We start from the raw sequence: 55,832 nt of genomic DNA on the forward strand, positions 1-55,832 counted from the left end.
ATGGCGATGACGGACGAATTCCCGCCCGAGATCCCTCCGTACATCAACATCTTCTTCGCGGCCGACAACTGCGACCGGACCGTCGAGAAGGCGACGGCGCTCGGCGGCGAGCTGAAGTTCGGGCCCATGGACAGCCCGTTCGGCCGCTTCGCGGCGCTGACCGACTCGCAGGGCGCGGCGTTCTCCGTGATCGACATGAACACGACGGTGGGCGACATGCCGAACATGGCGGACGCGGCCTGACGGCCCCCGGGTCCGGCGGTGCCCCGATCCGGTCGGCGGGTCTACCGTGACCGCCATGACCCGTCTGAGCTTCGAACGCCACCGCGCCGAAATCATCGCCCAGACCGACCTGTTGAGGAACCAGGTCAAGGGTGCGGACCCGGCGACCACGGTGCCCTCCTGCCCCGGCTGGAACCTCGGGCAGCTGCTGCGCCATGTCGGCGCCACCCACCGCTGGACCGAGACGATCGTGGGGACCCGGGCGACCGGGCCCGTCTCCGACGCGCTGGTCGACGACGTCCCCGCCCGTACCGACGAGGACCCCGCCGCCCTCGGCGCCTGGCTCGCCGAGGGCGCCGCGCGGCTGGCGGACACCCTGGGCGCCGCCGGCCCGGACGCGCCGGTGTGGACCGTGGCCCCGGGCGGGACCCCGGCGTTCTGGGCCCGCCGCATGGCGCACGAGACGGCCGTCCACCGGGCCGACGCGACCTGGGCCGTCGGCGCGGAGTACGCCCTGGACGCGGAGGTCGCCGCCGACGCCGTCGACGAGTGGCTGGGGTTCGGCACCCTGCCGCAGGCCTACGCGTCCGAGGAGCGCCGGCGTGAACTGCTCGGGCCGGCCGCACCCTCCACGTCCGGGCCACCGACGCGGCCGTGGGGTGGCTGGTCGACCTCACCGGCGACGCCATCACCTGCCGCCGCGCGGACGAGGAGAGGGCCGCCACGGCCACCGCCCGGGGCCCGCTGACCGACTTGGTGCTCCTCATGTACCGGCGGCGGCCCGCACGCGGAGCGGGCGTCGAGATCCTCGGCGACGCGCGGCTGCTCGACTCCTGGCTGGAGGGCGCCGGCCACTGGCTGCGTAAGTGAGATGAGCGTACGAAAAGGCCCGGACCGCACCGCGATCCGGGCCCGCCCGCGCCGCTACTCGGCGATCTCCGTGCGCTCCCACCACTCGAAGACGATCAACCGGCCCTCGTCGGTGTCGCGATGGCGTGACGTGACCTTGAAGTGCTCGTACCCGCCACGGAACGGGATCTTCAACTCGACCCCGGGCGGGGTGATGTCGACGATCCGGGCGGGCAGGTCGTCCGGCCCGCCCTCGAGAAATGCTCTGGCACCACGGCTCATGGACCCCAGTCTTCCCGTCGGGCGGCCCCGACGGCCGCCCGACGCGCCGAGGGCCGGCCCGGCGGACGGGAATCGGCCGGTTCGAGCTCCCGCACGGAGTGGGCGGCGGGGGACGGGGCGTCCGGCAACGGGTCGTGGCGGATCCGGGTGGCCGGCAGGTGATGGTCGGCGAGGCGGGCCACCGTGGCGCCGACCATCGAGGGCGGACCGCTGACGTAGGCGAGGTGCTCGTACCAGTCGCCGTGCCGCGCCACGGCCTCGGCCAGCGGGCCGTAGGGGTCGGCCCCGGGGCCGACGCCGAGCACGGGGAACACGCGCAGCCACGGGCGGCGGCGCTCCAGGTCCGCCACGGCGTCGGCGTCGTAGAGCCCGGCCCGATCGCGGGCGCCGAGGAAGAGGCTCACGGTCCGGCCGCCCGTGCGGCGGGTGGCCAGCTCCTCCAGCAACGCCTTGACGGCGGCCCAGCCGGTGTCGCCCGCCACCATCAGGAGGTCGCGGGTGAGGTCGCCGTCGAGCGTCGTCGTCCCGCCCGCCGGGCCGAGGCGCAGCGTGTCCCCGGGGCGCGTGTGCGCCACGAGGGCCTCGCTCACCCCGCCCGTGCCCGTCCGCCGTACGTGGAACTCCAGTTCGCCGTCCGGCCGGGGCGCGCGGGCGATCGCGTACTGCCGCCATGCCTGCGGCAGCAGCGGCGAGGCCACGGACGCGAACTGACCGGCGCGGTAGGGGTAGGGCTCGTGCGCACGGACGCGCAGGACGGCGAGGCCGGGGCCCCGTAGTTCGTGCGCGGTGACGGTGGCCTGCCAGGAGGGGGGTTCGGCGAGCGCGGCCTCGGCGCCCTCGACCATGGCCGCCACGGCGAAGCGCAGCATGCGCAGCCAGGCCCGTTCCATGTCCTCGTGCCAGCGCGGCCCCGCCGTGCGGCGCAGGGCCTTGCACAGGGCGGCCTCGAAGGTGCGGAAGTGCGCGGGCCGCACACCGAGCTTGCGGTGGTCGCGGCCGAGGCGGGTGAAGGTCGAGGCCACCTCGTCCGGGCGGTGCAGGTTCTCGATCAGGTACCGGAAGGCGTGGGCCAGGTGCCTGCGCTGGAACTCCATCGACTCGGGGAAGAGCGACCGGAGGAAGGGCCACTGCTCGAACATCGCGTCGTAGAGGTGGGCGATCAAGTCCTCGAAGGGCGAAACCGCTTCGAGGTATTGAGCGATGATCAGCTGGTCGGCGGCGCCGTCGTATGGCCGCGCCACGTCCGCCGCGGCTCCCGGGCTCCTCGCGGCTCCCGGGCTTCCCGGGCCGAGCAGCTGCCGACGGAGCCGCATCGCGTCGTGCCGGGCGAGCAGCGCGTGGTACTTGGCGTTGACGGGGGTCACGGGTCGGCGACTCCTCACGGGGGCGCGGCGCGTTGTGCGGCGCGTCGTGCCGATGGGGGCCCGGCGGGCGGGCCCACACGACGCACCGGTCCCGTCCGGCGGGCGGGACACGTCAGTGTGGCACCGGGGTCCGGGGACCGAACGGCCCTATCCCCAGGGCCGTTCGGCCCTCCCGGCCACGCGCGCGGCGGGTGTGGACTGTCCCCACGGCCCCTGTCTCCCGGGAGTCGTCCGGGCTCGGTGGAGTCAGGCCCTGACCAGGGCGGCCCCGCTCCTGCCGCTCCACCGGGCCCGGACATACTGCGTGTATGGACCCATACACCTCGCCGGCCCCGCCCCTGCGCGTCTTCATCCTCGACGACCACGAGGTCGTGCGCCGAGGGGTGCGCGACCTCCTCGAAGCGGAACAGGACATCGAGGTCGTGGGGGAGGCCGCCAACGCCCGTGAGGCGCTCGCGCGCGTGCCCGCCACCCGCCCCCACGTGGCCGTCCTCGACGTACGGCTCGGGGAGCGGACCGACGACGGCGGGGACCACGAGGGCATCGGGGTGTGCCGCGAACTGCGGGCCCGGATGCCGGAACTGGCCTGCCTGATGCTCACGTCGTTCGACGACGACGAGGCCCTGTTCGACGCCATCATGGCGGGCGCCGCCGGCTATGTGCTCAAGCAGATCAACGGCTCGGAGCTGGTGTCGGCGGTGCGTACGGTCGCCACGGGCCGCTCGACGCTGGACCCCGGCACGACCTCACGGGTGATGGCGCGGCTGCGCGGCCCCGAGCCGTCCGCCCCCACCTCCGAACTCGACCGGCTCTCGCCGCGCGAACGGCAGATCCTGGAGCTGATCGGGGAAGGGCTGACCAACCGGCAGATAGCCGACCGGCTGGGCCTGGCGGAGAAGACGGTCAAGAACCGCATCTCCTCCATCCTGTCCAAGCTGGGCGTGGGCCGCCGGGTGCAGGCGGCGGTGATCGCCGGGCAGGTGCGACAGCGGAAGGGGCGGCACGGCACCGTATGACGACCCGGCCGCACGCCGTCATGCGGGCAGGGGCGCGCGGTCATACGGGCAGGGGCGCACGCCAGACGACGCGGGTGCCGCCCGGCGGCGCCGCGGGGGAGTCGATGGTGAGGCCGCCGCCGTGCAGCTCGGCGCGCGAGCGCATGTTGGCGAGCCCGCCGCCGCGCCGTCCGCCGCCGTCCGCCGCGCCGCCCACGCCGTCGTCCGCCACCGTCAGGGTGACGTGGTCGTCCACGGTGAGGGTGATGTCCACGTGCCGGGCGCGCGCGTGCCGGGCGGCGTTGCTGAGGGCCTCGGCGGTCACGGCCAGCACCTGCTCGGCCAGTTCGCCGGGCACGTTCGTGTCCGCCGGGCCGTCGATCCGTAACGCCGGGGCGAAGCCGAGTGTCCGGGCGGCCGCCTGGGCGGTCTCGGCCATGCTCCGGCGCAGGCTCGGGGCGCCGGTGGCGTCACCGGTGGTGCGCAGGCCGAAGATCGTCGACCGGATGATGCGGATGGTGGTGTCGAGGTCGTTCACCGCGCGGTCGACGCGCTCGGCGGCCTCCGGGCGGTCGATGAGCCGGGTCGCGCTCTGCAGCGTCATGCCCGTGGCGAAGAGCCGCTGGATCGCGAGGTCGTGCAGGTCGCGGGCGATGCGGTCGCGGTCGTGGAGGACGGTCAGCTCCTCGGACTCGGCCCGGCGCCGGGCGAGTTCGAGCGCGACGGCGGCCTGGTCGGCGAAGCCGGATATCAGCTTCACCTCCGTGTCGTCGAACGGCTGCCGGCCGGCCAGCCGGCTCAGCAGCAGGGCGCCGGAGTCCCCGGCGTCGATCTGCAGCGGCACGGCGACGGTGGGACCGCAGACGCCCTGCCCGTGTTCGGGCGCGCCCTGATCGAGGGGGTACGCGCGCGGGTCGGTCCGGATGTCGGGGCTGGTGACGGGCCGGCCCGTACGGGCGGCGAGGCCGGACAGGGAGCCCTCGGCGGGGACGGCCATTCCTTCGACGAGGCCGATGCCGTGGCCGTGGACGACGTCCACGACCAGCCGGTCCGGCGGGGCGGCGCCCGCCGGTCCCGCGGTGGGCGGGAGCAGCACGGCGGCGTGCTCGGCGCCGGCGACCTCCATCGCGCGCTCGGCGGTCAGGCGCAGGACCTCGCCGGCGTCCGTGCCGGACAGCAGGGACCGGGTGATCTCGCCGAGCGCCTCCAGCCAGCGTTCCCGGCGGCGGCTCTCGTAATACATCCGGGCGTTGTCGATGGCCACGCCCGCCGCGAGGGACAAGGTGGTCAGCACGGCCTCGTCGTCCTCGGTGAAGGCGCCGCCGCCGCGCTTCTCGGTGAGGTAGAGGTTCCCGAAGACCTCGTCCCGGACGCGGACCGGCACGCCCAGGAACGTACGCATCGGCGGGTGGTGGGCGGGGAAGCCGTAGCTGTGCGGGTGCCGGGAGAGGTCGGTGAGCCTGAGCGGCGCGGGGTGGGTGATGAGTTCGCCGAGGATGCCCCGGCCGCAGGGCGTCCGGCCGATCCGGGCCGTGAGCTCGTCGGACATGCCGACCGGCAGGAATTCCGACAGTGTCTGCCCGTCGCCGACGACTCCCAGCGCGCCGTACTCGGCGTCGGTGAGGGTGACCGCGGCCTCGACGATGCCGCGCAGGACCTGCGGCAGTTCGAGGCCGTGCCCGAGGCCCATGACGGCGTCGAGGAGGCTGTGCATCCGGTCCGGTTCGCGGAGCCGCGGCCGACGCGCCGCCTGTGCGTGCTGTTCGGATGTGGACATGACTGCTCCCCGGGCGCCCCGTTGCCTGATCAGCAGCGTACGACAGTGATCACTCCCGATCGCCCTCGATCACTCCTGGCCGCTTCGGCAGAGCTCGGCCCCACTGTCGAGGACGGGCCGGATGACCACCGCGTTGTTCTCGGCGCCCTCGGGCCCCGGGCACTGGGTGATGCGCGCCGCGATCTCCGTGACCCGGTCCAGGCTCGCGCAGTCCAGCACCCAGTAGCCGGCGATGACCTCCTTGGTCTCGCTGTACGGGCCGTCCGTGATCACGGTCTTCCCGCTCCTGTCCCTGTCGACGAGGCGGGTACGGGCCGGCTCGGCCAGCCCGTTGCCGTCGACGAGCTCGCCGGACGCGGCCAGATCGTCGTTGATCCGCGACATGAAGGCGAACATCGCCTCCATGTCGCGCTCGCTCCAGGCCGGGCTGTGGGCGGAGCCGTTGCCGCGCATCGCCTCGTAGTCGGCCTGCGTTCCTTGCAGGATCACCATGTATTTCACGACGTCGCTCCCTCGGACCGGGCCGCCACCACCGGTCGGGGGCGGCTCTCACAAGGGACGTCGTACGGGAGCCGCGGATATCGACACCGCGCGGGAGGTTTTCCGGGAACCACCCTCCAGGGCTACGCGGATCGCCCTCCGGGCCGGGCGGGCCGGCCGCTCAGATCGGCTCGGGGTGTCCGAAGAGCAGGTCGTAGTTCGGGGGGAGCTGGAGCAGGACGCGGCGCATCAGCTCCTCGCCGGCCGCGTCGGCCACCACGCTGAGCACGGCGCTGACGTCCCACTTCGCTGTCTCCTCGGTGGCTCCGTCGATCCACGCCGCCGTCGCCCGGACGAAGCGCTGAGGGCTGAGCGGTTCCGCGGCCGGCAGCGGGTTGAGCAGCACCAGCGCGGACTCCTCCGGCAGGCGCGCGGCGAGGCCGGCCTTCTCCGAGCCCACCAGGTGTGCGCCCAGGAGCGCCAGTACGACGCGGGCCGACCGTTCGGCCTCCCGTCGTGAGGGGTATTGCCCGCGTTCCTGAACGGCGGACAGGAACGCGTCCCACATCATCACCATGTCGGCCCCCTTCGGCCGCTGCCCGCTTCGGCCGGGCGACCGCCGTCCGGCCGCCCGGCGCCTTCCGGAGCGCCGGGCCGATCGGGGCGGGGCCGGGGGCAGCGTCACCGGTCCCGCCCCGGCGGGGTCAGCTCCGGATCTCCTTGGGCCGGTCCCCGCCCGTGATCGAGATCTTGCGGGGCTTGGCCTGCTCGGCGACCGGGATGCGCAGCCGGAGCACGCCGGCGTCGTACGTGGCGTCGATGCGCTCGGTGTCCAGGGTCTCGCCGAGGAAGAGCTGGCGGCTGAACGTCCCGGCGGGCCGTTCCGTGATCAGGACCTCGGCGCTCTCGCCCGCGCTCGGGCGGCGCTCGGCCTTGACAGTCAGGACGTTCCGCTCGACGTCGAGGTCGATGCTCTCCGGGTCCACGCCCGGCAGGTCCAGCTCGACGACGAAGGTCTCACCGTCCCGGAAGGCGTCCATCGGCATGGCCGCCGGCCGCGCCGCCGTGCCCAGCACCTGCTGGGTCAGCCGGTCGAGCTCGCGGAAGGGGTCGGTTCGCATGAGCATCATCGGTCACTCCTTTCCCGTGGATGAGGGATGCGCATGTCGACACCATCTATATAGCTCGCCGCAGCAAAGTTGACAAGCCTCCGCTCAACCTGGCCCAGTCGCCCTCCCGCGGCCGCACCCCGGGTCCGGAAACTTCCGTCCCTACTCCCGAAAATCTACTGCGGCGAAGGTAGACATGGCGAGGATGTGTCGTTAGGGTTTTCTCATAGCCAAACGGTGTGAGAGCCGGCGCCCGGATGCCGGTAGATGGTGTTGTAACCCTCGGGGCCCCGGTGCCACTCGGTACCGGGGCCCCTCGACGCGCTCCAGAAAAGGTGCAGATGCCCCGAGAAGCCCAGCCGCCCGCCACCGACCGGCTCGACGACGACGACTACCCCGCCTACACCATGGGCCGCGCGGCCGAGATGATCGGAGCCACGCCCGGCTTCCTCCGCGCCCTCGGTGAGGCCCGGCTGATCACCCCGCTGCGCTCCGAGGGCGGCCACCGCCGGTACTCCCGCTACCAACTGCGCATCGCCGCCCGCGCCCGCGAGCTGGTCGACGGCGGCACGCCCGTCGACGCCGCCTGCCGCATCGTCATCCTCGAGGACCAGCTGGAAGAGGCGCTGCGGCTGAACGAGGAGCTGCGCCGCCCCGGGTCCGGCCCACAGGCTCCGACCGACGCCTGAGGCCCGCCGGCGTACGCGCTGTGCCGCCCGCAGCCGGATATCTCTCCTCGCAGGCACAGAAATAGCCGCCATGCGCGAGGAGGAATTGTGGCACGACGGGCGGAGCCAAATTACTTCTCGTGATCGGCCGCTCGCATCGTGCTACGCTCGATCTCAGTTGCAGTTGTGGTTTCCCAAGGACTTCAAGTGCTCTCCCGGCTATATGTGTCGGTGAGCGCTTTTGTATTTCCGGTGCTTTCCGGCCGGGGCAATCATCACAGCGACACGGGGCCGCACAGTGCGGCCCTCGGGCTATGCCCCGAAGGAGATATGACATGGCTACTGGCACCGTCAAGTGGTTCAACGCGGAAAAGGGCTTCGGCTTCATCGAGCAGGATGGTGGCGGCGCTGACGTCTTCGCCCACTACTCGAACATCGCCACCCAGGGCTTCCGTGAGCTTCAGGAAGGCCAGAAGGTGAACTTCGACGTCACGCAGGGCCAGAAGGGCCCGCAGGCCGAGAACATCGTTCCCGCCTGACCTCGAAGCTCCGAGGCGTATGACGCATGACGCAGCTGGGGCCCGCACCTTGGGTGCGGGCCCCGGCTCGTTGCGTTTTCCAGGGCGCCCACCCGGGCCGCCGGTGAGGTCACCGGCGCGAGCCCGTTCGTACCGTACGGCGGGATGCCCCGCCCTTGGCTCCGGCCGGACGTGGATCCGCCCGAGCTCATTTCCGAAGCGCCGCCCCCGGCCCATCGCCGGCGACCGGACTTCGTATTCGTATTTCTTCGGCTCGTTCTTGCGATCCTCTGTGCGGCCCACCGCCGCCGCCGGGAATTCCTCGATACGTTGCCGCATCGAGGAAGGTTCTGCATGAACCGCACCACTCGCACGAACGACCGCTCCTCCGGCGCCCGCCGGGGCGCCCCCGCCGCCGGCCGCGGCTTCCGTGCGCCGGACCGGAACCGCTCGGCCGCGCCCGGCCGCTCCGGTGGAGGCGGCCGCCCCGGCGGCCCCCGCCGCCGTCCCGCCTCGCTTCAGGGCGAGTTCGCCCTGCCGGTCACCATCACCCCGGCGCTGCCGCCCGTCGCCGCCTTCGCGGAGCTCGACCTGCCGTCGCCGCTGCTGAAGACCCTTGAGGGCCTCGGCATGAACGAGCCGTTCCCGATCCAGGCGGCGACCCTGCCGAACTCCCTGGCCGGCCGGGACGTCCTGGGCCGCGGCCGCACCGGATCGGGCAAGACCCTGGCCTTCGGCCTGGCGCTGCTGGCCCGTACCGCCGGGCAGCGGGCCGAGTCCCGGCAGCCGCTCGCCCTGGTGCTCGTCCCCACCCGTGAGCTCGCCCAGCAGGTCACCGACGCGCTCACCCCGTACGCCCGGGCGCTGAAGCTCCGGCTGGCCACCGTCGTCGGCGGCATGTCGATCGGCCGCCAGGCGAGCGCCCTGCGCGGCGGTGCCGAGGTCGTCGTCGCGACCCCGGGCCGGCTCAAGGACCTCATCGCGCGCGGCGACTGCCGCCTGGACCGGGTCGCCATCACCGTCCTGGACGAGGCCGACCAGATGGCCGACATGGGCTTCATGCCCCAGGTCACCGAGCTCCTCGACCAGGTGCGCGGCGAGGGTCAGCGGATGCTCTTCTCCGCCACCCTGGACCGCAACGTCGACCTGCTGGTCCGCCGCTACCTCCACGACCCGGTCGTCCACTCGGTCGACCCCTCGGCCGGCGCGGTGACCACCATGGAGCACCACGTCCTGCACGTCCACGGCGCCGACAAGTACGCCACGACGACCGAGATCGCCGCCCGCGACGGCCGGGTGATCATGTTCCTGGACACCAAGCACGCCGTGGACCAGCTCACCCAGCACCTGCTGAGCAGCGGTGTACGGGCCGCCGCGCTGCACGGCGGCAAGTCCCAGCCGCAGCGCACCCGCACGCTCGCCCAGTTCAAGACCGGCCACGTCTCGGTGCTGGTGGCGACCAACGTCGCGGCCCGCGGCATCCACGTCGACAACCTCGACCTCGTCGTCAACGTCGACCCGCCCAGCGACCACAAGGACTACCTGCACCGCGGCGGCCGCACCGCCCGTGCGGGGGAGTCCGGCAGCGTCGTCACCCTGGTCCTGCCCAACCAGCGCCGGGACATGGCCCGCCTGATGGCCGACGCGGGCATCACGCCGCAGATCGCCCAGGTACGGTCCGGGGAAGCCGAACTGAGCCGCATCACCGGTGCCCAGGCGCCCTCGGGCGTCCCCGTCACCATCACGGCCCCGGTGGCGGAGGGCGGCGCCAAGCGCCGCTCCTCCTCCTCGGCCGCCCGTGGCCGCCGCTACGCCGGCCAGAACCGCAGGGCCGCATAAGCCCCCGCTCGTCAATCGGCCTTACCTACAACCCTGTTGAGGCACTATGCGCTGCGTCATCGCCCGCTTTCCCTTCGACCTGGTCAAGAGCGAGGTGGAGCACTCGATGAAGGGCATCAAGCCCGAACCGGTCACGGACGCGTCGGTGACCATCGGCCGCCGCACCTACCCCGTCAAGCAGGTGGGTGAAGTGATCACCAAGCAGGACCGTCGTGACTTCACGGCGTCCGAGGTGACCCGCGCCCTGATCCGCCTGGGCTTCACCTGCCACTCGGTTCCCACCCCGGCCCCGGTCGTCCCCCCGACCCCGCTGGAGACGGCGACGGCGCTGCTGGGTTCCCCCACCATCGCCTGACCCACCGTCATGAACGAGGGCCCCGACCGGAATACCGGTCGGGGCTTTTCTTCGCGCCGGACGGGCTCACGCCGCCCCACGGGCGTCGAGTGTCACGCAGGCGCTCTGGCGTCACGCCTTCCTCCGCCCTACCGTGACCGCGATGGGCTCATCCATCGAACGTCTTGTCATGCTCAGTCCAATGACTTCAGGCAAGAGGTGAGCCGTGTTCCTCCGTCACAGACCCGCCGCCCGCCGGGCGAGCCGCATGCGCAGGCGCCGGGCAGGCGTCGGCGCCGTGCTGCTCGGGCTCCTGGCCGCCGCCGTCGCCGCCGGGCCCGCGCAGGCGTCACCGGATGCCGCGCCCCGCGTACGACCGCCCCTCGTCCAGCCGGTCGACCCGCAGCGCTGGCGCAACCCGGACGACATGACCTGGGCCGAGTACCGCTCGGTGCCCGGCACCGACTGGGCCAACCCCGACGTCAAACCCACGAAGCGCACGTTCAAGGGCGCTCTCGTGCTCCTGGACTACCCGGACGAGGAGTTCTCGGTCAGCAAGGCCGCCGGCACCGCCCGGTTCGGCAACCCGCAGGCCGGCGCCGCCGGCATCCCCCGGGACCGCCTGGCCAAGTTCTACCAGGACTTCCTGAACAAGCCCGGCCCGCTCAACCACGGCCACACCATCAACGAGTACTGGATGGAGGACTCCGGCGGCCGCGTCGGCGTCGACCTGACCGCGTTCGGCGTCTACCGCATGCCGTGGAAGTCCTACCAGTACGGCATCGAGTCCGGCATGAACCCCGACTCCTGTCCGCGCGCCGCCACCTGCGGCAAGGACATCCGCACCGACGGCAAGCGCGCCTGGGTCGCGGACGTGGGCGCCGGAAAGCCCGCGGAGTTCGACTTCGTCTTCTACCTCACCGCCGGAGTGGACGAGTCGTCCGCCTGGCAGGAGTTCGGCCCGATGAAGTTCGCCGGCGCGCAGGACGTACCGGCCGCGTGGGGCCCGCCGTCCGCCACCCCTCTCGGGGGCAACGCGGCGAAGACCCGCTACGTGCCGTGGACGTCCTGGCAGGCGGCCGCCCGTATCTGGCCCAACGCGGCGAACGGCTCGTCCACCCAGGCCGAGAGCTCCGGCATGGCCACGTTCGCCCATGAACTCAGCCACATCCTGGGCATCGGGGACAACTACAACAACCCCTACGGCACGCCCTTGAGCCGCGCCTACACCGGCATCTGGAGCATGCTCTCCCGGGGCTCGTTCAACGGCCCCGGCGGGCCGCACACCCGCTGGCAGATCCCCGCCACCGCCGGCGGCTCGATGGGCTCCCAGCACGTACTGCGGGACAAGATGAAGCTCGGGATCGTCGACGAGAAGAACGTCCTGCGCCTCGACCGCGACGCCCTCAAGAACTCCGGCCTCGTCGTCGCCCGCGTCACCGCCCGCTCCGCGCCCCCCGGCGAGAAGGGCCTCACGGGCGTCAACATCACCATGGGCCGCGACCTGTCCCCGGCGTGCGACCGCGAGACGAACCCCCTGTGCGACGGGGGTGGTTACGACAACTACACCGTCGAGGTCGTCGACCGCATGGGCATGGACTCGTTCACGCCGGACAACGGCGTGCTGCTGAGCAAGACCAAGAACGCGGACCGCGCCCCGTTCGCCTGGGTGATCGACGCCCATCCCGAGGACATCGACCTGGTGGACTTCAAGCGCCCCGACGGCACCCCGCAGAAGATCACCATGGGCGACTACCGGCAGCTCAGCGACGCGCTCTTCCACGCGGGTGCCGACTCCGGCAGCTCGTACGAGTACGTCGACGAGGCCAACCGGCTGCACTTCTACGTCCTCGACGTGCGGCGCGACGCCGCCGGAGTGCTCTCGTACAGCGTCGGCGTGAAGTCCCTGGACGGCGCGGGCCCGCAGGAGCGCGGACTCGCCCTCGGCAAGGGCACGGCGAAGGGCAAGCCCGCGAGCGGCCGCGCCGTGTGCACCTTCGCCCTGGCCAACACCGGCCGCGCGACCCCGCAGGACGGCCCGTACCTGTCCTCCGACGTCTACCGGCTGTCGGCCACGACCACCGCGCGCGGCTGGTCCGCCTGGCTCCCGCAGCGGCTCACCACCGCCGCGTCCGGCGCCTCGGTGCCCGTGGACGTCGCCGTCACGGCGAAGGCGGCCGCCGACCGGAACGCGAAGATCACCCTCACCGCCCGCTCGGAGAGCGACCCGAGCCGGACGGCGGAGGCCACCTGCTCGCTCAAGAAGTAGCGAGCCGTTCGAAGCGGCACCGCGTACGGGCGTCGGCCGGTGCGCGGTGCCCGCTTCGCCTGCTTCCGCGGGTCAGACCTTGGTGAAGCACAGGGTGTAGTCGGTGCCCCGAGAGATCGAGTACTGAATGCCGTAGTCGAACTCCGGCCCGCACTTCTTGTCGGGGCCGTACAGCTTCTGCCCCATCTTGTACTCGGCCTGACCGGAGTCACAGCCGACGATGTCCGGCACCGGCTTGCCCTTGGGGTCCTGGATCTTGACGCAGTCGCCGATGTTCGGACTGTGCTTCTTGTCCTCCTCCACCCGCGCGGCCTGTGCGGCGTCCTTCTTGGCCTTGCCGCCGTTGGGGTCGGTGTTGTAGTCCCACACGTACCAGGCTCCGCCACCGAAGACCGCCAGGACGACGACGATGGGGATCAGCCTCTGCAACGCGGTGGGCCGCCGCGGGGGTTGGGGCGCGGGCGGCTGCGGGTAGCCATGCTGCTGGGGGTAACCGTGCTGCTGCGGAGGCTGGTTCTGGTAGTACGGCGGCGGTGCGGACATGCGGTGATCCCCGTGTTCGACTGCGTGAACGGACGTCAACGTGATGTTGACCGGTGCAGGTTACCGTTCGTAGATCGCTTGTCCGCCGCCCACCGCAACCGTGACGGCCCCCGCTACGTCGCCGGCTTCTTGCGGGCGGTGACCGTCTGGGCCATCCCCGGCAGGAAGTCCGTGAACAGCTCGTGCACCTCGTGGACGAGCGGCCGCAGCACCCGGAAGCGCGCCAGCGAGACGCCGCGGGTGGTCAGCCGGGCCCCGCGCTCGGCCAGGCGGTGGCTGCGCTCGCGGCCGGGGGAGCTGTCGAAGATCCAGTACAGGACGAGCCCCATCTGGGAGAGCCACAGCATCTCCGGGAGCGCGTCGGCGAGCTCCGCGGGCACCTTCGCCTTGGAGCCCGAGAGCACCTCGCGGTGCACGGCGATGGCCGCGTCGCGCGCGTGCTCGGACTCGGGCGAGAAGGGGCTGAGGGGGCTCTCCGGGTCGGCGGCGTTCTTGAAGAACTGCGCCGCGAACTCGTGGTACGGCTCGGCGATGTCCAGCCACGCCCGCAGCACCCCGGAGATCCGCGCCTCCAGATCGGTCTCCCGGTCGAGCACGTCGCGGACCGCCGCCCGGTGCTCCTCGGCGATCCGGTCGTAGAAGCCCTGGATCAGGTGCTCCTTGCCGGCGAAGTAGTAGTACGCGTTGCCGACGGAGACCCCGGCCTCCTTGGCGATGGCCCGCATCGTGGTCTTGTCGTAGCCCCGCTCCTGGAAGAGCCTCATCGCGGTTTCCAGGATCAGGGCGCGCGTCTGCTCGCTCTTGGCCGGTCGGGGCTCGTTCTCTGCTGGCACGGTCCAGAGCCTAATCGGGTGCGGCGCAACCGCTGCCGCAGGCCGGGGGACCGGTGTGGGTCCAACCGGTCGCCGGGTCGTACGACCAGCCGCTCGCCGCGCCGTACGCGCCGCGGCCGGCGCTCCGGGCCCGCTGCGTCTCGCGGATCTTCGCGGCGGTCAGCACCGCGCGGCGCGCGAAGCGCAGACCCGACGGGGTGCTGATCTTGTGCGAGAGCGGCCGGTACTCGGCGAGCGCCCACAGGCACACGACCCAGGCGGCGGCCCCCCGGTACACCTGCCCGCCGTCTCCGACGACGGTGATCTCCTCCAGCGTCGAGACCGGATCGAGGTGCGGGAAGCGCCGCCCGGCCTCGGGCGACCCGGCCGGCACGAGATCGAGCGGTACGAGCTGCCGCTGCTTGGCGAGCCAGTTGCGTACGTACGTGCAGAGCGGGCACTGCGCGTCGTACAGGACGGTGAGCCGGCGAACCGGGACGCGCTGGGCGTCCCGGCCGACGGTGGCGACGGTCTCCATCGGGCTCACTGCCCACCGGCGGGAGCGGCCCAGGTGCCCTGCGGGCCCGTGTACCCCTGCGGCGGGACCGGCGGGTTCTGCTCCCGGTCCATCATCCCGCGCCGGCGGAACCTGCTGAGCGCGAAGACGTTGCCGAGGTGCATGACGCCGAGTACGAGCAGGACGACGCCGATCTTCCGCGACAGCGCCTCGAACACGCCCCGGGAGTCGGCGATCGTGGCGTCGTCCCGCAGGTACAGCGCGACGAACCCGAGGTTCACCAGGTAGAAGCCGACCACCAGCAGGTGGTTGACGGCATCGGCGAGCTTCTCGTTCCCGTGCAGGACGTCGGCGAGGAAGACCCGCCCGTTCCGGCTGAGCGTCCGTGCGACCCAGATCGTGAGGCCCACGCTGCACAGCAGGTAGATGACATACGCGACGACTGTGAGGTCCACGTCCCCACCCCTTCTTGAACGTGTTCAAAACCTTGTGTCGGTGACTGTAGACCTGTTTTTGAACACGTTCAAGCCGGGGAATGCGGCTCAACGAGCAGGGTCTCGCGGGGGTGGGCGGGCGCACCGCCGAGCGCGAGGCCCCGTGATCCCGCGTGCTGGGCCCGGCAGGAGGCGCGTACGACCGCGTACGGCGCCTCCTGCATCAGGAGGTCGAGGATCTCGATGCGGGGTTCCCTCGCCCTCAGGTCGCGGCGCAGTGCGGCCTCCTCGGCGGACGCCGCGGCGTCCGATCGCGGGAGGGGCTGCGCGCGCATCGGGTCCTCGTGCTCCGAGCAGGTCACGGTGCACTGCGCCGCTGTCAGGGTGACCAGAAGCGCGTAGTGCGGCCCGCTGGTGTGCTCCACGACGAACCGGCAGGCCCGGCCGGTGATGTGGCGGGCCGTGGTGGCGAGGTCCTGTTCGGTGCCGACGGCGTGGAGGGCGCCGTTCAGGAGCTGTACGGCGATGTCCTCGCTGCCGGGCTTCCGCTTCAGTGTGAGGGCCCAGTTCAGGGGGCCGTCCATGGCGAAGTGTGCGGAGAGCGGCGGCCCCTGGTGCTGCGGGTTCATTCTTCACCTCGGCTGCGTGCGCGACTTCCGTCGACGGATGGGTGCACGTGCTGCCGGGGTCCGGGGCGACAGTAACCGTAGGGCGGTCGGGGCGGGCCGGACATACGACTGTCGGTCACATCCGGGAGCGTAGGAATGTCGTACACGCGGCGCTCGCCTCTACGGGAGCGCGCCGGCGGTGGCGCGGTACACCTCTCCGCCGTACGAGCAGTACGCCGGGCTCATCCACGGCGAACGCGAAGGCCCCGACCGGTTTCCCGGTCGGGGCCTTCGTCAGCGGCTGTCCGTCGCTATGCGCGGGAGTGCGCGGGAGCCGCCGTGTTCCGCGCGTCGCGCAGCAGCAACACCGCCTCGACCCGTGTGCGTACCCCGAGCTTCGCCAGGGTGTGGGAGACATGGCTCTTGACGGTCGCCGGTGTGATGCGGAGCCGGCCCGCGACCTCCGCGCCGGAGAGGCCCTGCCCGAGCAGCGCGATCACCGTGCGCTCGCGCTCGGAGAGCGTGCGCAGCAGCTCATGGGAGGGGCGGGCGGCGCGTGCCCGGCGCAGCTCGAACAGTTCCGGGGAGATCACCACGCTCCCCGCGGCGACCGCCTCGACCGCCGAGGCCAGCCGCGCGCCCTCGGTCTCCCGGGTCAGGCAGCCGCGCACCCCGGCGGCGAGCGCCGCGTCCAGCCTGCGCGCGGTCCAGCCGGAACCGATGAGGACGACCTGGACGCCCCGGGCGGTCAGGTCCGCGACCGCGTCGGTGAAGTCCTCGTGGCGGTCGATCGACACGACCGCCACGTCCGTACGGCTCGACAGTGTGCTGGGGCTCATCGGCGTTCGTCAGGCTCCGACGAGCTCACCGGCGCCCTTGAACGTCTCGATCAGGCGCTCCTTGAGTACCTCCAGGTCCTCGCAGTCACCGCCGACCCGCTCGGCGATGTGGACCCGGTACAGCTCGGCGACCCGTGCGTCGTCGGCCTCGACGCCGATCTGGTCGAGCAGGTGGCGCAGCACCGCGCGGCCGGAGTGGCGGCCGATCAGGATGGAGCGCTCCCGGCCGAACCGGGCGGGCTCGACGTATTCGTACGTGGCGGGGTTGCGCAGCAGCCCCTGCTGGTGGATGCCCGCCGCCGTGCCGAAGGCGTACGTGCCGAAGATCGCCTTGTTGCGCGGCTCCTCCAGGTGGATCGCCTCGCGCAGGTGGGTGTACGCCTCGTACATGGCCGTGAGGTCGATGTCGGTGTAGATGCCGAGCTGGTCGCGCTTGTAGGCGAGGAGGGCGGCCACCTCTTCCAGCGGGGTGTTGCCCGCGCGCTCGCCGATGCCGCCCAGGGTGGCCTGCACCTCGTCGGCGCCGGCCTGCAGACCGGCCACCGCGTTGGCGAGGGAGAGCCCGAAGTCCTGGTGGCAGTGGGTGGCGATGCGCACCGGGGAGGGTGCCCAGGTGCGGAACGCGCGGATGAGCGCGGCGTACTCGTCGGGGGTGTTGCAGCCGGAGGTGTCGGCGACCACGAAGCAGGTGGCACCGGCTTCGATGCCGCCCTCGACGATGGCGCGCAGCAGCTCGTGCTCGCCCCGGCTGGCGTCCTCGATGCCGACCGAGACGGACTCCACGCCCAGGGAGCGGGCGTACGCGACGGAGTCCACGACCTCGGCGACGGCCTCCTCGCGGGAGATGCCGCGCTTGTGCACCAGGTGCATGTCGCTGCCGGTCGCCATGATCTGCACCTGGTGGTTGGCGGTGCCGCCGGCCTCCACGGCCGTCGCGATGTCCTGGCGGACGGCACGGGCGAAGGTGGTGAACCGGGCCGTTGTCAGGTTCTTGGAGATGAGCTGGGTGGCTCTGAACTCGCTGGACGAGGACGCCGGGAAACCGGCCTCGATGTAGTCGACCCCGAGCGCCTCGATGCGCAGCGCGATGTCCAGCTTCTGCTGGGGCGTCATCGCGTTTCCGGGGGCCTGTTCGCCGTCGCGGAGCGTCGTGTCGAACACGGATATCCGGCGGGCCTCAGCTGTGTTCTGCATTATTCCTGCACTTTCTAGCCTCGAACCATGCGGCCGATGCGGCGCATGGGGACGAACCGGTGCGTGAAAAAAGGAGGGTGAGGGCCGGGCCGGGTCGGGAGCTGACCGGCCCGGCCGGACGACGACCGAACGGTTCAGCCGAGCGACGGCTGGAGGGCCGCGACCCCGGCGAGCGCGTCGCCGGCGATGGCGTCGGCGTCCCGGACGAAGTCGGTCCAGAAACCGGGCCTGCTGCTGCCGCCCTGCATGAACCAGCGGGTGTGCTCGGTGGGGATGCCGAGGACGTACAGCCCGGTCTCGGGCTCACCGTCCCGGCCGACCGGGTGGTACGGGGAGTCGGTGACCGCGACGCCGCCGGTGCGGAAGGCGTCGGGGCCCTCGCCGTTGACGTAGTCGGTCCACAGGCCCCGGTCGATGAGCCGGCGGGTCAGCGGCGCGGGGTCGCGGTGCAGGTCGGGGGAGGGGATGCGGGCGTCGATCACCGTGGTCACCGGCACCGCGGAGCCGGTCACGTGGGGGGAGGAGACCTGGAAGGTGTCGCCTTCCGGATCGGTGGTGAACCGGGTGTGCGGCCCGGCGATCCGCAGCAGCCCGCACTCGATCAGCGCCGCGACCTGGCGGAGCCTGACCCGCGGCGGTCCGGCCGCGAGGAAGGAGCTGCGTGCCGCGTACCAGCCGATGAAGTCGTCCCGGTGCGAGGCCGGGTGGAGGCCCGCGAAGTCCACGAAGGACCGGATGAGCGCGCGGGTGTCGCGCAGCACGTCCAGGGCCGCCTTCAACGGGGAGTCGAAGTTGCCCTGTTCGGCGTGGGCCAGATCCTCGTCGATCGCCCCGAGGAGCGCCTTCTCGAACTCCTCGGGGCCGGTGTAGGACCGGCCCTCGAAGGGCCTGGCCAGCGCCTCGAGGTCGAGGGGCGGCAGCCCGCCGGCCCCGTGCCGGGCCGCGATCCCGGCGACGTCCGGCAGTCCGTCACCGGCGGCCCGCGCGACCTCGGAGCGGAACACCTCGGCCGCTTCGACGCCGTCGCGCCGCCGCAGGGCGGTCGCGTAGTAGACGAGGTGGGACTCGGCGAGCAGCCAGGGAAGAATGTCGGCCCTGAAGTCGACGTCGCGCCCGGGGCGTTCGCGCCGGATGCGTTCGGCGGTGAAGAGCACGGTCTTGTAGGTGAAGTTGGCGTGCTTCTGATTGCGTCCACGAGCGGGCAGCGGCATGCCACTGCGCGAACCGGCGACCAGGAGCGGCTCCTGACCGCTGGGCGAATAGACCAGTCCTCCGGCGCCGTCGTCGGAGAACGTGCCCCCGCGCCCGAGGGTCAGCGCGGACATCACGTCGTAGAAGGACAGCCCGAGGCCGAGCACCCCGACGGCGGACCCGGCCGGGATCGTCTCCAGGGACATGTCCGCGGCGGAATCCCCGCGGATGTAGCGGAGGTGCGGCCGGGTGGCCGCGAAGTCCGCGAGGTCCTTCTGCGGGCCGGCCGGCTCCGGGCGGGCGTGTCCGGTGACGAGGACCACGCGGTCGGCGGCGAGGGACGGGCCGTCCGACATCGCCAGCCGGTATCCGCCGTCGACGCGCTCGACGTCCAGCACCGAGGCCCGTACCTCGCGCAGCCGGACGTTCGCGGGCAGGGCGGCCTTCACCGTGTCCAGGACGAACAGCATGTAACGCCCGTGCAGCGCTCGTGGCGCGTAGCCGTTGTCGCCGGGGCAGTCGGCGTCGACCGTGCTCCACCACTGGGCGAGCGAGGGGCCCGCGCCGGGCCGGGCCGGGCCGCCGTCGGGCGGTCCGGAGAAGGACGAGACCTCGCCCGCCACCGTGTTCATCAGGAAGTACTCGGGCTGGTCCGAACGCCACACCCGGCCGCAGCCGACCTGCACCTCGTCGATGAGGTGGATGTCCACGGGCCGCTCGGGCGGGTTCTCGGCCAGCCGGGCGGCGAGCCGTTCGAGTACGGACAGGCCACGCGGTCCGCTGCCGACGACGGCGATCCGGTACGGGGAACAGCGGTCATCGGCGGGGTGCGTCAAAGCCATATCTCTCTCGGAATTCCCACCGCGGCACACGGGGCCCGTGGCGCGTGGTGAAGGTCGTCTGGACGGACCGGCTCAGATGGTGGTGACGTACCGGTCGGAGTGCTCGCGGCGTACCGCTCAAGTGCCTTCGGCGTACCGGCTCGATTGATTGCGCTCCGAGCGTAGGTCGCCCCGAATCCCCGTTCAATACGCGCTTGTTCATGCTTGGCATGAATTCCGCTCATGCAAAAGTCGGCCAGGTATTGCCCGGGAATCCCGGTGATACTGTGTGCCCCGCCACGAGTTCCCCTACTCGCAATTGGAGAAAAGAGTGGAAAGGCGCCCGGCGCTTCTGGTAATGGATCTCATCAACGAGATCGTGCACCCCGACGGCAAGTACGCGCAGGAGGGTTATCTGGAGCAGGTGACGCGGCGCGGAGTTCTGGAGCGGGCGGCGGAGGCCATCGGTCTGGCCCGTTCGGGCGGTGTCCCCGTGGTCTACGTCGTGGTCGGGTTCTCCCCGGACTACGCGGAGTGGCCGGCGGAGTCGCCCGTCTTCCGTGAGGCGCGGGAGGACAACCGGATCGTCCTGGGGACCTGGGCCACCGAGGTGCACGACGCCCTGAAGCCGGCCGACGGCGAGCCCGTGGTCGCCAAGCACCGGCTCAGCCCCTTCCACGGGACGGACCTGGACCAGCTGCTGCGCGAGCGGAACGTCAACACCCTGCTGCTCACGGGCGTGACGACCGATCTGGTCGTGCTCTCCACCGCCCGCGAGGGCCACGACCGCGACTACCTCGTCGAGGTCCTGGAGGACGCCACCGCCACCTCGGACGACGAGCTGCACGCGGCCGCCCTGAAGGTCCTCGCCCGCACCGCGACGATCACCACCGTCCGGCAGGCGCTGGCCGGCTGACGCCGGGCTCCCTGCGACGCCCCCCCCGCAGTTCGTCCTGTGGACCCCGCAGTTCGCCCTGTGGACCCGCAGTTTCCCCTTGGACCGAGGAAGGCAGCACCGTGCGGAACCGCCGCGTAGCGACCCGGGTATCCGGAATCGAGAATTCAGCAACATTCGCCGTCTTCGACATGGTGCGGAGCCTGCGCGCCCGCGGTGTGGAGGTCCTCGACCTCGGAGGTGGCGAGCCCGACTTCGCGACCGCGCCGCACATCACCGATACGGCCGCTGCCGCCCTGGCCGACGGCGACACGCATTACACGCCGAGCCGCGGAATACCGGACCTTCTCGACGCCATCGGGGAAAAGCTCGGCAAAGACAATGGAATAACCGTCGACCCGGCCCGCGACATCATTGTCACCCCCTCGGCGAAACACGCGCTGTACATTTCCCTGCTGTCGCTCCTCGACCCGGGCGACGAAATCCTCGTTCCCACGCCCAGCTGGGTCAGCTACGCCTCGATGGCCCGCCTCGCGGGCGCCGTACCGGTACTGGCCGAGCTGAGCGCCGCGGACGGCTTCCGCATCACCCGGGACGTTCTGGAAGCGCATGTGACGGACCGCACCAGGGTCCTTCTGGTCAACACGCCGAACAACCCGACGGGACGGTCCCTGACCGACCGGGAGGCCGCGGACATCGCGGCGTTCGCGGCCGAGCACGACCTGTTCGTCGTCGCCGACGAGATCTACGAGCGGATCCGCTACGACGGCACCCCGCACATCAGCCTGGCGAGCCTGCCCGGCTGTGCCGGACGCACCCTCACGGTGAACGGTTTCTCCAAGGGCTACGCGATGACCGGCTGGCGGCTCGGCTACGTCGCGGGCCCCTCCGACGTCATCGCCGAGGTGCTCAAGGTCCAGCAGCACACGGTGGGTTGCGCCGGGTCGTTCGTCCAGCGCGGAGGCGTGGCCGCGCTCACCGGCCCGCAGACCGCCGTGGCGGAGATGGCGGCCGAGTACGCGGCCCGCAGGAGGATCGTCGTCGACGGTCTGAACGCCCTGCCGGGAATCGTGTGCGCCCCGCCGGACGGCGCGTTCTACGCGTTCGCCGATATCCGCGGAACGGGTTTCGGGGGTTCCGCGGAGTTCACCGAATGGCTGCTGCGGGAAGCCGGTGTCGCGGTGACGCCGGGCACCGCCTTCGGCCCCGGCGGCGAGGGGCACGTCCGGCTCTCCTTCGCGACGTCCCGAGCGGTCATCGAACAGGCGCTGGACCGTATGGGCGCCGCTCTGGCGGAGCGCGGCTGACCCTTCGGGGGCCGGCCTCGCGGCGCGTATCACGACCGACAACACCGATATCAGGAGCGGGAATTCACATGGGTTCGACACTGGCGCAGAAGGTGTGGGACGCGCACGTCGTACGGCACGGCGGGGCCGGGGAAGACCTGCTCTACGTCGACCTCCAACTGCTGCACGAGGTGAACACCCCGCAGGCGTTCGACGCCCTGCGCGCGGCGGGGCGCACCGTGCGCAGGCCCGACCTCACCATGGGCACCGAGGACCACAACACCCCCACCCTCGCCCTCGACCGGATCATCGCCGATCCGTCCGGGCGGCGGCAGGCCCGGCTGATGCGGGAGAACTGCGCGGAGTTCGAGATTCCGCTGCACCGCCTGGGCGACCCCGGCCAGGGCATCGTGCACGTCATCGGCCCGGAGATGGGGCTCACCCGGCCGGGCATGACGATCGTGTGCTGCGACTCGCACACCACGACCCTCGGCGCGTTCGGCGCGCTCGCCTTCGGCATCGGCGCCAGCCAGGTGGAGCACGTGCTCGCCACCCAGACGCTGCGCATGCGGCGGATGAGGAGCATGCTCGTCGAGATCACCGGCCGGCTCCCGCTGGGCGTGACCGCCAAGGACCTCATCCTCGCCCTGATCGCCCGGATCGGCACCGCGGGCGGGCAGGGGCACATCATCGAATACCGGGGCGAGGCCATCGACGCGCTGTCGATGGAGGCCCGGATGACCCTGTGCAACATGTCGGTCGAGGCGGGCTCCCGCGCCGGGATGATCGCACCCGACGAGACCACCTTCGCGTATCTGGAGCAGCGCCCCGGCATGCCGCGGGGCGCGGCGTGGGACGCCGAGGTGGCGTACTGGAAGACGCTGCGCAGCGACGACGACGCGGTGTTCGACACCACGGTGACCCTGGACGCGAGCACGATCGGCCCGTACGTCTCGTGGGGCACCAACCCCGCCCAGGCCATCCCGCTGGACGGCCGCGTGCCGGCCCACACCGACTTCGCCGACGAGGCCGAGCGGACCGCCGCCGAGCGCGCCCTGGCCTATATGGACCTGCGGCCCGGCACCCCGATGAAGGACGTGGGAGTCGACGCCGTCTTCCTCGGCTCCTGCACCAACGGCCGGATCGAGGACCTGCGCGCGGCCGCCGAGGTCCTGCGGGGCCGACGGGTCGCCGACGGCCTCCACATGATGATCGTCCCCGGCTCGGCGCGGGTCCGGAAGCAGGCGGTCGACGAGGGCCTGGACCGTGTCTTCGCCGAGGCGGGCGCCGACTTCCGGGCGGGCGCGGGCTGCTCGATGTGCGCCGCGCTCAACGAGGACCGGCTGCTCCCCGGACAGCGCGCCGCCTCCACCAACAACCGCAACTTCGAAGGCCGGCAGGGCAAGGGGTCGCGCACCCACATCGTCTCGCCGCCCGTCGCCGCCGCCACGGCCGTGGCCGGCCGGCTCGCCGCCCCCGCCGATCTGTGAGGTCGTAGAAGTCATGGAGAAGTTCACCGTCCACACCGGCACGGCGGTCCCGTTGCGGCGCAGCGACGTCGACACCGACCAGATCATCCCGGCGCGTTTCTGCGTCAGTTCCAGCCGGACCGGGCACGCCGGTTCGTTGTTCGCCGACTGGCGCGACGACCCGTCGTTCGTCCTCAACCGGCCCGCGCACCAGGGCGCGACGGTGCTGGTCGCGGGCAACGACTTCGGCACCGGTTCGTCACGCGAGTACGCGGTCTGGGCGCTCCAGGACTACGGCTTCCGGGCCGTGATCGCGCCGCGCTACGGCGACATCTTCCGTGGCAACTCACTGCTGAACGGGCTGCTCACGGTCGTCGTCCCGGACGGCGTCGTCGAGCGGCTGTGGCGGGCGATCGAGGAGGATCCGGCCGTCGAGGTCACCGTCGACCTCGAACGGCTGGAAGTGCGCTGCGCCGACGTGGTCCAGCCGTTCGCCCTCGACGAGGACGTCCGCGCCCGGCTGCTGGCCGGGCATGATCTGATCGCCGCCACCTTGCAGTACGAGGACGAGATCGCGGCGTACGAGCGCGGCCGCCGCCCCGCCCTGCCCACCACCGGCTGAACCGGCGGCGCGTAGCCCAGGGCGCGTCACGCACGGCGCGGGGCCCGGACGAGGACGACGTCCGGGCCCCGCGCCGTCACGCGTCCACGGCCAGCCCGAAGGTCCGCCGCAATCCGTCCGCCCCCGCGTCCGTCAGGTGCACCACGCGGGGGCTCACGCCGTAGCGCAGCCAGCCCAGGTCGAAGAGGCGGGCGGTGATCGCCGCGCCCAGCGCGCCCGCGAGGTGGTGCTGGTGCTCGCTCCAGTCCACGCAGTAGCGGATGGCCGGCCGCCGTTTGGGCAGTCGCTCCGGATCGACGCCGAAGGCGACGAGCGCGCCGCGGCCGGAATCGGTCAGCCGGTAGTCGGTGTCGTGCCCGTAGGCCGACGGCCGGTCCCGTACGGCCTCCTCGGGGCGGTGGACGCCGTCGTGCCCGGTGAGGACGCGCCCGTCGAGCAGGGCCCGCATCAGGGCGACCCCGAGCTGTCCGGCGAGATGGTCGTAGCAGGTCCGGGAGCGGTACAGCGCGTTGGTGACACCGCTCTCGCGCAGCGAAGTGACCGGCAGCGGCGGCGCGATGAGGGCGAGCGCCTCCAGCGCGGTGCTGATCTCCGGGCCCGCGAGCCGGTAGTAGCGGTGCCGGCCGTCGCGTACGGCGGTGATCAGGCCGCCCTCCACGAGCTTGGCCAGATGGGCGCTGACCGTCGGGGCACTGACCCCGGCCTCGGTGGCGAGGGCACTGGCGGGCAGGGCCCGCCCGTCGCAGAGGGCCTTGAGGATCCGCGCCCGGGAGGGGTCCGCGATGAGGGCGGCGGTACGGGCGATGTCGGTCTGACGGTTCAGGCGGTCGGCCGTCCGGTCGGGGAGCCGGCCGTCGTCCCGGGGGCCCGGCCGGCCGCCGGTCCCGCTGTCCCGCGCCCCGCTCGTCCCCACGTTCCTGTCGCTCATGCCACCACCGTACGCCGACAACACTTCGCCACCGGACGAAGTGTCCGGACCTGAGACTGCTGGTATGACCGTCACCGATTCCACGGCATCCGCCGCCGATCGCCGGCAAGACGCCGCACCCGACGCGGCGCCCCCGCGCCCGCCCCTCGCCCTCACCCCCCTGATCGCGCTGAGCCTCGGCTACTTCCTCGTGATGCTGGACGTCACGGTCGTGACCGTGGCGGTGCCGGACATCCGCACGTCACTGCACGCCGGCCCGTCGGCCCTGCAGTGGATCGTCGACGGTTACAGCACGCTCTTCGCCGGACTGCTGCTCCTCGGCGGCGGCCTGGGAGACCGGCTCGGACACCGCCGGATGTTCCTCACCGGGCTCGCCGTCTTCACCGTCGCCTCGATCGCCTGCGGTCTGGCCGGTACGACGGCCGTCCTGGTGGTGGGCCGCCTGGCGCAGGGCGCGGGAGCCGCGTTCCTCGTCCCGGCCTCACTCGCGCTGCTCCAGGCCACCTATCCCGACAAGGCCGTCCGGGCGCGGGCGATCGGCATCTGGGGGGCGGTCGCCGCGATCGCGTTCGGCGCCGGTCCTGTGGTCGGCGGTCTGCTGATCTCCGGCCTGGACTGGCGGGCCGTGTTCTGGCTGAACCTGCCGGTGGGCGCGCTCGCCGTCCTGCTGACGATGCGCCACCTCCCGGCGGCCACCCGGAAGCCCGCCACCCACCGGATGGACCCCGCGGGTCAGATCCTCGGCGTCGTGGGCCTGATCGCCCTGGCCGGCGGCATCAACGAGGCCGGTTCGAAGGGCTGGACCGCTCCGCTCGTCCTCGGCTGCTTCGCCGTGGGCGTGGTGACCCTGGCCCTGTTCATCGCGGTCGAGCGCCGTCTGGAGACCACGGTGAGGACCCGGCCGAACGGCCGGGCCCCGCTGCTGCGCCTGTCGCTCTTCCGCACCGGCGCCTTCTCCGCCACCGCCGTGATCGGCCTGCTGATCAGCCTGGGCTACTACGGCATGCTCTTCCTCTCCACCCTCTACTTCCAGCAGGAGCGCGGCTACGACGCGCTGACCACCGGCCTGGCCCTGCTGCCGTCGGTCTGCATGGGGCTGATCGCCGCCCCCGTCTTCAGCCGCGTCGCCGCCCGCACCGGCCCGTACGTCCCCATGACCCTCGGTCTCTTCCTGGGCGCCGTCGGATTCCTCGGCTGGCTGCTCGCCGGCTCCGACACCGCCTACCCGGTGCTGCTCTTCGCCCTGATCGCCACCGGCCTCGGCCAGACCATGACGGCACTGGCCTCCATGGCGGCCATCATCGAGTCGGCCCCGGCGGACGGGGCGGGCGTCGCCTCGGCGGTCTTCAACGTGTCCCGCCAGGTGGGCAGCGCCGTCGGCGTCGCCCTCTTCGGCACCCTCGTCGCCACCTCCGACCGGCTCACCGACGGTCTCCACCTCTCCGCGGCCCTCGCCGCCGCCGCCTTCCTGATCGGCGGCCTGCTCGCCATCGGCGCCCGGCGCAAGACCGCCGCCGCGGCGAAGACCGCGTAACTCTCGTACTCCGCTCCGGCTCCGCCCTTCCCACCCCACCACCGCACCCGGGAGAAGAACGCCATGACCGCCGCACCCGCGCAGACCGACGACACCCCCCAGACCCCCCGGACGCACGAGGCGACCGTGCTGCGCGGCCTCCTGACCCCCGGCGGCCTCGACGCGCTCGAGTGGACGAGCTGGGTCGAGCCCGGCCGCGCCGGCGTCGAGGTCGTACGGCTCTACACCACCGAAGGCCCCCGGCCCGCCTCCGGCCTCATCACGCGCATGAGCCCCGGTGCACACGGCGACCTGCACGAACACCTCGGCTACGAGGCGATGTTCGTGCTTCAGGGCGAGCTGCGCGACGACAGCGGCGCCCGGTACACCACCGGCGACCTGGTCGTCGTGGAGCCGGGCAGCGTCCACCAGGTGAGCACGGAATCCGGGTGCGTCGTCCTCGGCTTCCGCGACGCGCCGACCGCGCCGCTGCGCTGACCCACCGCCGCGCCGACCTGTTGCCGCGCCGACAGACCGGGCGGAGCACGTGCGCGTACCCCCGACCCGCGTGCTCCGCCCTTTCCTTTCCCACCCTCACCCTCTTCTCTCGCCTTTCCTCCATCGGACGATGCCAAGACCCCCCGGACCGGCCGAAACTGAGCAGGACCACAAGTCGGCTGTCCCGGGGAAAGCGAAAATGGAACCCTTTTACGTCCTGACCCACGCCGAGCGCGACGATCTGCACGCGGTCCTCGAAGCCGTGGGCAAGAGCCCGTACGAGGACTACGCGGCCTTCTCCCGCGCCGTGGCGGACGTGGTGGACCGGGGCGAGGTCCCGGCCTTCTTCCGCGAGGTGTGCGCGCGGATCCGCGCCGAGCGGGAATCCGGCGTCTCCGACGCCCACGTCCTGCGCAACTGCCCTCTGGACAACGAGATTCCGGTCCTCGACCTGGACGACCCGGTCGCCGACAAGCACGCGAAGAAGAAGACCTTCATCGGCGAGAGCTTCCTGGAGCTGTTCGGTCAGCTCGTCGGTACGCCGCTCCTGTCGTACGCGACGCGCTTCAACGGCGACTTCTTCACGGACGTCATCGCGATCAACCGGTACAGCGGAATGCAGACGGGATTCAGCGACAGCGAACTCGTCTACCACAACGACCGTACGGCCCACCCGGTCCGCGCCGACTTCATCTCGCTGCTCGGCATGCGCAGCCCGGAAGGCGACTACATCTACACGGGATTCGTCGACGGCCGCAGCCTGCTGGCCCACCTCACCGAGGAGGAGCAGGCCACCCTGCGGCAGCCGTTCTTCATCACCCCCTTCGACGTCCTGTCCCGGGACAACAACGGGGATCTGACGGACTCCGGCGAGCACCCGATCCTGGAGAACCACCACAGCTTCCGCTATCTCGACACCAGCACCACGGTGGTGCCCGGTGGCCCGGAGAAGGCGAAGGACGCGCTCCTCGCGCTGAAGAACGCGCTGGTCAAGGCAGAGAAGAAGCGGCACCGGGTGCTGACCGGCGATCTGTTCACCTTCGCCAACCAGGACGGTCTGCACAGCCGGGACAAGATGGAGATCAACGACCCCGAGCGAGCCCGTCAGCGCTGGCTGCTCAAGACCTACGCCTTCCGCGACCAGGCGGCGGCCGACCGGCACGGCCACCGTTGGATCGACGGCGTCCAGGGCCGGGTCGGCGACTGATCGTCCCCGCACACCGCCGTACCGTCACGGCGGCCGCATGCCCGCACCGGCGTACGGGCATGCGGCCGCCTCCCCTCAGCCGCCGGCGGCGCCGCAGCCCTCCAGGGCCAGGCTCCGCCGCACGGGTCGTGCGCGCCAGTCGCTGCCGCGAGCGAGCGCCTGCGCGGTCGTGATGAACGCCATGACCGCCGAGGACTCCTCGGGAGTTCCCCGGACCGCGATCGCGAGCTGACGCTCGACGCGGGGCTCGAACGGCACGGCACGCAGGTGCGGCAGGACGGGCGGCAGGGCCAGCGACGGCAGCACCGTCACGCCGATCCCCGCGGCGACCATGCCGAGCAGCACCTGGAGGTCCTGGATGCGGTGGGCGACCTTGAGCGTGCTGCCGGCCGCCCGGAACAGGGTTCGGAGGATGGGTTCCACGCCGTCCGCGGGGACGAGGATCTCTTCCTCCGCGAGTCTTCGGACGGACAGACTCGGCGCGGCGGCCCACGGATGCCGGTCGGGCAGGACCACGCACATCTCGTCCCGCAACAGCGGGAAGGTCCGGAGGCCGGCTTTCGGGAGCGTCACGATGCCGACATCGACCGTCCGCTCCCGGACCATCTCCGCGATGGTGCTGTCGTTCCCCTCACGCAGCACGATCTCCAGGTCGTGGAAACGCGACCGGAATTCCGCGATCAGCCGTGGCAGCAGATGGAGCGAGAAACTCTGGCTCGTTCCGATGACAATCTTCCGGTCGAGCGCGGTGGGGGCGGAATGCGCCTCCGTGCGTATGTTCTCGACATTGCGCAGCACGGCGCGGGCATGCTCGATGATGCGCTGTCCGGCCCGGGTGAGATCCACCCCGCCGCGATCGCGCACCATGATTCCCACCCCCAGTTCGGATTCGAGTCCGGCCATGGCATGGCTGATCGCCGATTGGGTCACGCCCAGCATGTCGGCCGCCTTCGTAAAACTTCCGGTGTCAGCGATCGCCACGAATGCGGCCAACTGTGAAAGCTTCATTAATTTTTCCCGTTCCATCGGCCGGATCAGCCGCTCAGCGATGGTTGCCCGATCGGGCAGCCGGCACCTGCTGCATCAACAACACGGCTTCCAGTCGGCTGCGCGCGCCGAGTTTGGTGAGCACATGCGAGATATGACTTTTGACCGTGCTGGGGGACACGCTGAGCGAGGACGCGGCCTCGGCGGTGGAGAGCCCCGCCGCCAGCAGGGCGAAGACTTCGCGTTCCCGGCGGGTGAGGGCGGGCCGGAGGTCCCCCGGGGCGTGCCTGCCGCCCGGCGGCCCGGGGCCGGGGCCCGGGTCGGGGGCGGGACGGGGCGCGGAAGTCGCGGCCGGCGTGGTCGCGGTGAGTTCGAGCAGCTCCGGAGAGAGCAGCCGGTGCCCGGCGGCCACGGCCAGGACCGCCGCGACCAGGCCCCCGGGCACCCCTTCCGCGGCCATGCACCCCGCCGCGCCCGCGGCGAAGGCGGCGTCGAGAGCGCCCCGGGTCCAGCCCGCGCCCAGCACCAGCACCCGGACGCCCCGGGCCGTCAGGGCCTGTACGGCAGCGCCGGGGAATTTTTCCGGAGAGTCGGCGAATGTCCCTGGATCGACCACCAGAATGGCCGCTTCCACTTCTTCCAGCGGCCATCGGGAAAGCGGCCACCGGCTGTCGACGGCACGCACGGTGCGCAACCGCACGCCCTTGCGCAGAACGTCGGAGAGTAATTGCCGGGAGTCCTGATCCTGATCGGCCAGCAATACGGTGAGGCCGGCGGGAGGGGCCGCTTCGGCGGCAGGCTGCCTATCGCGCGGCGGGAACATGGCCATCGACCACTTCGCACAAGGAGCGCATGACGCCTTTCTGCCCCTCTCTCAGGTCATGGAGGAGGTAAGAAAGGAAAAGGACAGCGCGTAACCGCAGTCGAACATCCCCCGTGTCGACTCGGCGCAGACCTTATCCGTAACGTACATTCAGCCACCACAGACAGCAAGGTCCTTCCGACCCCGGTTCCTCAAGAGCTTCCCGGGGGTCGGCTCCTACCACCTGACGACGGTGCCACGTCGGCGGCCCGTCCGCTCTCGGTGCTGCCCGGGTGCGGGGCCTGTGCCGGCCTGCACCCGGGCGGCGGTGTCCATGTCGTTGAGCGCGGCGGTTCCCGGGACGACGGCAGCGGTGCGACGCATGGCGAAGTGCCGTTCGGAGAAGGGGGGTTGCGGCGGTCGACTCGGCAATCGGAGCGAGTCGTTCCTCCAACTGCCCAAGGCGATGGCCGAAAACGCGCCCTCACTCATACGAGCGGACGAACGCGAGCCACCCAGGCCGTCATCATCATCCTCGGTGGTCCCCAGCGGTCCCCGCGTCTGTCCCGTCACCGACGGCACCGGTCATCGTGAGCGGCTTCACTCCGAGTGGCTCCTGCTCGCGCTCTGTCACCCGGAGAAGAAGGCGGTGCAGCTGGAAGACCTCGTGCTGTCGAGCGCGGCGGGGGACAGCGTGCCGATCCAGAACCGGGGCGGCGGCCGGGGCCGCCGGCCACCGCCCTGACGGGCGTGCCGGTCGGGGCGGCGAAGTCCTCGCCGGTGTGGTTCGCGAATGCAGAAGACCCCGACCGGTTTCCCGGTCGGGGTCTTCTTAGTGCCCGGTGAGGCACTGTGCGGAGGATACGAGATTCGAACTCGTGAGGGGTTGCCCCCAACACGCTTTCCAAGCGTGCGCCCTAGGCCACTAGGCGAATCCTCCGCCGCAAACAATACAAGACGTTGGGGGGTGCTCGCGAACGTCTTCGTCCGAGGTGGGGTCGGGATGGGGTCGGGGCGGGGGAGGGGGCACGAGCACCGCCCGGGATCGGCTAGGCTGAGGGCAAGCCCCTCACGTGGCGCTATCTCACCGAACTCCCCCAGGGCCGGAAGGCAGCAAGGGTAAGTGGGCTCTGGCGGGTGCGTGGGGGGCCCTTGTGTTTCCCGGGGAGCCCGTGGAAGGCCCGCCGCCGGGGCCGGTCGCCCCGTCGATGTGATCGAGACCACTTATCGCGAGACCGCTTGTCGGTGGGGCCCGATAACCTCGTAGATGTGTCGTCCCTCGCGCTCTACCGCCGCTACCGTCCCGAGTCCTTCGCCGAGGTCATCGGTCAGGAGCATGTCACCACCCCGTTGCAGCAGGCGCTGCGCAACAACCGGGTCAACCACGCGTATCTGTTCAGCGGGCCGCGCGGCTGTGGAAAGACGACCAGCGCGCGCATCCTCGCGCGCTGTCTGAACTGCGAGGAGGGCCCCACGCCCACCCCCTGCGGCCAGTGCCAGTCCTGCCAGGACCTCGCGCGCAACGGCCGCGGTTCGATCGATGTGATCGAGATCGACGCCGCGTCGCACGGCGGCGTGGACGACGCCCGTGACCTGCGCGAGAAGGCGTTCTTCGGCCCCGCCTCCAGCCGCTACAAGATCTACATCATCGACGAGGCCCACATGGTCACCTCGGCGGGCTTCAACGCCCTCCTGAAGGTGGTCGAGGAGCCCCCGGAGCACCTCAAGTTCATCTTCGCGACCACCGAGCCCGAGAAGGTCATCGGCACGATCCGGTCGCGTACGCACCACTACCCCTTCCGCCTCGTCCCGCCCGGCACCCTGCGTGACTATCTCGGCGAGGTCTGCGGCCAGGAGAAGATCCCCGTCGAGGACGGCGTCCTGCCGCTCGTCGTGCGGGCCGGTGCCGGTTCCGTGCGTGACTCCATGTCCGTGATGGACCAGCTCCTCGCCGGCGCCGCCGAGGACGGTGTGACATACGCCATGGCGACGTCCCTCCTCGGCTATACGGACAGCTCTCTCCTCGACTCCGTCGTCGACGCCTTCGCCGCGAGCGACGGTGCCGCCGCCTTCGAGATCGTCGACCGCGTCATCGAGGGCGGCAACGACCCCCGCCGCTTCGTCGCGGACCTCCTGGAGCGGCTGCGCGACCTCGTCATCCTCGCCGCCGTCCCGGACGCCGTGGACAAGGGCCTCATCGACGCCCCCGCCGACCTCATCGAGCGCATGCAGGCCCAGGCGTCCGTCTTCGGCGCCGCCGAGCTCAGCCGCGCCGCCGACCTCGTCAACGAGGGCCTCACCGAGATGCGCGGCGCCACCTCCCCGCGCCTCCAGCTGGAGCTGATCTGCGCGCGCGTCCTGCTGCCTGCGGCCTTCGACGACGAGCGTTCCGTACGGGCCCGGCTCGACAAGCTGGAGCGCGGCGCCCTCGCCGGTGGCGGCGGCCTCGTCACGGCGCCCATGGCTCCGGCCGCCGGTTACGCCGGTCCGCCTGCTCACGGCCAGGCCGCCGGCGGGTACGTCCCCGGCCCGGACGCCCACGCCGCGCCCCAGGTCGCGCCCCCCGCCGGTCCCGCCGCCGCCCGCGCGGCCGTCTCCGGCCCGCCCGCCGCCGCCCCGGCACAGGCCGCCCCGGAGCCCCAGGCGCCCCAGGCCGAGGCTCCCGCCCCGGCCGCCGGCTCCTGGCCCACCACGAGCGCCTCTGCCGCCCCCGCAGCCCCCACGAGCCCGGCACCCGCCGCCGCCCGCCCCGCCGGCGCCTGGCCCACGGCCGCCGCCCCGGGCTCGGGCCAGGCAGCCGCCAAGCCCGCCGGAGCCTGGCCCTCCGCCGCGACCCCCGGCCAGGGCCCGGCCCCCGCCCCGGCGCAGCCGCAGCCCACCCCCGCCGCAGGAGCCGCCGCCCCCCTCGGCGATGCCTCCCAGGTGCGCCAGATGTGGCCCAACATCCTGGAAGCGGTCAAGAACCGCCGCCGCTTCACCTGGATCGTCCTCAGCCAGAACGCCGACATCGTCGGCTTCGACGGCACCACCCTCCAGATCGGCTTCGCCAACGCCGGCGCCCGCGACAGCTTCGCCAACAGCGGCAGCGAGGACGTCCTCCGCCAGGCGATCACCGACGCCCTGAACGTCCAGTGGAAGGTCGACCTGGTCGTCAGCCCCGGCGGAGGCGGCGCCGCCACAGGCGGCTTCGGCGGTACGAGCGGTACGGGCGCCCCGGGCGGCACGTACAGCCCCGGCGGCTACGGCGGGACCTCCGGCGCCCCCGGTGGCTACGGCAGCGCCCCAGCCGCCCCCAGCGCCCCGCAGGCGCCCCGCCCGCCCCAGGCGTCCGCGCCGTCGTCGCAGCCCCGGCAGGCCCCGCCCGCGCCCCCGCAGCAGGGGTCCCAGGGGTATCGCGAGCCCGAGCCGCCGCCGGTCGCGCCCGAGGACGACATGCCCGCCGAGGACGACCCCGATCTCGTCGATTCCGCCCTCACGGGCCACGACCTGATCGTCCGCGAGCTCGGCGCCACGGTCATCGAAGAGATCGCCAACGAGTAGACCGGGCAAGCGCTCGCCGACCGGCGGGACGTAGTCGTACGGCTACGTCCCGGATGCGCCGCGTACGCCCCCAGGCGCCTCCCGTACTTCTTGCTACGGCATAGGGCGCGCCGCCCTGCGAACACGTAGGCTCGGGCTACCGAGATTTAGCAGTCGACAGCAGGAGCGAAACCGTGATTCCCGGTGGTGGCCAGCCCAACATGCAGCAGCTGCTCCAGCAGGCCCAGAAGATGCAGCAGGATCTCGCCGCGGCCCAGGAAGAGCTCGCGCGCACGCCGGTCGACGGCACATCCGGCGGCGGTCTGGTGAAGGCCACGGTGACCGGCGCCGGCGAGCTCCAGAACCTCGTGATCGACCCCAAGGCCGTGGACCCCGAGGACACCGAGACCCTCGCCGACCTCATCGTCGCCGCCGTCCGCGACGCCAACGCCGCCGCGCAGCAGCTCCAGGAGCAGAAGCTCGGCCCGCTCGCCCAGGGCCTGGGCGGCGGAGGCATCCCGGGCCTCCCGTTCTAGCCGACGCGACGCGAGCCCCGAGGCGAAGCAAGTCCCGGCACAAATCAACAAGCACGACGCAGAAGGAGCATTCGATCCGTGTATGAAGGCGTGATCCAGGACCTCATCGACGAACTGGGCAGGCTGCCCGGCGTCGGTCCCAAGAGCGCGCAGCGGATCGCTTTCCACATCCTCCAGGCCGAGCCGACCGACGTCCGTCGGCTCGCCCACGCCCTGACCGAGGTCAAGGCGAAGGTCCGGTTCTGCGCGGTCTGCGGCAACGTCGCCCAGGAGGAGCGCTGCCGGGTCTGCCTGGACCCGCGCCGCGACCCCGCGGTGATCTGCGTCGTGGAGGAATCCAAGGACGTCGTCGCGATCGAGCGGACCCGCGAGTTCCGCGGTCGCTATCACGTGCTCGGCGGGGCCATCAGCCCCATCGAAGGCGTCGGTCCGGATGATCTGCGCATCCGCGAGCTGCTCGCGCGGCTCGCGGACGGCACCGTCACCGAGCTGATCCTCGCCACAGACCCCAACCTGGAGGGAGAGGCCACCGCCACGTACCTCGCACGCATGGTGAAGCCCATGGGTTTGAAGGTCACGAGGCTGGCCAGTGGTCTGCCTGTAGGTGGAGATCTTGAATACGCCGACGAGGTCACGCTCGGGCGTGCCTTCGAAGGGAGACGACTTCTCGATGTCTGACGCAACGCTTCACGACGCCAAACGCGATCCTGATGACTTCGCGGTACAGATGGCGGACTCGATCGAGAGCTTCATCGTTGCCGTCGCCGAGGTGTCCCGCGGTGACGAGCCCGACAGCGCCGTGCCCTTCCTGCTGCTGGAGCTCTCCCAGCTCCTGCTGACCGGCGGCCGGCTCGGCGCCCACGAGGACTTCCTCCCCGACGAGCGCTACGAGCCCGACGTCGGCCCGGAACCGGACGTCGACGAGCTCCGCGAGCGGTTCGCCCGCCTCCTCGACCCGGTGGACGTCTATTCCGAGGTCTTCGACCCGTACGCCCGCAGCGCCCCCGTCGCCTGCCGCATCTCCGACGACCTCGCCGACATCATCACCGACCTCCGCCACGGCATGGCCCACTACCGCGACGGCCGCGTCAGCGAGGCCCTGTGGTGGTGGCAGTTCTCCTACCTCTCCAACTGGGGCCCCACCGCCTCGGCCGCCATGCGCGCCCTCCAGTCCCTCGTCGCCCACGTACGCCTCGACCAGCCGCTCGACGAACTCGACGGCCTCGACACGGACGCCGACGCCACGGACGAGCAGCTCGCGGAGGAGGCCGGGAAGGTCATGGCAGCGGAGATCGCCGGCCCGCTCGGTCTGCGCAGCGTGTGACACCGGGCGGCGGGCGCCGGGCGGGTACGGGCGTGATCCATCCCTAGCCCTCTTCGCAGCCGATGCCGTCGTTGTCACGGTCCAGACGGTGCGGGTCGGAGGGTCCCACCTGGACGGGACCGGGAAGTTCCGAGCAGTCGACGTCGGGAACGCCTGGGGGAGGGCCAGGGGGGTACGGGCTTGTCGATCCACCGCCGCCTGTCGGTCGAATGTCGGCACCGACTATGAGCCCGTCCCTGACGGTGTACGTGCCCGCGAACGACTGAAGGGCTCCGTCCGCCTGCATGGCGTCGAGCGTGACCGTCACGGTCTCACCGTCGACAGCGACGATGCGCACGGTGTCCTGGACGGTGTTCGCGAACCCTGCCTGGAAGGCGGAGTAGGACCCGCCGAGATTCTTTCCTCCCAGATCCCACGCCTGCCGGTAGTCGCGCGCGTTGATGGCGGCGTAGTAGGCCAGGACGGTGGAGGCGGCGTCATGAGCGGGAGTGACGGCCGGCGCCGGTGAGGTGGGCGAGAGCGACGGCTCCGCCGTGACCGTCTGGGTGCTCGTGACCGTCGGAACCGTTCCTTTCGGCTTCCCCTCCCCGGCAGGCCCGCAGCCACTGACCCCAGTCACAGTCAATGTCCCCACCAGGACGAGGGCGGAGCCGGCGGAAAGGACGCGGCTCATTCGGCATCACCCATCACTTCGCGAAGCGGATTGCTCACTCAGCCCCAGTGTGCGCCGCGCGGCAGGGCCGCGTGCCGTCTCGGCCGATGAAGGCCCCTAGCACTCCCGTGCGCGGGAAGTTCGCCCCTCTTCGACTCATAAGCGGCTGGCCGTGATCAGCCTCTGCCGTGACCATGCGGGTACGGACCGTGAGGTGGGTACGGTGATGGGCGGACTGCTTTCCAATCCCCCGACGGCGTGGCGGTACTGCGGGGATCAGGTCAAGTTGTGGCGGAACCGGGCGGGCGTCAGCCGCGAGGAATTGGCCAAAGAGGCCAACTACGGTGCCGAGACGGTCAAGTCGATGGAGCAGGGTCGGCGGCGGCCGACGCGGCGGTTGCTCGAGGTCGCGGATCAGATGTGTCGGGCGGGTGGGTTGTTGCTCGCGGCGGAGGAGTATTTGCTCCCGGAGCGGTTCGCTCCGCGTGTACACGAATTCCTTGCGGCCGAGGCCGAGGCGATCGTGCTGCACTCGTATCAGCCATTGCTCGTTCCGGGCCTCCTCCAGACCGAGGCGTACGCGCGAGCGTTGATGCGCAGTTGCTGTCCACCGTTGGACGACGAAACGATCGAGCAGCGAGTGGCCGCCCGTGTGTGCTGCACGCGGACCCGGAGAAAGTCAGTGTTCTCGGGAAGCGCCATGCCATGATCCGCATGCACGCCCTTGATGCCGAGGAGTCGGCGCAGTTCATCGAGAAGGTGGTGGCAGAGCTATGAGCGATGAGCTGGCATGGTTCAAGTCCAGCTACAGCGGCCCTGATGGCAGCGAGTGTGCTGAAGTCGCAGTATCTGTCCCCACCATCCACGTCCGAGACTCGAAGCTCGGGCAGAGCCCCCAACTCACCATCCCCGCCCACGCCTGGGCCGAGTTCATAACCTACGCGTCCGCCGCGCGCTGAGCGCCACGCGTCGAGCTTCGGACGTCGGGATTCGAGCTTCCTTTTCAAGGAATGGGTGGTTCGGTAGAACCCACCCACCCTCCCAACCCCCGCGTAGCACAACCGACATGACTTTTGGTAGTCGGGTCGCGACCGTATGCGGTTGCCGTGTAGCGTGCGCAGCAATAGAACGGCCCCCGCCGGTGTTGGAGCACCGAACGAGGGCCTGACCACCGAGATCGACAAGGCCCGATCCCCATGGCTGTTGCCAACCCTAGCGCCGACGCGCGCCCGTACGCTCCCCCCATGGCCGCCCCCGGTTACGGAAAACGCTCCGCACCCGGCCAAGCGCCCCGCCGCAAGGACGACTTCGCACACCTGCCCGCCCGTGAGGCGTCCATCGCGGCGTACATCGACCGGCTGCCGGAGGGCGCGGCGATGGACATCAAGACCCTGGCGAAGGAGATCGCCGCGTACGGGCAGCAGGCCGTACGGGCCGCGCTCGACGCGCTGACCAGGGCCGGTTACCTGTGGCGGGGACGCCAACCCGTGGGGGAGGGGCGTACGCAGTGGGTGTTCCGGACGTACTTCTCGCGCACCGCACGTGATGACGCCTGGTGGAAGACGTTTTTGAAGGGTGACGTACCGCCGGAGGAGGAGCCGGGCGAGCCGGAGCGGACGGCTCCGCGACCCGAGCCCGTACGGGCCGCCCGGCCGCCCCGCTCCCGCGCGTACAACGTCCTGGCCGCGCTCGGCCGGATCGCGGACCCGCGCATGACGCTGTCGGCGGCGGAGTGCGGGCAGTTGGAGGGGCTGGTGGAGGAGTGGTTCGCGCGGGGGGCGGGCGAGTCCGACGTCGTACGGGCGCTCGCGGCCGGCCTGCCGCCGGAGGTGCACTGCGCGGGCGCGCTGGCCCGTAAGCGACTCACGGACAAGCTGCCGCCGACCCAGGAGTACGAGCCGGACCGTACGCCCGTGCCCCGACGCCTCCGGGAATGCAGGTCCTGCCGCGCCCCCGGCCGCCCGGAAGCGCTGCCGGACGGCCTGTGCCGGGCCTGCCGGGGCGAGCGCTCGTACGACGAGGAGGCGGGCGCCGCCCACGCGGAGGAGATCCGCCGCCGGGCGGCCACGATCAGGGCGGCGATGCGGTCGGACACGGCGCGGCAGGTCTGCCGCGCATGAACCCACGGAGACTGGAGACCGAGATGCCCCCTGAGCCCGTCGCATTCCGGGTGATCACCCGCCGGATGCTCGTATGCACGTGCTGCGACGAACCCGGAAGCCTCACATACCTGCCCGGCGGGGTGTGCCTCGATTGCCGCCTGGACGAGATCCCGGCCACCTTCCGGCCAACCGTGCGGGAGGAGGACCGTAGCCGCTTCCTCGCCGGGATCGACGAGTTCGCCGACCACTGGGACTACTTCCAGGAGCGCTTCGGGAGGTAGGCGCGCGATATCCGAATGGCAAGGCAATCGATATCATGAGGAGGGATCTTTCTTGAGCTGTACAACCGAGGAGGCCACCGTGGCCCGCACTGTGATCGACCTCGACGACGAGCTTCTGGCCGAGGCCATGGAGGCGCTCGGCACCACGACGAAGGTGGCCACGGTCAACGCCGCTCTGCTGGAGGTCGTGAAGCGGCAGCGGCGGCAGGAGTTCATCGACGCCATCAAGTCCGGCGCCGTCGACCTCACCTACGACGTACGCGATGAGGGTCGGCAGGAGAATCAGGGGAAGCCGGCGGCGTGAGAGAGCGCTATCTCATCGACAAGTCGGCTCTCTCCAGGTGGCGTCAGCCATCCGTGGCCGAGATCCTCGACCCCCTCCACGATCGGGGACTCCTGTGCGTCACCGGAGCCGTGCGGATCGAGGTCCTCTACTCCGCCCGTAATGCGGACCAGGCTCATCAGATGCAGCGATGGCTGACCGGTTTCGACTATCTGCCCTGCCCTGATGAGGTCTGGGACGCGGCACTGGCCATCCAGCGGCAGGCCACCCTCAAGGGCAACCACCGAGCGCTCTCCACGGCCGATCTCATCATCGCGGCCACCGCGCACCGCCACGGCGCCACCGTTCTCCACTACGACGGTGACTACGACCAAATCGCCGACATCACCGGCCATCCGTCCCGCTGGGTCGTCGAGCCCGGCACTGCCGACCGAGGTGAACCGGCGAGCAGGGGCGCCGCCCCCCTGTGACCTGCCCCACCTTCGCGCGTGCCCGCCCCGGAACAGGGCAGGGGTCGTCGCGGTGCGGCGCGAGGACGCGTCGTGGACAGCCGTAGACGATCGACGATCATGAGGCGGGCGGCCGGATGTCTCACCATGCGATATCGGCATGGCTGATTCCGGCCGCTCGTTAGACTGAGTCGACCGCATTACACATAGTTGCGAGGAGCGCACGTGGGCCTTGTCGTGCAGAAGTACGGAGGCTCCTCCGTTGCCGATGCCGAAGGCATCAAGCGGGTTGCCAAGCGAATCGTGGAAGCCAAGAAGAACGGCCACCGTGTGGTCGTCGTGGTTTCCGCGATGGGTGACACGACGGACGAGTTGATCGACCTCGCCGGGCAGGTATCGCCGATTCCTGCCGGGCGCGAGTTCGACATGCTGCTGACCGCCGGAGAGCGGATCTCCATGGCGCTGCTGGCCATGGCGATCAAAAACCTCGGTCACGAGGCGCAGTCGTTCACCGGTAGCCAGGCCGGGGTCATCACCGACTCGGTCCACAACAAAGCGCGGATCATCGATGTCACGCCGGGGCGGATCCAGCAGTCCGTCGACGCGGGCAACATCGCGATCGTCGCCGGCTTCCAGGGTGTGTCCCAGGACAAGAAGGACATCACCACGCTGGGGCGGGGCGGCAGCGACACGACCGCCGTCGCGCTGGCCGCCGCGCTGAACGCCGAGGTGTGCGAGATCTACACCGACGTCGACGGGGTCTTCACCGCCGATCCGCGGGTCGTGAAGAAGGCTCGCAAGATCGACTGGATCTCGTTCGAGGACATGCTGGAGCTGGCGAGCTCCGGGTCCAAGGTGCTGCTGCACCGCTGTGTCGAATACGCACGCCGTTACAACATCCCGATCCACGTGCGCTCGTCCTTCTCGGGGCTCCAGGGCACCTGGGTCAGCAACGAACCGCGAGGGGACCAGCCGATGGAGCAGGCGATCATTTCGGGTGTTGCCCACGACACGTCCGAGGCCAAGGTCACGGTCGTCGGGGTGCCGGACAAGCCGGGCGAGGCCGCGACGATCTTCCGTGCGATCTCGGACGCCCAGATCAACATCGACATGATCGTGCAGAACGTCTCGGCGGCCTCCACGGGCCTGACGGACATCTCCTTCACGCTTCCCAAGACCGAGGGCCGCAAGGCCATCGAGGCCCTGGAGAAGACGAAGGCGCGCGTGGGCTTCGACTCGCTCCGCTACGACGACCAGATCGCGAAGATCTCCCTGGTCGGCGCGGGGATGAAGACGAACCCGGGCGTCACGGCGACGTTCTTCGAGGCGCTGTCGGACGCCGGGGTGAACATCGAGCTGATCTCGACCTCCGAGATCCGCATCTCGGTGGTCACGCGGGCCGACGACGTGAACGAGGCCGTGCGCGCGGTGCACACCGCCTTCGGCCTGGACAGCGAGAGCGACGAGGCGGTCGTTTACGGCGGCACCGGGCGATGACCGGCGGCTTCGCGGCCCGTACCGCGTCCGCCACTGAGGTGGAGCGCGGTACGGGCCGCAAGCCGACCCTCGCCGTCGTCGGCGCCACGGGCGCCGTCGGAACGGTTCTGCTGGAGATCATTTCGCAGCACAAGGACGTCTGGGGCGAGATCCGCCTCGTCGCGTCCGCCCGCTCGGCCGGTCGGCGGCTGACCGTGCGGGGCGAGGAGGTCGAGGTCGTCGCGCTGGGCGAGGGGGCCTTCGACGGGGTCGACGTCGCGATGTTCGACGTGCCCGACGACGTCGCCGCGCGGTGGGCGCCGATCGCCGCCGCCAAGGGCGTGGTGGTCGTGGACAACTCCGCGGCCTTCCGGATGGACCCCGACGTACCGCTGGTCGTCCCCGAGGTCAACGCGCACGCGGCGCGGGTGCGGCCGCGCGGAATCATCTCCAACCCCAACTGCACCACGCTGTCGATGATCGCCGCGGTGGGCGCGCTGCACGCCGAGTTCGGGCTGAGCGAGCTGATCGTCTCCTCGTACCAGGCGGCGTCCGGGGCGGGGAAGGCCGGCGTCGACGCGCTGCGGGCGCAGCTGGCCGTGGTGGCGGGAGCCTCGGCCCCGGGTGGCGCTGCGGGTGGTTTCCCGGCTGCCTCATCGGCTGTTTCCTCGGGTGGTTCTCTTGGCACGCACCCCGGTGACGTGCGAAGAGCCGTCGGGGACGCCCTGGGGCCCTTCCCGGCGCCGCTGGCGCTGAACGTGGTGCCGTGGGTCGGCTCGCTGATGGAGGACGGCTGGTCCTCCGAGGAGCTGAAGATCCGCGACGAGTCCCGCAAGATCCTGGGACTGCCGAACCTGCGGGTGAGCGCGACCTGCGTGCGCGTACCGGTGATCACGACGCACTCGCTGACCGTGCACGCGCGGTTCGAGAACGAGGTGTCCGTGCAGCAGGCGCACGAAATCCTGGCCAATGCCCCGGGCGTCGTGCTCGTCGACAACCCCGCGGAGGGGGAGTTCCCCACGCCCGCCGACGCGGTGGGCACCGACCCGACATGGGTGGGCCGGGTGCGGCGCGCGCTGGACGATCCGAAGGCGCTGGAGCTCTTTGTGTGCGGTGACAATCTGCGCAAGGGAGCGGCCCTCAATACGGCGCAGATCGCGGAATTCGTGGCGGCGGAGCGGTCCACTCCCTAATCTGAAGGACCCGTGAAGGTCCTGTGATCAAGTCGTTGGTCCAGACCTCTTGAGCTGGGCAGACGGTCTGTTCGACTATTTCACTCGCTGCCCACTGCAACCGCCGGCCGGACGGGGAGCGTCTTTGCTGCCGTCTCTCGAGGCGGTGCCAAAACCGGGGCATTGAGGAAGAGCTGGTACGCATGAGGGCATATGACGCATCGTCACGCGGCGCAACGTCAAACGCGATGCCTGGCGCGTACAACCCTGATGGGGGGAAGCGTGTCCAACAGGCGTGGCAGAGGTCATCAGCATCGCAACCGTCCCGCGGCGTGGCAGCGGCGCAGTGCGTCCGCGTTCTCGCGCGTCGGGCGGCATGCCGGTGATCGCCCCCTGGGCGACCACCCGCTCCGCCGCGCAGCTCCCATCCCAGCGCGGGGACGCTGACGAGGCGATGGCAGCGGGCACCACAGTCGACCACCTCACCGAGACCTACCGCGCTCATTACCGGTCGCTGCTCGGGCTCGCCGCGCTGCTCCTGGACGACACCGCGTCGTGCGAGGACGTCGTGCAGGAAGCGTTCATACGGGTCCATTCGGCACGCAATCGTGTCCGGGATCCGGAGAAGACTCTGGCCTATTTGAGGCAGACTGTCGTCAATCTGTCCCGATCCGCGCTGCGCCGCCGCATTCTCGGGCTGAAGCTTCTCTCCAAGCCGATGCCCGACATGGCGAGCGCGGAAGAGGGTGCGTACGAACAGCTGGAGCGCGACCAATTGATCACTGCGATGCGCGGACTGCAGCGCCGCCAGCGTGAGGTGCTCGTCCTCCGCTATTTCGCCGACATGACCGAGGCCCAGGTCGCCGAGACCCTGGGCCTCTCGCTCGGGTCGGTCAAGGCCTACGGCTCCCGGGGCATCGCCGCGCTCCGTGTCGCCATGGAGGCTCCGGCATGAACCAGCGGCACCCGGACGGTTTCCGTCCTGATGACGAGGTGTTCGGCGGGGGGGCTTCCGGTGAGAGCGCTTCCGGTGGTGGGCCGGGCGGCGACGCGGAGCTTCCCGAGCCGCCTGAGCCGTCCGCGTTCCCTGAGCTGTCCGCGTTCCCCGAGCCGTCCGAACTGGGCGCGCAGTCCGAGCGGCCTGAGCTGCCCGATCTGCCTGAGCTGTCCGAGCGGCTTGAGCTGTCCGATCTGCCTGAGCTGTCCGAGAGCGAGGAGCAGGCGCTGAGGCGGCTGCTGCACGGCGTCGTCGACGAGCTCGAACCCTCTCCCGACGCGCTGGAGCACCTCCGGCGCGCGGTCCCCGCCCGGCGTACGCGCCGTCGGCAGGTCGCCATCGGCGTCGCGGCCGCGCTGCTCCTGGGCGGTACGGCCCTGCCCGCGCTCGTCCGGGTCGCCGCCACCCAGGACGCCGCCGACGAGCGGCACACCAACGCCGCCAGCAGCCAGCGCAGCGAGGACGAGGCCGGCGAGGAGGGTGGTGACGGCCTCGACGGCGGCGGCCGTACGGAGGAGAGATCCTCGGACAGCAAGGACGCCCCGGGCGAGGACCGCAAGGACGAGCGCCGGAAGGGCAACGAGCCCAAGCCGTCCGGCGCCCCCGCCGGCAGCCTGCCCGACCCCACCAACACCTTCGCGGCGATATCGCCGACCTGCGACCGCGACCAGCTCGGCCAGGGCGCCAACACGGTCGGCGCGCCCGACAAGGACGGCCGCGTCTACGGCGCCTTCCGGGTCGTCAACGTCTCGCACTCCGTCTGTACGGTCGCGGGGCCCGGCAGCGTCGCCGTCAGCGCGCGCGGCAGCGCCGAGTCGACGCGCGTCAACGTCGTGGACCACACGCAGGGCGACGCCGCGACCGGGCTGCCCAGCCCGACCACCGAGCCCAGCGAGGTCATCCTCCAACCGGGGCAGGCGTACGAGGTGCAGTTCGCCTGGATCCCGGCACCGGACGGCGGCCGCACCGGCTGCGCCAAGACCACCGCCCCGGCGAGCCCGTCACCGGACCCCAGCCCTTCCGGGGCCACCGCCGCCTCGTCCGAGCGCGCGCCCAGCGCCGTCGAGGCCACCCCGCCGCCCAAGCCGCCGCCGAGCGTCGTGCTCAGCCACACCCCGGACGTCGGCGAGCCCGCCATAGCGAACGCCAAGATCGACGAGGCCTGCGCCGGAACGGTTTACCGCACGGGCCCCCTGACACCGACCGCGCCGTAGGCCGGTGACACCGACCGCGCCGTAGGCCGGTGCCGGTGACGTCGAGCCGTGCCCGTACCGTGGTGGTGTGTATCGGTTCCTGCTGACCTCCCGCTGGTGGGCGATCAACCTCTTCGCCGTGCTGTCCATCCCCGTGTGCCTGTTCATGGGCAGCTGGCAGCTCGGCCGTTTCGAAACGCGCGTCGACTCCCACCGTGAGCAGCAGACGCAGGCCGACGACGCCAAGGCTGCCGCCGCCGAGCCGCTGAGCGAGCTGCTGCCGGTGAGCACCGAGACCGTCGGCCGCCGGGCCACGGCCGCCGGGCGCTACGACACCGGGCACCAGCTGCTCGTACCGCAGCGGAGCCTGGAGGACCGCCAGGGCTTCTACGTCCTGACCCTGCTGCGCACCGACGGTGGCAAGGCCGTCCCCGTCGTCCGCGGCTGGCTGCCCGGCGACGCGAACTCCAAGGACGACACCGCCAAGGTGCCCGCCCCGCCCACCGGTCACGTCACCGTCACCGGCGCCCTCCAGGCCACGGAGAGCGCGGGCTCCAAGGGCGTCCACGCCGGTGGCGGGCTGCCCCAGGGACAGCTCGGCGTCATCAGCGCCGCCTCGCTGGTCAACCTCGTGCCGTACGAGGTGTACGACGCGTGGCTGACCACTCCCAAGGCGGAGGGCGCCCTGACCCCGGTGCCCCCGGCCGCCGCCCCCAACAGCGGCCTGGACCTCAAGGCCTTCCAGAACCTCGGCTACACCGGCGAGTGGTTCGTCTTCGCGGGCTTCGTCGTCTTCATGTGGTTCCGGCTCTTCCGCCGGGAGGTCGAGGCCGCCAAGGACCTGGCGCTGGGCATCACCCCCGACCAGTCGGATCAGCGGAACCAGCCGGATCAGCCGGACGGGCCGGACGGGGCAGAGCGGCCGGGCGGGGCTGACCGGCCGGAGCAGCCGGACCAGCCGGACGGTTCGTCCGGCCCAGATGACGCTCCGCAAAAGCGATCTCCAGCCGGAGCTGCTTGACCCGCTCCTCCACCACCAGCGAGCCGTGCCCGGCGTCGAAGCGGTAGACCTCCAGCGGGTGGCCGCGCCCCTCCAGCCGGTCGACGTAGTTCTCCACCTGCTGGATCGGGCAGCGCGGGTCGTTCATGCCGGCCGAGATGTAGACAGGGGCGCGCACGGCGTCGACGTACGTCAGCGGTGACGACGCGGCGAAGCGCTCCGGCACCTCCTCCGGGGTACCGCCCAGAAGCGTGCGGTCCAGGGCCTTCAGCGCCTCCATCTCGTCGTGGTAAGCCGTGACGTAGTCCGCCACGGGCACCGCCGCCACGCCCACCGCCCAGGCGTCCGGCTGGGTGCCGAGCCCCAGCAGCGTCAGATAGCCGCCCCACGAGCCGCCCGACAGGACCAGCTGCTCCGGGTCCGCGAGGCCCGATGCCACGGCCCAGTCCCGGACCGCCGCGATGTCCTCCAGCTCGATCAGCCCCACCCGGTGCTTGAGCGCGTCCGTCCACGCCCGGCCGTAGCCGGTCGAGCCGCGGTAGTTGACCCGCACGACCGCATAACCGTGGTCGACCCAGGCCGCGGGGCCGGAGGCGAAGGCGTCGCTGTCGTGAGCGGTCGGACCGCCGTGGATGTCGAAGACCGTCGGGAACGGGCCCTCGCCCTCGGGCTTCTGCACCAGCGCGTGCACCTTGCCGCCCGGCCCGTCCACCCACACATCGGTGACCGGCACCGAGTCCGGTGCCCGGCCGACGCCCGGCAGCGCCGGCGGGTCGAGCACGACCTGGCCGCTCGTGGACCGTACGACCGGCGGCTTCGCGGCCGAGGACCACAGGAACTCCACCGTCCCGTCCGGGCGCGGCAGGGCACCGGAGACCGTGCCCTCGGGGGTGTCGACGCGGGTGAGGGTGGCGTCGGACAGCTCGTACCGCCACAGCTCGCTGCGTGCCTGATAGCTGTGCTCGATCAGCAGCGCGGTTCCGTCCGGATACCAGTCCGCGTCCAGGTCGCCGGGCAGGTCTATGGCGAGCGTCGTCTCCTCGCCCGTCGCGGCGTCCCACAGCATCGGCTCCCAGCGGCCGCGCCGCTGGTGGCCGACGAGCAGCCGGGAGTCCCCGTGGACGGGTGCGAAGCCCATGATGGCCAGGCCCAGTTCCTCGGTCCCGCCACGGGTGTCGTCCAGCTCGGCGACGGTGGTGCCGTCCGCCCGTACGATCCGGATCGCCGAGTGCATCGCGTCGCCGTGCTCGGTGTGCTCGATCGCGATCAGGGTGCTGTCGCGCGAGAGGTCACCGACGCCCGCCGACTCCTCGTGCCGATAGATCTCCACCGGCTCGGCCCCGGGGCGCGCGATGTGAATGGTGGAGCCACCCTTGTCCGTGGACCTTCCCACGACCGCCGTGCCGTCCCGGCCCAGGGCCAGGCCGCCCGGGTAGGAGGGGTCGAGGCCGGGCGTGGCCGGCTCGTCCGGCCCGCCGTGGAAGGGCTGGCGCATCCACACACCGAACTCGTCGCCGTCGGTGTCGGAGAACCACCAGATCCATTCGCCGTCCGGCGAGAGGACCCCGCCCGTCGTGCCGTTCGGCCGGTCGGTCGCCTGGCGCTGCTCGCCCGTCGTGCGGTCCCAGGCGTAGAGCTCGAAGGTGCCCGTCACATTCGAGACGAACAGCGAGCGCTCGGGGGCGTCCTCCGCCCATCTGGGCAGCCCCACCCGCGGCGCCCGGAAGCGCTTCTCCCAGTCCGGCATGGCCGCGTCCGCGGCGGCCGTCCCGTCCACCGTGTGCGGCACTGCCGCCTCGTCCGACGCGGACCCCTGTGCGGTCCCGTCGCTCAGCTTGGACCCGTTGCTCTCAGTCATGGGCCCCATTCTGCGCCGCCGGACCGACATCGCGTCGAGGAGTGCCACAGCCTGTGGATAACTCCCGGCCGCCGGTGCGCGCCAGACCGATTGCCGAGGCGCTTCGGACCGACCGCCGGTACGCCCTGGGTCCGGCCGTCGGCACGCTCTGGGCCAGCCGCCGGTGCGCCCTAAGACCGGTCGCCGGGGCTGGCGACGGCCGCGAGGCGCGCGGCCTTCTCGTCGTCGAACCCCTCCAGGAAGTCCGTCAACGTCTCCGCGAGGTGGGCCGGCGAACGCGCGTCGAACAGCACCGGCTGATAGCCCGAGACCCGGTAATGCGTCCTGATCATGTCCTGGACGTCCAGCTCACGGATCTCGCACCGGTCCAGTCGGCCGAGCTCGCCGTACGAGGAGAGCAGCGCCGCGCCGTACGCCTTGACCTCGCCGTCCTCCGCCATGACGCCGAATTCGAGCGTGAACCAGTACACGCGGCTGACCAGGTCCAACGCCTCGCGGGTGCCCAGCCGCGCCGCCGTTCGCCCGAAGAGTCGATAGAGCTCGGCGAACCGGGGCGACGACAGGTGGATGCCATGCCCGAACACATCGTGGATCGCATCCGGCTCAGGGGTGTACAGCGGTATCGCGGGATGGCGGACGAACTGCACCGCGTGGAAGTACCCGCGCTCCATCGACCCCAGGAAGCGCCGGTTCTCCACAAAGCCGCCGGCGAGCGTCAGATCGAACCCCGTCAGCCGCCGCAGCCCGGCCCCGACCTCCGCGTGCTGCGGCACGTGATCCGCGGGGATCGGCGCCTCCGCCGCGGCCTCCAGCACGGCACGGCACGCGTACTTCCGGTGCGCGCCGGCCAGCGCCGCATGGACCGTGCGCCACGTCGCGTGCTCGGCCTCGCTGTACTCCACCACCGGCGACGGGTCCCCCACCCGATGCCCCCGAGCCGGCCCCACCAGCGCGTCCCGCCTGGCCAGATACCCGCCGTCACACCGCCCCGGATGCCGCGCGGCAGGCCCGAGCCTCCCGTCTGCCGTCACCGGCGTCCGTGCCCACGCATCACTCATGCCACATGGAGTGCCCACACGAATTCGAACAGTAACGCACATATTCAGGTCGCCGGTGGCCGGGGGTTTTCCCCACCACCCACCGGGGATCCAGGGCCATGGCCCGCCGCGTCCCCCGCTGATTGGCTGGTCAGCGGTCGGCCCGTACAGGGGCCCGGTAGGGGAGACGGAAGATGCGCGCGTACGTACGGACGAGCCGTTGGGCCGGAGCGAGCCGGGCGGGGGCGGCGGTGGCACTGGTCCTGGCCGCCGTCGCGAGCGGGATCGCGACGGCTCCGTACGCCACCGCTTCGGGCGCGGGCGGGCGCGGGCGCTACGACCGGAGCGTGCTGGAGGCGGACGTGCGCGCGGTTGAGGCGGCGGGCGGTGACGTGAGCGTCCTGGCCGAGGTGGACACCGGCCGCGGCGCCCTGCGCGCCAGGTCGGCCACGGGGGAGCAGGTGCCGTGGGACGCCCGGTTCCGTGCGGCGAGCACGACCAAGACGTTCACGGCCACCGTCGCGCTGCAACTGGCCGCCGAAGGCAAGCTGTCGCTGGACGACACCGTCGAGAAATGGCTGCCCGGCGTCGTGTCCGGCAACGGCAACGACGGAACGAAGATCACCGTTCGGGATCTGCTGCGGCAGACCAGTGGACTGTTCGATTATGTGGACGACCCCGAGCTCTCCCGCGCGCTCATGGCGGACTTCGAGAAGCACCGCTTCGACGCCACCCCGGCGCGGGAATGGGTGGCGGTCGCGATGCGCCACCGCCCCCTCTTCACCCCCGACAGCCGGAAGCCCCGCTGGGCCTACTCCAACACCAACTACCTCCTCGCCGGCATGATCATCGAGAAGGCGGGCGGCCTCCCCTGGCGAGAGGCCGTCGAGCACCGCGTCATCGCCCCGCTCGGCCTGCGGAACACCTCCGTCACGGGTGCCGACCCGTACCTGACCGGCCCCCACGCCCGGGTTTTCCTGCGCGCCCCCGACGGCGGGCGGTTGGACGTGACCGACCACAGCCTCCAGCACACCGCCGACTCGGCCGTCGTGAGCACCACCGCCGATCTGAACACCTTCTTCCGTGCCCTGGTCACCGGCAAGCTGCTTCCGGAGGCCCAGCTGAGCGAGATGCGGCGCACCGTCTCCCGGGCCGGCGACGCCGACGACCTCGCCGAGTGGCCGCAGGGCGGGTACGGCCTCGGAATCCGCTGGGTACCCCTGTCCTGCGGCAGCGGCTACTGGCACCACGAGGGTGACGGCTTCGGCTCGTACACCCGCACCGGAGTCACCCCGGACGGCCGCCGCTCCGTCGCCGTATCGATCACCAACGCGGGCAGCACCCCGGACCTCGCGACGTTCAACGCGGCCACCCGCACTCTCGTCGATCACGCCCTGTGCGTGGGCGGAGGCCGCTGACGGACCGGGCGCTACTCCTGCTCCAGGGGCCCCTTGGGGGCCCCTCCCTCGTAACCCGTCACATTGGTGACGTCCAGCGCGGAGCGCAGGGCCTTGGCGAGCTTGACGGCGTCGTCCACGCCCCAGAAGTGGATGAAGAACAGGCGGGGCTCTTCCCTCAGGCCGTGGTTGTGGAGTTCGACGATCTTGATGCCGCCGCGCCACAGCGCCTTGAGCACCTTCTGGACCTCCCGGCCCACTATGACGAAGTCGCCGTTCACGGCGGCCCGGCCGCCGCCCAGGGCCTGGAAGCTGAAGGCGGAGGTCGAGCCGAGCCCCGGGGGGAGCACGTATCCGCTGTCGACGACGGTCTCGCGGCGGGTGAAGGTGCACTTGTAGACGCCGTCGTAATGGGACCCCTTGGTGCCCATCGCGGCGTCGATGCCCTCGGTGTCCAGGTCGGCCTTCGCCCGACTGCGGGGCTGGGGAGGCGGGGTGCCGGTGCGGTTCAGAGCCGCGCGAATACCGCGGGCCATGTCCACGGGGTCGTGTCCGTGGCCGTGCACATGGGTCCACCAGACGTCGGGGGAGTGGGCGAGCAGGTGCTTGTGGATCGCGCTCTGCTCGATCCCGTACCGCTGGAGCTCCCCAGTCACCAGCTGCAACTCGTCCTCGGTGACGACGAGATCGCCCATCATCATCGTGCTGTCGTCGGCATAGCGGACGAAAGCCACATGCGATCCCAGGGCGAGCCCCGAGGAGACGGTGACGCCGTAGGAGACCACGTGCAGATCACGGCGCGGGAAGTCCGTGTGGTAGATCATTCCGCGGGCCACGTTCCCTTCGCGGCCCAGCGCGGTCGCGACGCTCTTCCACTCCGCTTTGGTGGTGGCCACGGCGTCGACCGTCGTACGGCCCCCGCCCCCGACGGCCTCCGCGCGGACCGCGGCCACTCCGGCCGCCCCGCCCCACGTCAGTGCGGTACCCGCGGCCAGCAGCCGCCGTCTCGACGGGAGGTCCCGTGCCGCCTCGCCCCGCTTTTGGTCTTTTCTCATGGATGAGCGCCTCCGCAGAGCAGACGGAATCACGAGCGGGTCGCCGGGATGCGTGGTCGGTCACGACCGGTTCTCCCGGCCTCCCCAATACATCACATTGTCTGTATATATGCCCAACGACGCATGAACCGGCACACAGGTCACCTGTCTGGGCTAAACGGGATACGAGGGGACATACCTTCTAAGGGGGTGGGCATGTACGAGCCACCGGCCCGTCCAGGAGCCGGACACCTGGCGCACCACCCCGTCTGGAGTACCCACAATGGAATCCGACGTTCGGACATGCCCTTTCGACTTCGCCCAGGCCCTCGAATTCGACCCCATGCTCAAGCGCTTGCTGGCGGACGAGCCCGTCGCCCGCATCCGCATGCCCTACGGCGAGGGCGAGGCATGGCTTGTCACCCGCTACGACGACGTACGCACCGTCACCACGGACCGGCGCTTCAGCCGCAGCGCCGTCGTCGGCCGTGACTATCCGCGGATGACGCCCGAGCCGATCATCCAGGCCGAGGCCATCAATGTGATGGACCCCCCGGCCAGCAGCCGGCTGCGCAGCCTGATCGCCAAGGGCTTCGCGGCGCGCCATGTGGACCGGATGCGGGTCCGCACCCAGCGCGTCGTGGACGAGCTCCTGGACCGGATGAAGGAACACGGCACCCCCGCCGACCTGGTCGCGCACGTGGCCTCGCCGCTGCCCATGACGACGATCTGCGAGGTCCTCGACATCCCCGAGGCCGACCGCTCCCAACTGCGCTCCAACGCCTGGACGATGATGGGCATCGGCGCGAGCGGCCGGGAAGCGGCGGTCCGGGCCAAAGCCGAGCTCCGCGCCTACTTCAACACCCTGACGGCGGAGCGCCGCCGTGACCCCGGCGACGACCTGATCAGCACCCTGGCCCTCGCCCGTGACGGCGACGAGGTCCTCAACGACCAGGAACTGGCCGTCATGGCCATGGTCCTGCTCATCACCGGCCAGGACACGACCTCCTACGAGATCGGCAACATCTCCTACACCCTCCTCACCCGGCCCGACGTGGCCGCCGAGCTGCGCGACCATCCCGAGAAGCTGCCACAGGCGATCGAGGAGCTGCTGCGGTTCATCCCCTTCCGCAAGGGGGTCGGCATCCCGCGCGTCGCCCTGGAGGACGTCGAGCTGAGCGGCGTCACGATCAAAGCCGGCGACATGGTGCACGTCTCGTACCTGACCGCCAACCGCGACGAACGCAAGTTCCAGCGATCCGACGAACTCGACCTGAGCCGCAAGTCCCCACCCCACATGGCCTTCGGCTGGGGCTCCCACCACTGCCTCGGCGCCCCCCTGGCAGCCATGGAACTCCAGGTCGCCCTGGGCAGCCTGCTGGAGCGCTTCCCGGACATGACACTGGCCGTCCCGAGCGAGGAGATCCGCTGGAACACCACATCGATCTGGCGCTATCCGCTGGCGCTGCCGGTGGTGTGGTGAGGTCGATGGGGATCGGGGCGGGGAGCTTCGGCTCCATGAGCCCGGAAACCACTCAGGGGCCTGATCCACTGAGTGGATCAGGCCCCTGACCTGGTATTTCAGCTGTCGGGGTGGCGGGATTTGAACCCACGACCTCTTCGTCCCGAATCAGGTTCAGGCGTGATCGACACCGGGCGGTTTGGTGTTTGCCTGTTCAGAGCGTTGGGGTGCGGTGGTCTTGGGTGGTCTGGGAGGGCTTGGGGAGCAGGTTGGCTCCCAGATGGCTCCCAGCGGGACCTCAGCCAACGGCCGCTGAGTCCGAGTTTCGCGCCGTGTCCACGGAGGCCGACGAGGCGAGCAGTTCGACGTTCGGCGAGCCACGCGGAGCAGGTCCAGCATTCTGCAGCAGGCGACCACGCGACACACGGCGCATGGAACAATCTTGTCAGCCCCTGACCTGCCTTGGACCGGGGTCTGCGCTATGTCCGTTACCCAACGCCATTCCCGGTCGCGCTTACGGATCTACGTGTCACAGAGGGTGATGCTCCTGGGCGGCTGATTGCCGGACCGGTCAGGACAGCCGAGTCCACCTGGAGACTGGCAGACTGCGATTGTGATACGCGAACCAGCAGAACTGCAGATCGATGACGACGGCCGTGTGTCCCTGCCGCTGGGGCTCCTCGCGGAGGCGGGCCTGGATGCAGGCGGCCGGATCCTGGCGTTCAGCGACGGCGACGGGCGCATTATGCTGCAGCGAGAGGCAGACGCCTTCAAGGCACTGCTGCAGGACGGGATTTTGTGAGTGGAGATCCCGCCGCCGCTAGACCACTCCCGTCGCAGCGGTCGGGGATCGTCGGCGTGCGACCGGGTAGCGTCGGTGAGTGCGAGGCTTGCGGCTGCCCGCCCTCACCACAGGGAAGCGCCGAGAATAGAGCTGGACGGATAGGAATGGGTCCTCGCCAGGCGGGACGACCCGGAGGAAGCTGTCCCTAAGCTGTTGGAGATATGAGCGAGCTACGACTACCAGAAGCGCCGGCCGAGCCGTGGACACCGCCGGAGGGGTCGTGGGCGTCGTCGGCCGCGAGCCGACGGAGCATGCTTGGCAACCGGAATCGCGATACTGCGCCCGAGCTGCTCCTCCGCTCGCTTGTCCACGCCGCCGGACTGCGCTACCGGGTGGCTGCAAAGCCGCTCCCGAAGATGCGCCGCACGGCCGACATGGTCTTCCGCCCTGTGAAAGTCGCAGTCTTCATCGACGGCTGCTTCTGGCACGGCTGCCCGGAGCACTTCGTGATGCCCAAGACGAACCGGCCGTACTGGGAAGAAAAGATCGGCCGGAACATCCAGCGCGACCGGGACACAGACAACCGCCTCGCGGAGGCAGGCTGGCTGGTGCTCCGCTTCTGGGAACACCTCGAACCAGAGGCGTGTGCCGCGACTGTCATTGAGGCAGTGGCCGCCCGGCGGCAGGGGGTCCAAGCCTCGAAGCATCCGAGGAAGACCTCCTGACCGTCGCGTCGCTGGCGGCAGCGGTCATCTGATCTTCGCCGGGTTCAGCGGGAAGGGCTCGTGCCGCTGGTGGCCTTCTTGGCCCCTCTACGAGATGGAGTTGATCAAACATGGCGGGGCCTGGTCAGCTCCCGTCGTAGGCCACCTGCAGTCGTATGGTGCCCTTAGCCGTGTGCAGAAAGGCGTCGCCCTGTCCGGCCAGAGCTTCGGCTCCGGTCTCGTCCAGAATGATGCGGCTGTCGGTCGCCGTCTTGACCCGCAGGGCGAGTTGGGCAGGGAAGTTGGAGCGGATGGTCGTCGAGATAACATCCGCACTCGGGCGCTGCGTGGCTGCGATGACGTGGATGCCTGCAGCGCGGGCCTTCTGCGTCAGGCGCTTGAGCAGCGCTTCGATTTGCTTCTTCTCTTCGGGATCGCTGGTGAGATCTGCGTACTCGTCCAGGACGATGACGATCCAGGGCTTTCGATCTGCTTTGTCGACCTTGGCGTTGTACTCGACGAGCTTGCGTGTGCGGATCGCCTTCATGTCCTTGTAGCGCACGGCCATCTCTTCGACGGTTTCCTCAAGAATCTCGATGGCGTCGGCGGCGTCCATACCGATCATGCCGTCAAGGTGAGGGTCGTCCTCGAAGTCGACAAGCTCGGTGCCCTTGGGATCGACGAGGCGGAGTCGCAGGGTGCTCTTGTCGTACCGGACCAAGCCCTTGAGGATCGTGTCCAGGGCGACGGACTTTCCTGATCCGGTAGTGCCGGCCACCAGCAAGTGCGGTGAGTCCGCGGAGGACAGGTCAATGGTGACGGGGTTGCCTTCGATGTCGGAGCCCAGCGGGGCGATAAGGCTCTCGGGATCGGCCGGGCACCGCTGCCACAGCGCCTTGGCGTCGACCCCGTACTTCTCGTCGTCGATCTTGGGGATCTCGAAGAGCACGGAGCCGCGATCGCTGCGGGTGCGAATGCTGAACCCGGAGGGCAATGCCAGGGCTAGGAAGATCTCGTCGCGTCGGTTGGTCAGCTTATCCACGGTGACCCCAGGATTGGGGATGAACCGGAAGATGTAGAAGCCGGGTCCTTCCTGCCACTTGCCGACTTCCGGGGCGGTGACCGCGACCTTGTGGCGGGCGAAGACGTCAACGACCTTGTTGTATCGGAGCCTCAGCTCCTCCTCGGAGAGCCCACCGCGGTGAACCTTCAAAGGGACAGGATCTACCTCTGCGGCGGGGCGACGCGCAACTACCGGTCCCGGCAGAGACGTTGGCGCGGCCATCCGGACAACCTCGACAGGTGCCGTCGGTTTTTCCGGGGTAGGCAGTTCGGCGGGAATGCCCATTGAGGAGGTCTTGACGACATCGTCGGGGACCTGAACGGTCCCACTGAGGTGCCCAGAGACAACAAGGGGGTCGGCATTGGTGGGGTCCTGATTGGCGCGCAGAGCGCCGATGAGGTTCAGCAATTCCTGCTTGTTCAGCCTCACCAGGGTGTGCTTGCCGAGGCTTCCGACCGCGGGTGCCGGCTGGTCGTCCTCGGCTGAGATGGCCACGGCAACGCCGGTGACTTGACCGAGCTGGACATCCTCGGAGCGTAGGGCGTCAAGGACCTTCGCCTCGACCTGACGGTGGTCGTCATTACCGATCAGGGTGCGAGCTGGAAGCTCTGCGGCCTGCAGGGCGTTTCCACGGGTCTGAGCAATCGCGGCGGCAAGCTCGTCCAGCCAGAAGGGACGGTCGTGGCGAGCCTCGCCGTCCGAACGGAAGGCATCCTCACACAGGTCGGTGGTGCGGTTGAGCTGTTCCTCAGCCGAGCCGACGTCGAAGGTCTGGCGGAACTTGGACTCAGCGACCAGGACATCCAGGCGAACCGTGCCGTCGTCCTGGACGGTCAGCACGAACCGGCCCAGGTCAGCACGGGTTTTGTGTCCGCGGCCGAACCAGCGGTGGTGCTCGTCGAAGCTGATCCAGTTGACCAGGCTCGTGCCCTGCCGAGAGACGGGAAACTGCTGGTCGATGACAAACCGCGTGGCGACCAGGCCGACGACTTCGTTGACCGTGGTGCCGATACCGAGGGAGCGCAGCACGGCGCCAGGGGCCACGTTGCGGCCGACCTCGTAGATTCGCTTAGCGGTGCCTTCGGAGTCCTGCGGGGTGACGACGCCGATCTGCTCCAGGCGGCGCCGCAGTCGCTGGACGACGAACTGCCGACCGGTCTGCGAGCTGACAATGAGGGTGTACGACTCGTTCTTGCCGACACTGGGCTTAACGAGGATGACGTCAGGGCGGCTGCGCAGGACATCGATCTGCTCACGGCCGATGAAGCTGTCAAGAGTGACGACCCAGTGAGCCACACGGTGCAGAGTGGCGAACAAGTCCTGGTGCTGGTCGAACTGCACCTGCATCTCGAAGTAATCGATGCCGTCGACACTCTCCCGGGAGACCGGGGAACGGCGGTCGTAGCGCACGCACAAGGTTGACCAGGACTCGAGAGTCTCGTCGGCGGTCTCAGGCAACAGTGCTCTCACGACGTTCTCGCTGGTCTGAGCCAGGTTATGTGAGGCTGGGTGCTTCCAGGGGTTGAAGGAGCCCGACAATGACTCCTTCTTGGTGCTCTCCTTGATACTGGTCTGGGTGCCGAACAGCGCCGGAGCCAAGGCGAGGTCGATGGAGTCTTCTAGCCCTGACAAGTCTG

56 protein-coding genes, 1 tRNA gene, 1 other RNA gene and 2 pseudogenes (2 of these 60 cut by a window edge) are annotated in these 55,832 nt (G+C 70.8%); 37 read left to right on the forward strand and 23 right to left on the reverse strand.

Features of this window, described 5'->3' with window-relative positions:
- The 3 genes in view from ACZ303_RS25985 to ACZ303_RS25995 are tightly spaced (at most 55 nt apart) and all read left to right on the forward strand, a layout consistent with a single transcriptional unit that may run on beyond the window.
- Positions 1-243: the end of a VOC family protein gene (locus tag ACZ303_RS25985; protein WP_467342833.1), read on the forward strand. It extends 555 nt beyond the left edge of the window; only the last 243 of its 798 coding nucleotides appear in the window; its start codon lies off the left edge, out of view; the stop codon is at positions 241-243.
- 55 nt (positions 244-298) lie between these two features.
- Entirely contained in the window at positions 299-970 is a 672-nt protein-coding gene (locus ACZ303_RS25990) for a maleylpyruvate isomerase family mycothiol-dependent enzyme (RefSeq protein ID WP_467342835.1), read from the forward strand.
- Positions 877-1,092: a hypothetical protein gene (locus ACZ303_RS25995; protein ID WP_467342836.1), complete on the forward strand. Its 216-nt coding sequence runs from the start codon at positions 877-879 to the stop codon at positions 1,090-1,092. The genes ACZ303_RS25990 and ACZ303_RS25995 overlap by 94 nt, the downstream gene beginning before the upstream one ends.
- A gap of 54 nt (positions 1,093-1,146) precedes the next feature.
- On the opposite strand, the gene ACZ303_RS26000 is transcribed toward ACZ303_RS25995, so the two are convergent.
- Entirely contained in the window at positions 1,147-1,353 is a 207-nt protein-coding gene (locus ACZ303_RS26000) for a DUF5988 family protein (RefSeq protein WP_467342838.1), read from the reverse strand.
- Positions 1,350-2,717, reverse strand: coding sequence for a globin domain-containing protein (locus ACZ303_RS26005; protein ID WP_467342840.1), 1,368 nt, complete (start codon positions 2,715-2,717; stop codon positions 1,350-1,352). Before ACZ303_RS26005 ends, ACZ303_RS26000 begins: the two co-directional genes overlap by 4 nt.
- Positions 2,718-3,025: 308 nt before the next feature.
- On the opposite strand from ACZ303_RS26005, the gene ACZ303_RS26010 reads away from it, so the two are divergent.
- Positions 3,026-3,733, forward strand: a complete 708-nt coding sequence (locus ACZ303_RS26010; protein ID WP_467342842.1) for a response regulator — start codon at positions 3,026-3,028, stop codon at positions 3,731-3,733.
- A gap of 40 nt (positions 3,734-3,773) precedes the next feature.
- On the opposite strand, the gene ACZ303_RS26015 is transcribed toward ACZ303_RS26010, so the two are convergent.
- The 4 genes from ACZ303_RS26015 to ACZ303_RS26030 form a co-directional block, all read right to left on the reverse strand.
- Entirely contained in the window at positions 3,774-5,426 is a 1,653-nt protein-coding gene (locus ACZ303_RS26015) for a sensor histidine kinase (RefSeq protein ID WP_467343000.1), read from the reverse strand.
- A 132-nt stretch (positions 5,427-5,558) separates the two neighbouring features.
- The gene (locus tag ACZ303_RS26020) at positions 5,559-5,990 is read right to left on the reverse strand and encodes a YciI family protein (protein ID WP_467342844.1); all 432 of its coding nucleotides are present in this window, start codon (positions 5,988-5,990) and stop codon (positions 5,559-5,561) included.
- 160 nt (positions 5,991-6,150) lie between these two features.
- Positions 6,151-6,546 carry a DUF2267 domain-containing protein gene (locus tag ACZ303_RS26025; protein ID WP_467342846.1) on the reverse strand — a complete coding sequence of 132 codons (396 nt, stop codon included), beginning with the start codon at positions 6,544-6,546 and terminating at the stop codon, positions 6,151-6,153.
- Positions 6,547-6,673: 127 nt separating this feature from the next.
- A complete protein-coding gene (locus ACZ303_RS26030) occupies positions 6,674-7,096 on the reverse strand; it encodes an Hsp20/alpha crystallin family protein (protein WP_467343001.1) in 423 nt (140 codons plus the stop codon).
- Between the two features lie 323 nt (positions 7,097-7,419).
- On the opposite strand from ACZ303_RS26030, the gene ACZ303_RS26035 reads away from it, so the two are divergent.
- The 5 genes from ACZ303_RS26035 to ACZ303_RS26055 all read left to right on the forward strand — a co-directional run bounded on the left by ACZ303_RS26035 (position 7,420) and on the right by ACZ303_RS26055 (position 12,706).
- Entirely contained in the window at positions 7,420-7,767 is a 348-nt protein-coding gene (locus ACZ303_RS26035) for a MerR family transcriptional regulator (protein ID WP_467342848.1), read from the forward strand.
- 314 nt (positions 7,768-8,081) lie between these two features.
- Positions 8,082-8,285, forward strand: a complete 204-nt coding sequence (locus ACZ303_RS26040) for a cold-shock protein (RefSeq protein ID WP_046930152.1) — start codon at positions 8,082-8,084, stop codon at positions 8,283-8,285.
- A 333-nt stretch (positions 8,286-8,618) separates the two neighbouring features.
- On the forward strand, positions 8,619-10,103 hold the full coding sequence (locus tag ACZ303_RS26045; protein WP_467342850.1) for a DEAD/DEAH box helicase: 1,485 nt from the start codon (positions 8,619-8,621) through the stop codon (positions 10,101-10,103).
- Positions 10,104-10,149: 46 nt separating this feature from the next.
- Entirely contained in the window at positions 10,150-10,458 is a 309-nt protein-coding gene (locus tag ACZ303_RS26050; protein WP_467342852.1) for an SCO5918 family protein, read from the forward strand.
- Between the two features lie 205 nt (positions 10,459-10,663).
- Positions 10,664-12,706: a M6 family metalloprotease domain-containing protein gene (locus tag ACZ303_RS26055; protein WP_467342854.1), complete on the forward strand. Its 2,043-nt coding sequence runs from the start codon at positions 10,664-10,666 to the stop codon at positions 12,704-12,706.
- 72 nt (positions 12,707-12,778) lie between these two features.
- On the opposite strand, the gene ACZ303_RS26060 is transcribed toward ACZ303_RS26055, so the two are convergent.
- From ACZ303_RS26060 to ACZ303_RS26095, 8 genes are all read right to left on the reverse strand, one after another.
- The gene (locus ACZ303_RS26060; RefSeq protein ID WP_467342856.1) at positions 12,779-13,249 is read right to left on the reverse strand and encodes an LppU/SCO3897 family protein; all 471 of its coding nucleotides are present in this window, start codon (positions 13,247-13,249) and stop codon (positions 12,779-12,781) included.
- Between the two features lie 113 nt (positions 13,250-13,362).
- Positions 13,363-14,097, reverse strand: coding sequence for a TetR family transcriptional regulator (locus ACZ303_RS26065; protein ID WP_467343002.1), 735 nt, complete (start codon positions 14,095-14,097; stop codon positions 13,363-13,365).
- Positions 14,093-14,599 carry a thiol-disulfide oxidoreductase DCC family protein gene (locus ACZ303_RS26070; RefSeq protein ID WP_467342858.1) on the reverse strand — a complete coding sequence of 169 codons (507 nt, stop codon included), beginning with the start codon at positions 14,597-14,599 and terminating at the stop codon, positions 14,093-14,095. Before ACZ303_RS26070 ends, ACZ303_RS26065 begins: the two co-directional genes overlap by 5 nt.
- 5 nt (positions 14,600-14,604) lie before the next feature.
- Positions 14,605-15,033: a hypothetical protein gene (locus ACZ303_RS26075; protein WP_467342860.1), complete on the reverse strand. Its 429-nt coding sequence runs from the start codon at positions 15,031-15,033 to the stop codon at positions 14,605-14,607.
- Between the two features lie 68 nt (positions 15,034-15,101).
- The gene (locus ACZ303_RS26080) at positions 15,102-15,641 is read right to left on the reverse strand and encodes a hypothetical protein (protein WP_467342861.1); all 540 of its coding nucleotides are present in this window, start codon (positions 15,639-15,641) and stop codon (positions 15,102-15,104) included.
- Positions 15,642-15,931: 290 nt separating this feature from the next.
- Complete coding sequence (locus ACZ303_RS26085) at positions 15,932-16,459, reverse strand: LuxR C-terminal-related transcriptional regulator (protein ID WP_467342863.1); 528 nt, start codon at positions 16,457-16,459, stop codon at positions 15,932-15,934.
- Positions 16,460-16,468: 9 nt separating this feature from the next.
- A complete protein-coding gene (locus tag ACZ303_RS26090; protein ID WP_467342865.1) occupies positions 16,469-17,653 on the reverse strand; it encodes a LeuA family protein in 1,185 nt (394 codons plus the stop codon).
- A gap of 134 nt (positions 17,654-17,787) precedes the next feature.
- The gene (locus ACZ303_RS26095) at positions 17,788-19,686 is read right to left on the reverse strand and encodes an FAD/NAD(P)-binding protein (RefSeq protein WP_467342867.1); all 1,899 of its coding nucleotides are present in this window, start codon (positions 19,684-19,686) and stop codon (positions 17,788-17,790) included.
- A gap of 337 nt (positions 19,687-20,023) precedes the next feature.
- Here ACZ303_RS26095 and ACZ303_RS26100 point away from each other — a divergent pair, with 337 nt between their 5' ends.
- From ACZ303_RS26100 to leuD, 4 genes are all read left to right on the forward strand, one after another.
- On the forward strand, positions 20,024-20,581 hold the full coding sequence (locus ACZ303_RS26100) for a cysteine hydrolase family protein (protein WP_467342869.1): 558 nt from the start codon (positions 20,024-20,026) through the stop codon (positions 20,579-20,581).
- Positions 20,582-20,682: 101 nt separating this feature from the next.
- Positions 20,683-21,867 (forward strand): pyridoxal phosphate-dependent aminotransferase, encoded by a 1,185-nt coding sequence (locus ACZ303_RS26105; protein ID WP_467342870.1) that lies wholly within the window; start codon positions 20,683-20,685, stop codon positions 21,865-21,867.
- Between the two features lie 68 nt (positions 21,868-21,935).
- Positions 21,936-23,336 (forward strand): 3-isopropylmalate dehydratase large subunit, encoded by a 1,401-nt coding sequence (gene leuC, locus ACZ303_RS26110; RefSeq protein ID WP_467342872.1) that lies wholly within the window; start codon positions 21,936-21,938, stop codon positions 23,334-23,336.
- 13 nt (positions 23,337-23,349) lie between these two features.
- A complete protein-coding gene (gene leuD / locus ACZ303_RS26115) occupies positions 23,350-23,937 on the forward strand; it encodes a 3-isopropylmalate dehydratase small subunit (RefSeq protein WP_467342874.1) in 588 nt (195 codons plus the stop codon).
- A 76-nt stretch (positions 23,938-24,013) separates the two neighbouring features.
- On the opposite strand, the gene ACZ303_RS26120 is transcribed toward leuD, so the two are convergent.
- A complete protein-coding gene (locus tag ACZ303_RS26120) occupies positions 24,014-24,865 on the reverse strand; it encodes an ArsR/SmtB family transcription factor (protein ID WP_467342875.1) in 852 nt (283 codons plus the stop codon).
- 64 nt (positions 24,866-24,929) lie between these two features.
- Here ACZ303_RS26120 and ACZ303_RS26125 point away from each other — a divergent pair, with 64 nt between their 5' ends.
- From ACZ303_RS26125 to ACZ303_RS26135, 3 genes are all read left to right on the forward strand, one after another.
- A complete protein-coding gene (locus ACZ303_RS26125; RefSeq protein ID WP_467342876.1) occupies positions 24,930-26,399 on the forward strand; it encodes an MFS transporter in 1,470 nt (489 codons plus the stop codon).
- Between the two features lie 63 nt (positions 26,400-26,462).
- Positions 26,463-26,876, forward strand: coding sequence for a cupin domain-containing protein (locus tag ACZ303_RS26130; protein ID WP_467342877.1), 414 nt, complete (start codon positions 26,463-26,465; stop codon positions 26,874-26,876).
- A gap of 199 nt (positions 26,877-27,075) precedes the next feature.
- A complete protein-coding gene (locus tag ACZ303_RS26135) occupies positions 27,076-28,083 on the forward strand; it encodes a TauD/TfdA family dioxygenase (RefSeq protein ID WP_467342878.1) in 1,008 nt (335 codons plus the stop codon).
- 75 nt (positions 28,084-28,158) lie between these two features.
- On the opposite strand, the gene ACZ303_RS26140 is transcribed toward ACZ303_RS26135, so the two are convergent.
- Together ACZ303_RS26140 and ACZ303_RS26145 are read right to left on the reverse strand one after the other, a co-directional pair.
- Positions 28,159-29,109: a LysR family transcriptional regulator gene (locus tag ACZ303_RS26140; RefSeq protein WP_467342880.1), complete on the reverse strand. Its 951-nt coding sequence runs from the start codon at positions 29,107-29,109 to the stop codon at positions 28,159-28,161.
- A 16-nt stretch (positions 29,110-29,125) separates the two neighbouring features.
- The gene (locus ACZ303_RS26145) at positions 29,126-29,899 is read right to left on the reverse strand and encodes a helix-turn-helix transcriptional regulator (protein ID WP_467342881.1); all 774 of its coding nucleotides are present in this window, start codon (positions 29,897-29,899) and stop codon (positions 29,126-29,128) included.
- Between the two features lie 511 nt (positions 29,900-30,410).
- Here ACZ303_RS26145 and ACZ303_RS26150 point away from each other — a divergent pair.
- Positions 30,411-30,617, forward strand: a complete 207-nt coding sequence (locus ACZ303_RS26150; RefSeq protein ID WP_467342883.1) for a hypothetical protein — start codon at positions 30,411-30,413, stop codon at positions 30,615-30,617.
- A 110-nt stretch (positions 30,618-30,727) separates the two neighbouring features.
- Here the strand turns inward: ACZ303_RS26150 and ACZ303_RS26155 are convergent.
- Positions 30,728-30,812: transfer RNA gene (locus ACZ303_RS26155), tRNA-Ser, on the reverse strand.
- A gap of 121 nt (positions 30,813-30,933) precedes the next feature.
- On the opposite strand from ACZ303_RS26155, the gene ffs reads away from it, so the two are divergent.
- The 5 genes from ffs to ACZ303_RS26180 all read left to right on the forward strand — a co-directional run bounded on the left by ffs (position 30,934) and on the right by ACZ303_RS26180 (position 35,251).
- Positions 30,934-31,028, forward strand: an RNA gene (ffs, locus tag ACZ303_RS26160) — signal recognition particle sRNA small type.
- 113 nt (positions 31,029-31,141) lie between these two features.
- Positions 31,142-33,412, forward strand: a complete 2,271-nt coding sequence (locus ACZ303_RS26165) for a DNA polymerase III subunit gamma and tau (RefSeq protein ID WP_467342885.1) — start codon at positions 31,142-31,144, stop codon at positions 33,410-33,412.
- A 173-nt stretch (positions 33,413-33,585) separates the two neighbouring features.
- The gene (locus ACZ303_RS26170; protein WP_467342887.1) at positions 33,586-33,927 is read left to right on the forward strand and encodes a YbaB/EbfC family nucleoid-associated protein; all 342 of its coding nucleotides are present in this window, start codon (positions 33,586-33,588) and stop codon (positions 33,925-33,927) included.
- Between the two features lie 78 nt (positions 33,928-34,005).
- On the forward strand, positions 34,006-34,605 hold the full coding sequence (gene recR / locus ACZ303_RS26175) for a recombination mediator RecR (RefSeq protein WP_467342888.1): 600 nt from the start codon (positions 34,006-34,008) through the stop codon (positions 34,603-34,605).
- Positions 34,598-35,251, forward strand: a complete 654-nt coding sequence (locus ACZ303_RS26180; protein ID WP_467342890.1) for a DUF5063 domain-containing protein — start codon at positions 34,598-34,600, stop codon at positions 35,249-35,251. Before recR ends, ACZ303_RS26180 begins: the two co-directional genes overlap by 8 nt.
- Positions 35,252-35,294: 43 nt before the next feature.
- On the opposite strand, the gene ACZ303_RS26185 is transcribed toward ACZ303_RS26180, so the two are convergent.
- Positions 35,295-35,924 carry an excalibur calcium-binding domain-containing protein gene (locus ACZ303_RS26185; protein WP_467342892.1) on the reverse strand — a complete coding sequence of 210 codons (630 nt, stop codon included), beginning with the start codon at positions 35,922-35,924 and terminating at the stop codon, positions 35,295-35,297.
- Between the two features lie 205 nt (positions 35,925-36,129).
- Between ACZ303_RS26185 and ACZ303_RS26190 the strand changes: the two are divergent.
- The 11 genes and pseudogenes from ACZ303_RS26190 to ACZ303_RS26240 all read left to right on the forward strand — a co-directional run.
- A pseudogene (locus ACZ303_RS26190) lies at positions 36,130-36,558 on the forward strand (helix-turn-helix domain-containing protein); the annotation flags it as partial.
- Between the two features lie 118 nt (positions 36,559-36,676).
- Complete coding sequence (locus ACZ303_RS26195) at positions 36,677-36,862, forward strand: DUF397 domain-containing protein (protein ID WP_467342893.1); 186 nt, start codon at positions 36,677-36,679, stop codon at positions 36,860-36,862.
- 285 nt (positions 36,863-37,147) lie between these two features.
- The gene (locus tag ACZ303_RS26200; protein ID WP_467342894.1) at positions 37,148-38,023 is read left to right on the forward strand and encodes a hypothetical protein; all 876 of its coding nucleotides are present in this window, start codon (positions 37,148-37,150) and stop codon (positions 38,021-38,023) included.
- Positions 38,020-38,286 carry a hypothetical protein gene (locus ACZ303_RS26205; RefSeq protein ID WP_467342896.1) on the forward strand — a complete coding sequence of 89 codons (267 nt, stop codon included), beginning with the start codon at positions 38,020-38,022 and terminating at the stop codon, positions 38,284-38,286. The genes ACZ303_RS26200 and ACZ303_RS26205 overlap by 4 nt, the downstream gene beginning before the upstream one ends.
- Positions 38,287-38,365: 79 nt before the next feature.
- Positions 38,366-38,590, forward strand: coding sequence for a type II toxin-antitoxin system VapB family antitoxin (locus ACZ303_RS26210; protein WP_467343003.1), 225 nt, complete (start codon positions 38,366-38,368; stop codon positions 38,588-38,590).
- Complete coding sequence (locus ACZ303_RS26215; RefSeq protein ID WP_467342897.1) at positions 38,587-39,039, forward strand: PIN domain-containing protein; 453 nt, start codon at positions 38,587-38,589, stop codon at positions 39,037-39,039. The genes ACZ303_RS26210 and ACZ303_RS26215 overlap by 4 nt, the downstream gene beginning before the upstream one ends.
- 204 nt (positions 39,040-39,243) lie before the next feature.
- Complete coding sequence (locus ACZ303_RS26220) at positions 39,244-40,515, forward strand: aspartate kinase (protein ID WP_467342899.1); 1,272 nt, start codon at positions 39,244-39,246, stop codon at positions 40,513-40,515.
- Positions 40,512-41,687 (forward strand): aspartate-semialdehyde dehydrogenase, encoded by a 1,176-nt coding sequence (locus ACZ303_RS26225; protein WP_467342901.1) that lies wholly within the window; start codon positions 40,512-40,514, stop codon positions 41,685-41,687. Before ACZ303_RS26220 ends, ACZ303_RS26225 begins: the two co-directional genes overlap by 4 nt.
- Positions 41,688-41,961: 274 nt before the next feature.
- On the forward strand, positions 41,962-42,621 hold the full coding sequence (locus ACZ303_RS26230) for a SigE family RNA polymerase sigma factor (protein WP_467342902.1): 660 nt from the start codon (positions 41,962-41,964) through the stop codon (positions 42,619-42,621).
- Positions 42,618-43,877 (forward strand): hypothetical protein, encoded by a 1,260-nt coding sequence (locus ACZ303_RS26235; protein WP_467342903.1) that lies wholly within the window; start codon positions 42,618-42,620, stop codon positions 43,875-43,877. Before ACZ303_RS26230 ends, ACZ303_RS26235 begins: the two co-directional genes overlap by 4 nt.
- Before the next feature lie 145 nt (positions 43,878-44,022).
- A pseudogene (locus ACZ303_RS26240) lies at positions 44,023-44,577 on the forward strand (SURF1 family protein); the annotation flags it as partial.
- 133 nt (positions 44,578-44,710) lie between these two features.
- Here the strand turns inward: ACZ303_RS26240 and ACZ303_RS26245 are convergent.
- A complete protein-coding gene (locus ACZ303_RS26245) occupies positions 44,711-46,603 on the reverse strand; it encodes a S9 family peptidase (RefSeq protein WP_467343004.1) in 1,893 nt (630 codons plus the stop codon).
- Positions 46,604-46,884: 281 nt separating this feature from the next.
- Positions 46,885-47,814: a phenylalanine 4-monooxygenase gene (locus ACZ303_RS26250; protein ID WP_467342905.1), complete on the reverse strand. Its 930-nt coding sequence runs from the start codon at positions 47,812-47,814 to the stop codon at positions 46,885-46,887.
- 131 nt (positions 47,815-47,945) lie between these two features.
- Between ACZ303_RS26250 and ACZ303_RS26255 the strand changes: the two genes are divergently transcribed.
- On the forward strand, positions 47,946-49,169 hold the full coding sequence (locus ACZ303_RS26255) for a serine hydrolase domain-containing protein (protein WP_467342907.1): 1,224 nt from the start codon (positions 47,946-47,948) through the stop codon (positions 49,167-49,169).
- 11 nt (positions 49,170-49,180) lie between these two features.
- Here ACZ303_RS26255 and ACZ303_RS26260 read toward each other — a convergent pair whose 3' ends face one another.
- Entirely contained in the window at positions 49,181-50,203 is a 1,023-nt protein-coding gene (locus tag ACZ303_RS26260; protein ID WP_467342908.1) for a DUF1259 domain-containing protein, read from the reverse strand.
- A gap of 262 nt (positions 50,204-50,465) precedes the next feature.
- Between ACZ303_RS26260 and ACZ303_RS26265 the strand changes: the two genes are divergently transcribed.
- From ACZ303_RS26265 to ACZ303_RS26275, 3 genes are all read left to right on the forward strand, one after another.
- Entirely contained in the window at positions 50,466-51,665 is a 1,200-nt protein-coding gene (locus ACZ303_RS26265) for a cytochrome P450 (RefSeq protein ID WP_467342910.1), read from the forward strand.
- Positions 51,666-52,257: 592 nt separating this feature from the next.
- Positions 52,258-52,446, forward strand: coding sequence for a hypothetical protein (locus ACZ303_RS26270; RefSeq protein ID WP_467342911.1), 189 nt, complete (start codon positions 52,258-52,260; stop codon positions 52,444-52,446).
- Between the two features lie 203 nt (positions 52,447-52,649).
- On the forward strand, positions 52,650-53,153 hold the full coding sequence (locus ACZ303_RS26275) for a very short patch repair endonuclease (RefSeq protein ID WP_467342913.1): 504 nt from the start codon (positions 52,650-52,652) through the stop codon (positions 53,151-53,153).
- Positions 53,154-53,277: 124 nt separating this feature from the next.
- Here the strand turns inward: ACZ303_RS26275 and ACZ303_RS26280 are convergent, their stop codons facing one another.
- A protein-coding gene (locus tag ACZ303_RS26280) for an FtsK/SpoIIIE domain-containing protein (RefSeq protein ID WP_467342915.1) crosses the window boundary here: on the reverse strand, positions 53,278-55,832 show its 3' portion. It continues 2,485 nt past the right edge of the window; the window shows 2,555 of its 5,040 coding nt (coding positions 2,486-5,040); its start codon lies off the right edge, out of view; it ends in the stop codon at positions 53,278-53,280.

The sequence above is a fragment of the Streptomyces sp. NPDC023527 genome (assembly GCF_055560115.1).

Coding starts and splice junctions, on each gene's coding strand:
- ACZ303_RS26195 (WP_467342893.1), top strand. CDS start 36,677: ATGAGCGATGAGCTGGCATGGTTCAAGTCCAGCTACAGCGGCCCTGAT.
- ACZ303_RS26085 (WP_467342863.1), bottom strand. CDS start 16,459: ATGAGCCCCAGCACACTGTCGAGCCGTACGGACGTGGCGGTCGTGTCG.
- ACZ303_RS26120 (WP_467342875.1), bottom strand. CDS start 24,865: ATGAGCGACAGGAACGTGGGGACGAGCGGGGCGCGGGACAGCGGGACC.
- ACZ303_RS26225 (WP_467342901.1), top strand. CDS start 40,512: ATGACCGGCGGCTTCGCGGCCCGTACCGCGTCCGCCACTGAGGTGGAG.
- ACZ303_RS26000 (WP_467342838.1), bottom strand. CDS start 1,353: ATGAGCCGTGGTGCCAGAGCATTTCTCGAGGGCGGGCCGGACGACCTG.
- ACZ303_RS26275 (WP_467342913.1), top strand. CDS start 52,650: ATGAGCGAGCTACGACTACCAGAAGCGCCGGCCGAGCCGTGGACACCG.
- ACZ303_RS26245 (WP_467343004.1), bottom strand. CDS start 46,603: ATGCCGGACTGGGAGAAGCGCTTCCGGGCGCCGCGGGTGGGGCTGCCC.
- ACZ303_RS26025 (WP_467342846.1), bottom strand. CDS start 6,546: ATGGTGATGATGTGGGACGCGTTCCTGTCCGCCGTTCAGGAACGCGGG.
- ACZ303_RS26015 (WP_467343000.1), bottom strand. CDS start 5,426: ATGCACAGCCTCCTCGACGCCGTCATGGGCCTCGGGCACGGCCTCGAA.
- ACZ303_RS26235 (WP_467342903.1), top strand. CDS start 42,618: ATGAACCAGCGGCACCCGGACGGTTTCCGTCCTGATGACGAGGTGTTC.
- ACZ303_RS26250 (WP_467342905.1), bottom strand. CDS start 47,814: ATGTGCGTTACTGTTCGAATTCGTGTGGGCACTCCATGTGGCATGAGT.
- ACZ303_RS25990 (WP_467342835.1), top strand. CDS start 299: ATGACCCGTCTGAGCTTCGAACGCCACCGCGCCGAAATCATCGCCCAG.
- ACZ303_RS26145 (WP_467342881.1), bottom strand. CDS start 29,899: ATGGCCATGTTCCCGCCGCGCGATAGGCAGCCTGCCGCCGAAGCGGCC.
- ACZ303_RS26265 (WP_467342910.1), top strand. CDS start 50,466: ATGGAATCCGACGTTCGGACATGCCCTTTCGACTTCGCCCAGGCCCTC.
- ACZ303_RS26070 (WP_467342858.1), bottom strand. CDS start 14,599: ATGGAGACCGTCGCCACCGTCGGCCGGGACGCCCAGCGCGTCCCGGTT.
- ACZ303_RS26090 (WP_467342865.1), bottom strand. CDS start 17,653: ATGCAGAACACAGCTGAGGCCCGCCGGATATCCGTGTTCGACACGACG.
- leuC (WP_467342872.1), top strand. CDS start 21,936: ATGGGTTCGACACTGGCGCAGAAGGTGTGGGACGCGCACGTCGTACGG.
- ACZ303_RS26080 (WP_467342861.1), bottom strand. CDS start 15,641: ATGAACCCGCAGCACCAGGGGCCGCCGCTCTCCGCACACTTCGCCATG.
- ACZ303_RS26035 (WP_467342848.1), top strand. CDS start 7,420: ATGCCCCGAGAAGCCCAGCCGCCCGCCACCGACCGGCTCGACGACGAC.
- ACZ303_RS26140 (WP_467342880.1), bottom strand. CDS start 29,109: ATGGAACGGGAAAAATTAATGAAGCTTTCACAGTTGGCCGCATTCGTG.
- leuD (WP_467342874.1), top strand. CDS start 23,350: ATGGAGAAGTTCACCGTCCACACCGGCACGGCGGTCCCGTTGCGGCGC.
- ACZ303_RS26010 (WP_467342842.1), top strand. CDS start 3,026: ATGGACCCATACACCTCGCCGGCCCCGCCCCTGCGCGTCTTCATCCTC.
- ACZ303_RS26130 (WP_467342877.1), top strand. CDS start 26,463: ATGACCGCCGCACCCGCGCAGACCGACGACACCCCCCAGACCCCCCGG.
- ACZ303_RS26205 (WP_467342896.1), top strand. CDS start 38,020: ATGAACCCACGGAGACTGGAGACCGAGATGCCCCCTGAGCCCGTCGCA.
- ACZ303_RS26045 (WP_467342850.1), top strand. CDS start 8,619: ATGAACCGCACCACTCGCACGAACGACCGCTCCTCCGGCGCCCGCCGG.
- ACZ303_RS26040 (WP_046930152.1), top strand. CDS start 8,082: ATGGCTACTGGCACCGTCAAGTGGTTCAACGCGGAAAAGGGCTTCGGC.
- ACZ303_RS26135 (WP_467342878.1), top strand. CDS start 27,076: ATGGAACCCTTTTACGTCCTGACCCACGCCGAGCGCGACGATCTGCAC.
- ACZ303_RS26180 (WP_467342890.1), top strand. CDS start 34,598: ATGTCTGACGCAACGCTTCACGACGCCAAACGCGATCCTGATGACTTC.
- ACZ303_RS26255 (WP_467342907.1), top strand. CDS start 47,946: ATGCGCGCGTACGTACGGACGAGCCGTTGGGCCGGAGCGAGCCGGGCG.
- ACZ303_RS26200 (WP_467342894.1), top strand. CDS start 37,148: ATGGCCGCCCCCGGTTACGGAAAACGCTCCGCACCCGGCCAAGCGCCC.
- ACZ303_RS26260 (WP_467342908.1), bottom strand. CDS start 50,203: ATGAGAAAAGACCAAAAGCGGGGCGAGGCGGCACGGGACCTCCCGTCG.
- ACZ303_RS26185 (WP_467342892.1), bottom strand. CDS start 35,924: ATGAGCCGCGTCCTTTCCGCCGGCTCCGCCCTCGTCCTGGTGGGGACA.
- ACZ303_RS26100 (WP_467342869.1), top strand. CDS start 20,024: ATGGATCTCATCAACGAGATCGTGCACCCCGACGGCAAGTACGCGCAG.
- ACZ303_RS26060 (WP_467342856.1), bottom strand. CDS start 13,249: ATGTCCGCACCGCCGCCGTACTACCAGAACCAGCCTCCGCAGCAGCAC.
- ACZ303_RS26030 (WP_467343001.1), bottom strand. CDS start 7,096: ATGCTCATGCGAACCGACCCCTTCCGCGAGCTCGACCGGCTGACCCAG.
- ACZ303_RS26050 (WP_467342852.1), top strand. CDS start 10,150: ATGCGCTGCGTCATCGCCCGCTTTCCCTTCGACCTGGTCAAGAGCGAG.
- ACZ303_RS26125 (WP_467342876.1), top strand. CDS start 24,930: ATGACCGTCACCGATTCCACGGCATCCGCCGCCGATCGCCGGCAAGAC.
- ACZ303_RS26095 (WP_467342867.1), bottom strand. CDS start 19,686: ATGGCTTTGACGCACCCCGCCGATGACCGCTGTTCCCCGTACCGGATC.